General features: G+C 55.7%; 43 protein-coding genes, 1 pseudogene and 1 riboswitch (1 of these 45 cut by a window edge). Of the genes and pseudogenes, 22 read left to right on the top strand and 22 right to left on the bottom strand.

The window, feature by feature from the left end; all coding sequences use genetic code 11:
* Nucleotides 1–85 precede the first annotated feature (85 nt).
* Together murI and btuB are read right to left on the bottom strand one after the other, a co-directional pair.
* A complete protein-coding gene (gene murI / locus ETG88_RS14355) occupies nucleotides 86–937 on the bottom strand; it encodes a glutamate racemase (RefSeq protein ID WP_102105806.1) in 852 nt (283 codons plus the stop codon).
* Nucleotides 882–2,726, bottom strand: a complete 1,845-nt coding sequence (gene btuB, locus ETG88_RS14350) for a TonB-dependent vitamin B12 receptor BtuB (protein WP_129035631.1) — start codon at nucleotides 2,724–2,726, stop codon at nucleotides 882–884. The genes murI and btuB overlap by 56 nt, the downstream gene beginning before the upstream one ends.
* A 66-nt stretch (nucleotides 2,727–2,792) precedes the next feature.
* A riboswitch (cobalamin riboswitch) is annotated at nucleotides 2,793–2,969 on the bottom strand.
* 104 nt (nucleotides 2,970–3,073) lie between these two features.
* On the opposite strand from btuB, the gene trmA reads away from it, so the two are divergent.
* The gene (gene trmA / locus ETG88_RS14345) at nucleotides 3,074–4,174 is read left to right on the top strand and encodes a tRNA (uridine(54)-C5)-methyltransferase TrmA (protein WP_129035630.1); all 1,101 of its coding nucleotides are present in this window, start codon (nucleotides 3,074–3,076) and stop codon (nucleotides 4,172–4,174) included.
* Between the two features lie 83 nt (nucleotides 4,175–4,257).
* Here trmA and ETG88_RS14340 read toward each other — a convergent pair whose 3' ends face one another.
* Together ETG88_RS14340 and fabR are read right to left on the bottom strand one after the other, a co-directional pair.
* On the bottom strand, nucleotides 4,258–4,617 hold the full coding sequence (locus ETG88_RS14340) for a YijD family membrane protein (protein WP_100778403.1): 360 nt from the start codon (nucleotides 4,615–4,617) through the stop codon (nucleotides 4,258–4,260).
* A complete protein-coding gene (gene fabR, locus ETG88_RS14335) occupies nucleotides 4,617–5,261 on the bottom strand; it encodes an HTH-type transcriptional repressor FabR (protein ID WP_129035629.1) in 645 nt (214 codons plus the stop codon). The genes ETG88_RS14340 and fabR overlap by 1 nt, the downstream gene beginning before the upstream one ends.
* 196 nt (nucleotides 5,262–5,457) lie before the next feature.
* On the opposite strand from fabR, the gene sthA reads away from it, so the two are divergent.
* Nucleotides 5,458–6,858: a Si-specific NAD(P)(+) transhydrogenase gene (gene sthA, locus ETG88_RS14330; protein ID WP_100778401.1), complete on the top strand. Its 1,401-nt coding sequence runs from the start codon at nucleotides 5,458–5,460 to the stop codon at nucleotides 6,856–6,858.
* Here the strand turns inward: sthA and oxyR are convergent.
* The 4 genes from oxyR to argC form a co-directional block, all read right to left on the bottom strand.
* Nucleotides 6,841–7,758: a DNA-binding transcriptional regulator OxyR gene (gene oxyR, locus ETG88_RS14325; protein WP_095283927.1), complete on the bottom strand. Its 918-nt coding sequence runs from the start codon at nucleotides 7,756–7,758 to the stop codon at nucleotides 6,841–6,843. The genes sthA and oxyR overlap by 18 nt on opposite strands.
* A gap of 293 nt (nucleotides 7,759–8,051) precedes the next feature.
* Nucleotides 8,052–9,425, bottom strand: a complete 1,374-nt coding sequence (gene argH / locus ETG88_RS14315) for an argininosuccinate lyase (RefSeq protein WP_100778400.1) — start codon at nucleotides 9,423–9,425, stop codon at nucleotides 8,052–8,054.
* A 113-nt stretch (nucleotides 9,426–9,538) separates the two neighbouring features.
* Nucleotides 9,539–10,315: an acetylglutamate kinase gene (gene argB, locus ETG88_RS14305; protein ID WP_129035628.1), complete on the bottom strand. Its 777-nt coding sequence runs from the start codon at nucleotides 10,313–10,315 to the stop codon at nucleotides 9,539–9,541.
* A 6-nt stretch (nucleotides 10,316–10,321) separates the two neighbouring features.
* On the bottom strand, nucleotides 10,322–11,326 hold the full coding sequence (argC, locus tag ETG88_RS14300; RefSeq protein ID WP_129035627.1) for an N-acetyl-gamma-glutamyl-phosphate reductase: 1,005 nt from the start codon (nucleotides 11,324–11,326) through the stop codon (nucleotides 10,322–10,324).
* 88 nt (nucleotides 11,327–11,414) lie between these two features.
* Between argC and argE the strand changes: the two genes are divergently transcribed.
* The 3 genes from argE (at nucleotide 11,415) to ETG88_RS14285 (ending at nucleotide 16,419) form a co-directional block, all read left to right on the top strand.
* Nucleotides 11,415–12,566, top strand: coding sequence for an acetylornithine deacetylase (argE, locus tag ETG88_RS14295; RefSeq protein ID WP_100778398.1), 1,152 nt, complete (start codon nucleotides 11,415–11,417; stop codon nucleotides 12,564–12,566).
* A 258-nt stretch (nucleotides 12,567–12,824) separates the two neighbouring features.
* Nucleotides 12,825–15,476, top strand: a complete 2,652-nt coding sequence (gene ppc / locus ETG88_RS14290; protein WP_100778397.1) for a phosphoenolpyruvate carboxylase — start codon at nucleotides 12,825–12,827, stop codon at nucleotides 15,474–15,476.
* Between the two features lie 94 nt (nucleotides 15,477–15,570).
* Complete coding sequence (locus ETG88_RS14285; protein ID WP_100778396.1) at nucleotides 15,571–16,419, top strand: helix-turn-helix transcriptional regulator; 849 nt, start codon at nucleotides 15,571–15,573, stop codon at nucleotides 16,417–16,419.
* On the opposite strand, the gene ETG88_RS14280 is transcribed toward ETG88_RS14285, so the two are convergent.
* Genes ETG88_RS14280 through ETG88_RS14260 form a run of 5 tightly spaced genes read right to left on the bottom strand, consistent with a single transcriptional unit; the run spans nucleotide 16,406 to nucleotide 21,365 of the window.
* Complete coding sequence (locus ETG88_RS14280) at nucleotides 16,406–16,762, bottom strand: PTS fructose-like transporter subunit IIB (protein ID WP_129035626.1); 357 nt, start codon at nucleotides 16,760–16,762, stop codon at nucleotides 16,406–16,408. The genes ETG88_RS14285 and ETG88_RS14280 overlap by 14 nt on opposite strands.
* A 1-nt stretch (nucleotide 16,763) precedes the next feature.
* Complete coding sequence (locus ETG88_RS14275; protein ID WP_129035625.1) at nucleotides 16,764–17,639, bottom strand: [formate-C-acetyltransferase]-activating enzyme; 876 nt, start codon at nucleotides 17,637–17,639, stop codon at nucleotides 16,764–16,766.
* On the bottom strand, nucleotides 17,605–19,899 hold the full coding sequence (locus ETG88_RS14270; RefSeq protein ID WP_129035624.1) for a formate C-acetyltransferase: 2,295 nt from the start codon (nucleotides 19,897–19,899) through the stop codon (nucleotides 17,605–17,607). Before ETG88_RS14270 ends, ETG88_RS14275 begins: the two co-directional genes overlap by 35 nt.
* Nucleotides 19,900–19,950: 51 nt before the next feature.
* The gene (locus tag ETG88_RS14265) at nucleotides 19,951–20,271 is read right to left on the bottom strand and encodes a PTS fructose-like transporter subunit IIB (protein ID WP_100778392.1); all 321 of its coding nucleotides are present in this window, start codon (nucleotides 20,269–20,271) and stop codon (nucleotides 19,951–19,953) included.
* A gap of 14 nt (nucleotides 20,272–20,285) precedes the next feature.
* Entirely contained in the window at nucleotides 20,286–21,365 is a 1,080-nt protein-coding gene (locus ETG88_RS14260) for a PTS fructose transporter subunit EIIC (protein ID WP_100778391.1), read from the bottom strand.
* 314 nt (nucleotides 21,366–21,679) lie between these two features.
* Here ETG88_RS14260 and ptsP point away from each other — a divergent pair, with 314 nt between their 5' ends.
* Genes ptsP through gldA form a run of 3 tightly spaced genes read left to right on the top strand, consistent with a single transcriptional unit; the run spans nucleotide 21,680 to nucleotide 25,974 of the window.
* Entirely contained in the window at nucleotides 21,680–24,181 is a 2,502-nt protein-coding gene (ptsP, locus tag ETG88_RS14255; RefSeq protein ID WP_129035623.1) for a phosphoenolpyruvate--protein phosphotransferase, read from the top strand.
* 14 nt (nucleotides 24,182–24,195) lie between these two features.
* The gene (fsa, locus tag ETG88_RS14250; protein WP_107702623.1) at nucleotides 24,196–24,858 is read left to right on the top strand and encodes a fructose-6-phosphate aldolase; all 663 of its coding nucleotides are present in this window, start codon (nucleotides 24,196–24,198) and stop codon (nucleotides 24,856–24,858) included.
* A gap of 12 nt (nucleotides 24,859–24,870) precedes the next feature.
* Nucleotides 24,871–25,974, top strand: a complete 1,104-nt coding sequence (gldA, locus tag ETG88_RS14245; protein WP_107702622.1) for a bifunctional L-1,2-propanediol dehydrogenase/glycerol dehydrogenase — start codon at nucleotides 24,871–24,873, stop codon at nucleotides 25,972–25,974.
* A gap of 119 nt (nucleotides 25,975–26,093) precedes the next feature.
* Here gldA and katG read toward each other — a convergent pair whose 3' ends face one another.
* The 4 genes from katG to metB all read right to left on the bottom strand — a co-directional run bounded on the left by katG (nucleotide 26,094) and on the right by metB (nucleotide 33,204).
* Nucleotides 26,094–28,271: a catalase/peroxidase HPI gene (gene katG, locus ETG88_RS14240; RefSeq protein ID WP_129035622.1), complete on the bottom strand. Its 2,178-nt coding sequence runs from the start codon at nucleotides 28,269–28,271 to the stop codon at nucleotides 26,094–26,096.
* 208 nt (nucleotides 28,272–28,479) lie between these two features.
* Nucleotides 28,480–29,370, bottom strand: coding sequence for a methylenetetrahydrofolate reductase (gene metF, locus ETG88_RS14235; protein WP_102105674.1), 891 nt, complete (start codon nucleotides 29,368–29,370; stop codon nucleotides 28,480–28,482).
* A gap of 238 nt (nucleotides 29,371–29,608) precedes the next feature.
* Nucleotides 29,609–32,041 carry a bifunctional aspartate kinase/homoserine dehydrogenase II gene (locus ETG88_RS14230; RefSeq protein WP_129035621.1) on the bottom strand — a complete coding sequence of 811 codons (2,433 nt, stop codon included), beginning with the start codon at nucleotides 32,039–32,041 and terminating at the stop codon, nucleotides 29,609–29,611.
* 2 nt (nucleotides 32,042–32,043) lie between these two features.
* Nucleotides 32,044–33,204 (bottom strand): cystathionine gamma-synthase, encoded by a 1,161-nt coding sequence (gene metB, locus ETG88_RS14225; RefSeq protein WP_123429949.1) that lies wholly within the window; start codon nucleotides 33,202–33,204, stop codon nucleotides 32,044–32,046.
* 274 nt (nucleotides 33,205–33,478) lie between these two features.
* Here metB and metJ point away from each other — a divergent pair, with 274 nt between their 5' ends.
* A complete protein-coding gene (metJ, locus tag ETG88_RS14215; RefSeq protein WP_015960995.1) occupies nucleotides 33,479–33,796 on the top strand; it encodes a met regulon transcriptional regulator MetJ in 318 nt (105 codons plus the stop codon).
* Between the two features lie 42 nt (nucleotides 33,797–33,838).
* Here metJ and ETG88_RS14210 read toward each other — a convergent pair whose 3' ends face one another.
* Nucleotides 33,839–34,519, bottom strand: coding sequence for an oligogalacturonate-specific porin KdgM family protein (locus ETG88_RS14210; RefSeq protein ID WP_129035619.1), 681 nt, complete (start codon nucleotides 34,517–34,519; stop codon nucleotides 33,839–33,841).
* Nucleotides 34,520–34,838: 319 nt separating this feature from the next.
* Nucleotides 34,839–35,051, bottom strand: a complete 213-nt coding sequence (gene rpmE / locus ETG88_RS14205) for a 50S ribosomal protein L31 (protein ID WP_015960996.1) — start codon at nucleotides 35,049–35,051, stop codon at nucleotides 34,839–34,841.
* Between the two features lie 273 nt (nucleotides 35,052–35,324).
* Here rpmE and priA point away from each other — a divergent pair, with 273 nt between their 5' ends.
* The 7 genes and pseudogenes from priA to rraA all read left to right on the top strand — a co-directional run bounded on the left by priA (nucleotide 35,325) and on the right by rraA (nucleotide 43,318).
* Nucleotides 35,325–37,520 carry a primosomal protein N' gene (gene priA, locus ETG88_RS14200; RefSeq protein WP_100778381.1) on the top strand — a complete coding sequence of 732 codons (2,196 nt, stop codon included), beginning with the start codon at nucleotides 35,325–35,327 and terminating at the stop codon, nucleotides 37,518–37,520.
* A 130-nt stretch (nucleotides 37,521–37,650) separates the two neighbouring features.
* Nucleotides 37,651–38,676 carry a DNA-binding transcriptional regulator CytR gene (gene cytR / locus ETG88_RS14195; RefSeq protein ID WP_100778380.1) on the top strand — a complete coding sequence of 342 codons (1,026 nt, stop codon included), beginning with the start codon at nucleotides 37,651–37,653 and terminating at the stop codon, nucleotides 38,674–38,676.
* Between the two features lie 93 nt (nucleotides 38,677–38,769).
* The gene (gene ftsN / locus ETG88_RS14190) at nucleotides 38,770–39,789 is read left to right on the top strand and encodes a cell division protein FtsN (RefSeq protein ID WP_100778379.1); all 1,020 of its coding nucleotides are present in this window, start codon (nucleotides 38,770–38,772) and stop codon (nucleotides 39,787–39,789) included.
* Nucleotides 39,790–39,881: 92 nt separating this feature from the next.
* Entirely contained in the window at nucleotides 39,882–40,412 is a 531-nt protein-coding gene (gene hslV, locus ETG88_RS14185) for an ATP-dependent protease subunit HslV (protein ID WP_100778378.1), read from the top strand.
* Between the two features lie 9 nt (nucleotides 40,413–40,421).
* A complete protein-coding gene (gene hslU, locus ETG88_RS14180; RefSeq protein WP_100778377.1) occupies nucleotides 40,422–41,753 on the top strand; it encodes an ATP-dependent protease ATPase subunit HslU in 1,332 nt (443 codons plus the stop codon).
* Nucleotides 41,754–41,820: 67 nt separating this feature from the next.
* Nucleotides 41,821–42,741, top strand: coding sequence for a 1,4-dihydroxy-2-naphthoate polyprenyltransferase (gene menA, locus ETG88_RS14175; protein WP_100778376.1), 921 nt, complete (start codon nucleotides 41,821–41,823; stop codon nucleotides 42,739–42,741).
* A 92-nt stretch (nucleotides 42,742–42,833) separates the two neighbouring features.
* Nucleotides 42,834–43,318: pseudogene (gene rraA, locus ETG88_RS14170) on the top strand (ribonuclease E activity regulator RraA).
* Nucleotides 43,319–43,429: 111 nt separating this feature from the next.
* On the opposite strand, the gene zapB reads toward rraA, so the two are convergent.
* Complete coding sequence (zapB, locus tag ETG88_RS14165) at nucleotides 43,430–43,675, bottom strand: septal ring assembly protein ZapB (RefSeq protein WP_100778374.1); 246 nt, start codon at nucleotides 43,673–43,675, stop codon at nucleotides 43,430–43,432.
* Nucleotides 43,676–44,068: 393 nt separating this feature from the next.
* On the opposite strand from zapB, the gene ETG88_RS14160 reads away from it, so the two are divergent.
* The 4 genes from ETG88_RS14160 to fpr all read left to right on the top strand — a co-directional run bounded on the left by ETG88_RS14160 (nucleotide 44,069) and on the right by fpr (nucleotide 48,397).
* Nucleotides 44,069–44,914 (top strand): MIP/aquaporin family protein, encoded by an 846-nt coding sequence (locus ETG88_RS14160; RefSeq protein ID WP_100778373.1) that lies wholly within the window; start codon nucleotides 44,069–44,071, stop codon nucleotides 44,912–44,914.
* 21 nt (nucleotides 44,915–44,935) lie between these two features.
* Nucleotides 44,936–46,444: a glycerol kinase GlpK gene (gene glpK, locus ETG88_RS14155; RefSeq protein WP_100778372.1), complete on the top strand. Its 1,509-nt coding sequence runs from the start codon at nucleotides 44,936–44,938 to the stop codon at nucleotides 46,442–46,444.
* Nucleotides 46,445–46,543: 99 nt separating this feature from the next.
* Nucleotides 46,544–47,554, top strand: a complete 1,011-nt coding sequence (gene glpX, locus ETG88_RS14150; RefSeq protein WP_123429946.1) for a class II fructose-bisphosphatase — start codon at nucleotides 46,544–46,546, stop codon at nucleotides 47,552–47,554.
* 96 nt (nucleotides 47,555–47,650) lie between these two features.
* On the top strand, nucleotides 47,651–48,397 hold the full coding sequence (gene fpr, locus ETG88_RS14145; protein ID WP_129035618.1) for a ferredoxin--NADP(+) reductase: 747 nt from the start codon (nucleotides 47,651–47,653) through the stop codon (nucleotides 48,395–48,397).
* Here fpr and ETG88_RS14140 read toward each other — a convergent pair whose 3' ends face one another.
* The gene (locus ETG88_RS14140; RefSeq protein WP_129035617.1) at nucleotides 48,398–48,817 is read right to left on the bottom strand and encodes a DUF805 domain-containing protein; all 420 of its coding nucleotides are present in this window, start codon (nucleotides 48,815–48,817) and stop codon (nucleotides 48,398–48,400) included.
* Nucleotides 48,818–48,929: 112 nt separating this feature from the next.
* Between ETG88_RS14140 and ETG88_RS14135 the strand changes: the two genes are divergently transcribed.
* Both ETG88_RS14135 and tpiA read left to right on the top strand, forming a co-directional pair.
* Nucleotides 48,930–49,520 carry a DUF1454 family protein gene (locus ETG88_RS14135; RefSeq protein WP_100778368.1) on the top strand — a complete coding sequence of 197 codons (591 nt, stop codon included), beginning with the start codon at nucleotides 48,930–48,932 and terminating at the stop codon, nucleotides 49,518–49,520.
* A 111-nt stretch (nucleotides 49,521–49,631) separates the two neighbouring features.
* Complete coding sequence (gene tpiA / locus ETG88_RS14130) at nucleotides 49,632–50,399, top strand: triose-phosphate isomerase (protein WP_100778367.1); 768 nt, start codon at nucleotides 49,632–49,634, stop codon at nucleotides 50,397–50,399.
* 81 nt (nucleotides 50,400–50,480) lie between these two features.
* Here the strand turns inward: tpiA and ETG88_RS14125 are convergent, their stop codons facing one another.
* Nucleotides 50,481–50,949: the end of an SLC13 family permease gene (locus ETG88_RS14125; RefSeq protein WP_129035616.1), read on the bottom strand. The gene runs 836 nt beyond the window's last position; the window shows 469 of its 1,305 coding nt (coding positions 837–1,305); the start codon falls outside the window, past its right edge; the stop codon is at nucleotides 50,481–50,483.

The raw sequence follows: 50,949 nt of genomic DNA, 5'->3' as shown, positions 1-50,949 counted from the left end.
AGGCGCATTATAGGGAGTTCTCAGACATTGACAACCCCTCTTTTAAAAAAAACTTTCAACCGCCTTTTTTTTGTTCAAAACCGTGCTACAGCGCCAGTTTTTCGAGCGTTTCAAAGCCATATCGGCGTAAGACGGGTAAAAGTTGCTCAGTCTCAGGGGTGAGCGCCATACAGAAAGCAATATTCTTGTCACTGGATTTGGCATCTGGCGCTTCATGTTCAAGAAGCCAGGCGGTGCGTCGGGCAATCGCTGCACCGGAGTCCACCAGACGCGTGCCTTCAGGCAAGACCTCAAGCAGCTCGTCCTGTAAAAGCGGGAAATGCGTGCAGCCCAGCACAACCGTATCCGGTGGTTCAGCCATTCGTAGCCATGGACGCAAAATGCGACGCAGCTCCTCCAGCGGCACCGGATGACCATGCAGCTTCGCTTCGGCCATCTCCACCAGTTCGGCTGAGCCGAGCATGGCAATCGAGCATTCGTTAGCGAAGCGGTCAATCAGCTCACGCGTATAAGGACGCTTCACCGTCCCGCGCGTCGCCAGCAGGCCGACGATACCGTTCGCCGTCAGACGAGCCGCAGGCTTAATCGCCGGCACCACGCCCACAACAGGGAACGGGAATTTTTCGCGTAATGCAGGAAGGGAAACGGTGCTTGCGGTATTACAGGCAATCACGGCCAGCGCTAAGGGATAACGCTGTTGGACGGCAGTGACGATTTCCAGGACACGCTCAACGATAAAGTCTTCGCTCTTTTCCCCATAAGGAAAAGCGACGTTATCGAAAGCATAGATGTAATGAAGATCCGGCAGAAGATGCCGAATCTCATCGTAGACCGAAAGCCCACCGACGCCGGAGTCAAACACCAGCACGGTGGGACGTGGATCAGAAGGTGTAGCTGCCAGACAAGGTGTATTCCCGTCCTGCAGTTTGGTAGCCATAAACTGTCTCGTAATCTTTATCGAACAGGTTAGCTATTTTACCACGAACTGTCAGATGTGAGGTGACAGGATATGAAACTGCGACATCCCACAGACTTACGCCACCCATTTTCACTTCACGAGACGGAAAACTGCTGAAATCGTCGTCGTAACGAGTTCCCAAATAACGGTAGGCAAGATTCCAGTCGAAATCCCATACCTGAGTATCCAGCTGGTATTTCACCTGCTGTTTGGAGCGACGCTTCAGCACTTCGTTGGTTTTCGCATTACGCGGATCTACATAATCATAAGAAATCTGATGACCAACTGGACCGGTATCAAACTGTGCCGTCGCTTCAATACCCTCAATACGAGCTTTGTTGACGTTATAAGGACGGTTGTTCGCATCGTAGCCCACCAGATTATCGACATCATTACGATACGCGCTCACGCGCCAGCTCAACGGTCCCGTCAGACCTTCAAAGCCCCCTTCCCACTGTTTGCTCTCTTCAGGTTTCAGATCCGGGTTGCCATACTTCTCGCTATGAATCTGGCTCATGGTTGGCGCTTTATACGCAGTGCCGTAAGAACCAATAATGCGATACCCTTCGACAAACTCCCACGCGGCGCTGGTTTGCCATGTGCTGTGGTTGCCAAAATTAGAGTTATCGTCGTTACGAGCAGCTGCTTCCAGCGTTACGCTATTAAACTGCTGCATCGCGGAGAGAAACACGCCAGTGTTACGCTGTTCATAACCACTTTTCAGGCTAGCTGTTCCTGCTTCGGTTTTCTGCTTCTGCCAGTCCAGACCCGCTCCAATGTTGCCGTGGCCAACAGTGAAGGTGTTCATCCATTGCGTGGTGTATTGTTTCACATCATCCATACTGGACGATGCCGCATAGCGCCCTTTACTCGGATCGTAGTTCAGATCTTTGCTGCGACCATAACCGGCCACCAACTGTGAATGATAAATCCCTTGGTTGTAGCGCAGCCCGGTATCCCAATTCTGGCTATACAGCTGCCGCATGTCTGGCGTGCCGGTCATGTTGTAGTTATCGTCATAGCTATCATAACCGTCATACGCAGTACGGTTGTCATAGCCAAAGCCACGGAAGAAGCCGCTCACGCTGTCGGTGATTTGCTGCTCCACGGAGCCGTACAGAGACTTACTCATAAAACCGTCGCGATCCGGCTGACGCGGTGCATCCTGCGCATCAATATCAAAACCGCGGGTATAGGTATAGTTGCCCGCAAGGGTGACTTTGGTTTTATCGAAGCGCTGCTGGAATGAACCGTCGTAAGACTGATAGCCCTTCGACCCCACGCCCGCAGAGACCTCACCGCCAGGCTGATCGCGTCCGGTGATAATGTTGATTACGCCGCCAATCGCATCGGAACCATACAGCGCAGACCGTGGACCGCGAATGTACTCAAGACGCTGAATGAGAGAAGTAGGGATTTGGCTAAGATCGGCGACATTACTGATCCCGGCGTTGTTCAGCGGGATGCCGTCAATCAGCACCAGAACGTGACGTGATTCCGTACCGCGTATAAAAGTAGAAGCGTTTGCCCCCATGCCGCCGCTTTGGGCGATATCCACACCCGGCAGGCGTTGCATGACTTCCACGACGCTCTTGGCCTGCCAGCGTTCGATATCTTCACGGGTCACCACCGACGTCGGCGCCAGAACGGTATTTGCCGGTTGCTCAAAACGGTTTGCTGTCACCACCAACGAGTCAGCGCTTTCCTGCGCCCAGCCCGAAAAAGCCGTGACGGAAAGCGCCGTCATCAGCGATACTTTTTTAATCATTGTTAAAGCATCCACAATATAAGAAGGATGCCGCAGGCGTCATCTATAGCACGCGATGATGAAACCAAATGCGACGTAACACCGGCAGGTCTTCGGGCTTGGTGGCGTGTGTGGATGAAGACTTCCCACTCGAAAGCAGTGTCTACAACATTCATCCCGCCAGTCTTTACCGCTGCGCGTCAGCTCCAGATTTACACTGGATTCCCTTTTCACTTACAGGAGACCGGAAACAGAATGCTACAATTAGAAACGTATGGATGTCCAGACAGCTATGCATGATTAAATCTGGACATCCCCTGTACAGTGCTTACAATCCCCGCGAAATTGTTTACCACTCAGGATGCATCATGACCCCCGAACACCTCCCGACAGAACAGTACGACGCGCAGCTGGCAGAAAAAGTGGTCCGCCTGCAAAGTATGATGACGCCTTTTGCGGCGCCCGTTCCCGAGGTGTTCCGCTCACCGGTCAGTCACTATCGCATGCGCGCTGAATTCCGTATCTGGCATGACGGCGATGATCTGTACCACATCATTTTCGATCAGCAGACCAAATCCCGCATCCGCGTAAACAGTTTCCCGGCTGCGAGTGAATTAATTAACCAATTAATGACGCTGATGATTGAAGGCGTACGTGAAAACCCAATTCTGCGCCACAAATTGTTCCAGATTGATTACCTGACCACGCAAAGCAACCAGGCGATCGTCTCCCTGCTCTATCACAAAACCCTGAATGATGAATGGCGTCAGGAAGCGGAAGCGCTGCGCGATGCGCTGCGTGCCCAGAATATCAATGTGCATCTGATTGGCCGCGCCACCAAAACCAAAATCATGCTCGATCAGGACTATGTGGATGAACGTCTGCCGGTGGCCGGGAAAGAGATGATCTATCGCCAGGTCGAAAACAGCTTCACGCAGCCGAATGCGGCGATGAACGTGCAGATGCTGGAGTGGGCGCTGAACGCTACCGAAGGGGCAACGGGTGATTTGCTCGAGCTATACTGCGGGAACGGCAACTTTTCCCTGGCGCTGGCGCGCAACTTCGAGCGCGTTCTGGCCACCGAAATTGCCAAGCCCTCCGTCGCGGCAGCGCAGTACAATATCGCGGCGAACCACATTGATAACGTGCAAATTATCCGTATGGCGGCCGAAGAGTTTACGCAGGCGATGAACGGCGTGCGTGAATTCAACCGCTTGCAGGGAATCGATCTGAAGAGCTACCAGTGCGAGACGATTTTCGTCGATCCACCGCGCAGCGGGCTGGACAGCGAAACCGAGAAGATGGTGCAGGCCTATCCGCGTATTCTTTACATCTCCTGCAATCCGGAGACGCTGTGTACGAATCTGGAAACGTTAAGCCAGACGCACAAGGTTGAACGTCTGGCGTTGTTCGATCAGTTCCCGTACACGCACCACATGGAGTGCGGCGTACTGTTAACGGCGAAGTAAAATCTCGTAGGCCGGATAAGCGAAACGCCATCCGGCTTTTTTTCGGCAGTTGATGCTACGCCTGTCTGCCCTACAACATCCCGTTATTCATGGATTTGATGCTTACGGTTACGCATCTTAATACCAATCCAGAACACCAGCGCCACAGACAGCACCGCAGGCAGGAAGTTAGAGCCGATATCCGGATATTCTGCGCGCACCACGGTGCTATACAACAGAACGCCCAGAATAAAAAACGCGGCAGCCAGGCCCGGTAAACCTACCGGCATGGTACGGTTCTGATAGCGCTGATGCAGGCAGTAAACCGTCAGCACCAGAGCGATAAGCGGGAAGATCGAAAACGGCACAATCGAGCTGAACACGGCTGCAAATGTTCCGTTAATAGATAAGCCAGCGATCAATGCCAGCAACAACGTACCTTTATCCTGACCTGACTGTTTCATTACTCACCTTCGTCGATTTGATGCGCCGACTTTTCTTGTTCCCGGCGGTACCAGTAATACGCCCCTTTGGAAATCATCCTCAGCTGTAATACCAGTCGCTCTTCGAGTTGCTTGCGTTGTTCAACGCCAACATCCAGTGCTTCGGCACCCGCACTGAAAACAATGGTCACCATCGCCTCGGCCTGCGCTTCCGTGAAGGCGCGTGGCATATGGTTTTCGATTTCGAGATAGTCGGCAAGTTCCGCAATAAAATGCTGAATTTCGCGCGCAACGGCGGCACGAAACGCGGCAGATGTCCCCGAACGTTCGCGCAATAACAGTCGAAACGCGTTGGGATTGTTGCCGATAAATTCCATAAACGTTGAAACGGACGTGCGGATCACGCTGCCGCCTTTGGCGATACGCTGACGCGCCTGGCGCATAAGCTGGCGCAGCATCAGGCCGCTCTCATCCACCATGGTCAGACCCAGCTCATCCACATCACGAAAATGACGATAAAAGGACGTTGGCGCAATCCCGGCCTCGCGTGCGACTTCGCGCAGGCTCAAACTGGCAAAACTTCGCTCAGCACTCAGTTGACTAAATGCCGCTTCCACCAGCGAACGCCGGGTTTTCTCTTTTTGTTGTGCTCTTACGCCCATCACAATAGTTGAATCCTTCCAAAGGCCTTCAGGCACTATACCAGAGAATAAAATTAATCTGTTTGCATCACTTTGTGAATGATTGTTTACGCGAGGTTTGTGCTCCACAGCTCGAAAAGAGCACAACGATAATTGGGTTATCCTGCTAATGATGTTACTATTCTGTTGCTTTTATGTATAAGAACAGGTAAGCCTTGCCATGCCACACACCTACGATTACGACGCAATAGTTATTGGTTCCGGCCCCGGCGGCGAAGGTGCTGCTATGGGACTGGTGAAACAGGGAGCAAGAGTAGCGGTCATCGAGCGCTACCATAATGTTGGCGGCGGTTGCACCCACTGGGGCACCATCCCTTCTAAAGCCCTCCGCCACGCCGTTAGCCGCATTATTGAATTTAACCAGAACCCTCTTTACAGCGACCATTCCCGACTTCTTCGTTCTTCCTTTGCCGACATCCTCAACCATGCTGATAACGTCATTAATCAGCAAACGCGGATGCGCCAGGGGTTTTACGAGCGCAATCACTGCGAAATTTTGCAGGGCGACGCGCACTTTGTTGACGAACACACGCTGGCGCTGAAGTGTCATGACGGTTCCGTTGAGACGATTACCGCCGAGAAATTTGTCATCGCCTGCGGCTCACGCCCGTACCATCCGACCGACGTCGATTTCTCTCATCCGCGCGTCTACGACAGCGACTCGATTCTGAGCCTGCACCACGAACCGCGCCACGTGCTGATCTACGGCGCAGGGGTGATTGGCTGCGAATATGCGTCGATCTTCCGTGGAATGGACGTGAAAGTGGACCTGATTAACACCCGCGACCGTCTGCTGGCGTTTCTCGATCAGGAGATGTCCGACTCCCTCTCCTACCACTTCTGGAACAGCGGCGTGGTTATTCGCCACAACGAAGAGTACGAGAAAATCGAAGGCTGCGATGACGGTGTGATCATGCACCTGAAATCCGGGAAAAAGCTCAAAGCCGACTGCCTGCTGTATGCCAACGGGCGTACGGGTAACACCGATTCGCTGGCGCTGGAAAACATCGGTCTTGAAACGGACAGCCGTGGTCAGCTGAAGGTCAACAGCATGTACCAGACTGCCTTACCGCATATCTACGCGGTGGGGGATGTGATTGGCTATCCGAGCCTGGCTTCCGCCGCTTACGACCAGGGCCGCATCGCTGCCCAGGCGCTGGTGAAAGGCGAAGCGACTGCGCATCTGATCGAAGATATTCCAACCGGGATTTACACTATTCCGGAGATCAGCTCGGTGGGCAAAACCGAACAGCAGCTGACGTCAATGAAGGTGCCTTACGAGGTGGGTCGTGCGCAGTTCAAGCATCTGGCGCGGGCGCAAATCGTGGGAATGAGCGTGGGAACGCTGAAGATTTTGTTCCATCGCGAGACGAAAGAGATCCTCGGGATTCACTGCTTCGGTGAACGCGCGGCGGAAATCATTCATATCGGTCAGGCCATCATGGAGCAAAAAGGTGGCGGTAACACGATTGAGTACTTCGTTAACACCACCTTTAACTACCCGACGATGGCAGAAGCCTATCGGGTAGCAGCGCTGAACGGCTTAAACCGCCTGTTTTAACGCACCGTCAAAGTGGCCATCCATCGAACTGCGGATGGCCTCTGCCAGCTGCTCATAGCGGCTGCGCAGCGGTGATCCTGGACGATAGACCAGACCAATGGTACGACGCGGCTCAGGTTTAATACACGGCAGATAAACCACACCATCGCGTTTGCGCTCGCGCGGTACGGCCAGCGCAGGCAGCAGTGTAATACCACTTCCCGCCGCCACCATATTGCGCAGCGTTTCCAGGCTGGTTGCACGGAAATGGGTATCTTCATCCGCACCCGCTTCAAAGCAAAAGCCCATCGCCTGATCGCGCAAACAGTGACCATCTTCGAGCATCAGCAGCTTTTCACCCGCCAAATCGGACATCGGCACGCGATCGCGGTTCGCCCACGGGTGATCCTCATAGATCGCCAGCATCATCGGCTCATCAAACAGCGGCACTTCGATAAAGGCTTCGCTCTCTTTGACCAGCGCCAGAATGGCACAGTCGAGCTTACCGCTATCCAGCTGCGCCAGCAGTTGATGGGTCTGGGCTTCGTGCAGATACATTTCGAGTTTAGGGAAGGTCTGGTGCAGCATCGGGATAATTTGCGGCAACAAATAGGGGCCAACGGTAGGGATCAGGCCAATGTGCAGCGGGCCGGACATGGCTTCCCCCTGCTGGCTTGCCATTTCCTTGAGCACTTTGACCTCGCGCAGCACAGTGCGCGCCTGATCCACCAGCAGCAAACCGGCCTGGGTGAACAGCACTTTACGACTGGTACGTTCCAGCAGCATCACGCCCAGCTCATCTTCCAGCTTGCGGATCTGACCGCTCAGGGTCGGCTGGCTGACGTGGCAGGAATCTGCCGCGCGGCGAAAATGACGATGCTCAGCTAACGCTACCAGGTATTCAAGATCACGAATATTCATTATTCATCCTCCGTCGCCACGATAGTTCATGGCGATAGATAGCATAGCAACGAACGATTATCCCTATCAAGCATTCTGTTGAATAATACACCACATAGACGAGGCGGTGACTGTTTGACCCTTGAAGCACCGCCGCGTTATACGAGTTTCTCTCAAAACTCGAACAACTAAAGCCAACGTGAACTTTTGCGGACCCTGTGTCCGCTTTTTTTTTTTGCATAAAAAAGCCCGGCAAACGCCAGGCCTGATTTTATTGGCCGGGTAAGCGCTGCGCCACCCGGCAATGTACCGACTTAAATCAGCCGATCTTTCGCATCCGCAATCGCCTGCGCCACCTGCTTCGGCGACACACCGCCTTTCGCTGCACGCTTATCCAGGCAGGATTGCAGCGCCAGAATCGGATAGACGTCATCGCCAATCACCGCACTGAATTTCTGCAGATCGGCAAGCGTAAGATCTTCCAGCGGCTTGCCCTGACGAATCGCCTCAACCACCGCTTCGCCTACAATATGGTGCGCCTCACGGAACGGCACGCCTTTCGCGACCAGATAGTCCGCCAGCTCCGTAGAGTTCGCATAGCCCTGCTGCGCCGCTTCCTGGCAACGTGGACGTTTCACCTGAATACCGTCCAGCACCAGCGCGCCCATATGCAGGCAGTCGAGCCAGGTGTCGAGAGCATCGAACAGCCCCTCTTTATCTTCCTGCATGTCTTTGTTGTAGGCCAGTGGCAGCCCTTTCAGCGTCATCATCATGCCGGTCAGCGCACCCTGCACGCGGCCACATTTACCCCGGATCAACTCCAGCGCATCCGGGTTTTTCTTCTGCGGCATCAGGGAAGAACCGGACGTCACGCGGTCAGACAGCTCAACAAACCCGGCTTCACCGGAGTTGAAGAAAATCAGATCTTCGGCAAAGCGTGACAGATGCACCATGCCAATGGACGCATTCGACAGCAGCTCCAGCACGTGGTCGCGATCGGAGACGCTGTCGAGGCTGTTACGGGTGGCAGAAGCAAAGCCCAGCCAGCCGGCCAGCTGTTCACGGTCGATTTCATACGCCGTGCCGGCCAGCGCGCCGCTGCCCAGCGGGCTAACGTCCAGACGCTTCAGGGTATCCTGCAAACGGCTCTCATCGCGCGCCAGCATTTCAACATAGGCCAGACACCAGTGAGCAAACGTCACCGGCTGCGCGCGCTGCAGGTGGGTATAACCCGGCATCACCGCATCCTGATTGTGATGCGCGGTTTCCACCAGCGCACTCTGCAGCTGGCGATTCGCCGACAGCAGCTCCACAACAGTGTCTTTACACCACAGCTTCAGGTCAGTTGCGACCTGATCGTTACGGCTACGCCCGGTGTGCAGCTTTTTACCCAACTGGCCAACTTTGTCGATCAGTTTGCCTTCCACCCAGCTATGAATATCTTCAGCATCGCTCTCGAGGATCTGCTGCGGATTCAGACGCACCTCTTCCAGCAGATTGTTCAACGCCTCTTCGAGTTGCACTTGTTCGTCTGCCGTCAGCACGCCAACGGTAACCAGCGCTTTAGACCAGGCCACAGAGCCGACGATATCCTGTTCGGCCAGGCGGTAGTCGAAGCGCAAAGAGTCATTGAACTGTTTGAAACGCTGATCCGCTGCCTGTGTAAAACGCCCACCCCAAAGTGCCATAACATGCTTCCTTAAATTCGGTTAGTTCTGTCGGGTCGCGCTGCGCTTACCCGACCTGCAATCATCAATACTCTTTTTTTGCCCGGTAACGCTACGCTTACCGGCACAAAATTTTAGGCCAGAATACGTGTACCAATCGGCGTGCCGTTAAACAGCGCGGGCAATTGTTCCGCGTGACGCCACGAAGCGATATCGACCGGGCGACCCAAAGTGCGAGCGGCATCCAGCGCGGCATTCACCTTCACAATCATGCCGTCGGTAATAATGCCCTGGTCGATCAACTGCTCAGCCTTCGCCGCCGTCATCTCGGCAATGCGCTGGCCTTTTCCGTCCAGAATCCCACTCACATCGGAGAGCAGAATCAGATCCGCGCCCAGCGTCGCCGCCAGCGCCGTGGCCGCCTGGTCGGCATTCACGTTCATCAGTTGTCCCTCTTCGGTCACCCCGATAGAGCTCACAACCGGCAGGAAACCGCCCTCCAGCAGGGTGTTTATCAGCTTAGGTGAACCCGGCTGCGCCAGTCCAACATGGCCCAGTTCTTCGTCGAGCTGGGTCACGTTTACGCTATCACCGTCGCCCAGATACAGACCCACGGAGGCAATATGGTGTTTCTTCGCCCACGCCAGCAGCGTTTTGTTTGCGGTTCCCGCCAGCGCGCCGGTAATAATGTCGATCTGATCGGCAGGCGTCACACGCAGGCCGTTTTTCTTTTTCACCGGCAGATTCAGCCCTTTCATCAGCTCATCCACCACGCAGCCGCCGCCGTGTACAATCACCAGCGGACGTTGGTGTGATTCACGATAGTTCACCAGTGCAGTAAACAGACGCTCCAGCGCTTCTTCGCTGTCCAGCAGTACACCACCGAGTTTGACAATTAATGGATTCATCATCACACCTTAAATAAGAGACTGCGTTTCGGCGAAGCCAAAACGAATGTTTGCGCACTGCACCGCCTGGGCGGCAGCGCCTTTGAGAAGGTTATCTTCTGCTGCCACCACGATCAGATGCTCGCCCTGAACGGCAAAACCGATATCGCAGAACGGCAGGCCGACCACGTTTTTCAGCGCCGGGACGCCTTTGTCATACAGACGCACCAACGGTTTATCGGCATAAGCCTGGTTAAAGGCTTCGGCTACCTGATCTTTGGTCACGCCCGGTTTCAGACGGCAGGTGATGGTTTCCAGAATCCCGCGCGGGAAGTTGCCCAGATGCGGGGTGAAAATCACTTCCGCGCCCAGGTGTGTAGTGATTTCCGGGTGATGACGGTGGTTGAACACGCCATACGGCTGCAGGCTCACTTCGCAGAAGCTGTTAGAAATGGCCGCCTTACGCCCGGCACCGCTGACGCCACTGGTGGCGTTGATCACAGGCCACTGGTTAAGATCCAGCAGTCCCGCGTCGATCAAAGGCTTAAGAGAAAGCTGCGCCGCCGTTGGATAGCATCCCGGAACGGCAATCAAATTGGCTTCTTTCAGCTTATCCGAGCTCCACTCCGCCAGACCATAAACCGCTTTTTTAAGCAAATCCGGATGCTGGTGAGTAAAGCCGTAATATTTTTCATAAAACGCACTGTCGTTAACGCGGAACGCGCCGGAGAGATCGAAAACCACACAGCCGGCCGCCAGGAACTGCGGTGCCAGGTCGTGGCTAACTTCGTGGGCGGTGGCCAAAAACACCACATCCACACCGTCGGTAAACTCGCTGATGTCGGACATCGGCTGCAACGGCAAATCCACGATTCCCTTAAGCTGCGGATGCAAATCAGAAATTAATTTTCCCGCATCATTGCTTTGCGCTGATACGGTCAAAGCGGTTATGGTCATATGAGGATGGCGATTCACGTAGCTTACAAGCTCTGCGCCCGCATAACCGCTAGCGCCCACAATCAGCGTATTCAACATCGGGTTCCTTTACGATCAACGTTAGTGTATTTTTATTCACATTTAGTGCATGAATATTGATACTATCACGACCTAAGGTATGTCAACAATGAAAATGAATTTACCACCCTTTATCGAGATTTACCGCGCCCTGATTGCCACGCCGTCCATCAGTGCGACCGAAGAAGCGCTCGACCAGAGCAATGAGTCTTTAATCAATTTACTGGCTGGCTGGTTTAGCGAACTCGGGTTTAAGGTGGAAGTTCAACCCGTTCCAGGAACCCGCAATAAATTCAACCTGCTCGCCAGTACCGGCGAGGGTGCAGGCGGCCTTTTGCTGGCCGGACATACGGATACCGTTCCCTTTGATGATGGCCGCTGGACGCGCGATCCCTTCACCCTGACCGAGCACGACAACAAGCTCTACGGTCTGGGCACGGCGGATATGAAAGGCTTCTTCGCCTTTATTCTTGATGCCCTGCGTGACGTGGATGTGAAAACCCTGAAAAAGCCGCTCTATATTCTGGCCACCGCCGATGAAGAGACCAGCATGGCGGGTGCGCGCTATTTTTCGGAGAATACCGCCCTGCGCCCGGATTGCGCCATTATCGGTGAACCGACCTCACTGCAACCGATTCGCGCCCACAAAGGCCATATCTCTACTGCCGTGCGCGTGATGGGCCAGTCCGGCCACTCCAGCGATCCCGCTCGTGGCGTTAACGCCATCGAACTGATGCATGATGCGATTGGCCGTATCATGCAGCTGCGCGACTCCCTGAAAGAGCGCTATCACCACGACTCGTTTACCGTGCCGTACCCAACGCTGAACCTGGGCAGTCTGCACGGTGGTGACGCCTCCAACCGCATCTGCGCTTGCTGCGAACTGCATATGGATATCCGCCCGCTGCCGGGCATGACCTTAAGCGATCTGGATGGCCTGCTGACGGAAGCCCTGGCCCCTGTGAGCGAGCGCTGGCCGGGCCGTCTGACCATTTCCGAGCTGCACCCGCCGATCCCTGGCTACGAATGCCCGCCGGACCACCAGCTGGTGCAGGTGGTCGAAAAACTGCTCGGCGCGCAAACCGATGTGGTGAACTACTGCACCGAAGCGCCATTTATCCAGACGCTGTGCCCGACACTGGTGCTTGGCCCGGGTTCCATTAATCAGGCTCACCAGCCGGATGAATACCTGGAAACCCGCTTTATTAAGCCGACACGCGAATTAATTACCCAGGTTGTGCATCATTTCTGCTGGCACTGACATTTCTTTTTGAGTGCCCTCTTCCGCCGGGAGAGGGCACCAAAACGCATGATCCCCGTCACATTCTCATAAGCATCTCTTATCTGACGCGAAGCGAATTAAATTTCGTAAATTGCCCACATTTATTCGTTTGCTGAACCGTTTTCGCAGCAATTGACGGCAGGGGGTTTACGTGGCTTTATAAAGGGAGATGACAAATAAATGTCCAAAAGATTTCTGAATGGGCATAAACAAAAATGATGGGGTGACTGGGTTTTTATGAACGAACAATATTCCGCGTTGCGTAGTAATGTCAGTATGCTCGGCAAAGTGCTGGGAGATACCATCAAGGACGCGCTGGGAGAGAACATTCTCGACCGCGTTGAAACCATCCGTAAGCTGTCCAAATCCTCCCGTGCAGGAAATGAAGCGAACCGCCAGGAGCTGCTCACCACCTTGCAGAACCTGTCCAACGACGAGCTGCTGCCCGTCGCGCGCGCGTTCAGCCAGTTCCTGAACCTGGCTAACACCGCCGAGCAATACCACAGTATTTCGCCGAAGGGCGAAGCTGCCAGCAACCCGGAAGTGATTGCCCGCACGCTCAGAAAACTCAAAGACCAGCCCGATCTCAACGAAGAGACCATCAAAAAAGCGGTGGAATCCCTCTCCCTGGAACTGGTGCTCACTGCGCACCCGACCGAGATCACCCGTCGTACGCTTATCCACAAAATGGTGGAAGTGAACAACTGCCTGAAGCAGTTGGATAACAAAGACATTGTCGATTACGAACGCAACCAGCTGATGCGCCGTCTTCGCCAGCTGATTGCCCAGTCCTGGCACACGGATGAAATCCGTAAGTACCGTCCAAGCCCGGTTGATGAAGCCAAATGGGGCTTCGCAGTCGTGGAAAACAGCCTGTGGGAAGGTGTGCCAAACTACCTTCGCGAGCTAAACGAACAACTCGAAGAGAATCTGGGCTACCGCCTGCCGGTGGATTTTGTGCCGGTGCGCTTCACCTCCTGGATGGGTGGCGACCGCGACGGCAACCCAAACGTCACCGCTGAAATCACCCGCCACGTCCTGCTGCTGAGCCGCTGGAAAGCCACCGACCTGTTCCTGAAAGATATTCAAATCCTGATTTCTGAGCTGTCGATGGTTGAAGCGACGCCAGAGCTGCTGGAACTGGTGGGCGAAGCGGGCGCCAGCGAGCCGTATCGTTACCTGATGAAAAACTTGCGCAGTCAACTGATGGCGACCCAAGCCTGGCTGGAAGCGCGCCTGAAAGGCCAGCGTCTGCCGAAACCGGCGGGACTGCTCAGCCAAAACGAACAACTGTGGGACCCGCTCTACGCCTGCTATAAATCACTACAGGCATGCGGAATGGGCATCATCGCCAACGGCGAGCTGCTCGATACCCTGCGCCGCGTGAAGTGTTTCGGCGTGCCGCTGGTACGTATCGACGTGCGTCAGGAAAGCACCCGCCACACTGAAGCGCTGGGCGAGCTGACCCGCTATCTCGGCATTGGCGACTACGAAAGCTGGTCTGAAGCTGACAAACAGGCCTTCCTGATCCGCGAGCTGAACTCAAAACGCCCTCTTCTCCCGCGCAGCTGGGAGCCGAGCGAAGAGACCAGCGAAGTGCTCAACACCTGTAAAGCGATCGTTGATGCGCCAAAAGGATCTGTCGCCGCCTATGTGATCTCCATGGCGAAGACCCCGTCCGACGTGCTGGCCGTGCACCTGCTGTTAAAAGAAGCCGGTATTAGCTTTGCGCTGCCGGTGGCTCCGTTGTTTGAAACTCTCGACGACCTGAACAACGCCAACGACGTGATGACCCAGTTGCTGAACATCGACTGGTATCGCGGCTTTATTCAGGGCAAACAGATGGTAATGATTGGCTATTCCGACTCTGCGAAAGACGCAGGCGTAATGGCGGCCTCCTGGGCGCAGTACCAGGCACAGGACGCGCTGATCAAAACCTGCGAAAAAGCGGGTATCGAATTAACGCTGTTCCACGGACGCGGCGGCTCTATCGGTCGCGGCGGCGCACCAGCGCACGCGGCACTGCTTTCGCAGCCGCCGGGCAGCCTGAAAGGCGGCCTGCGTGTCACCGAGCAGGGCGAGATGATCCGCTTTAAATATGGCTTGCCGGAAGTAACCATCAGCAGCCTGTCGCTCTACACCAGCGCGATTCTCGAAGCGAACCTGCTGCCACCGCCGGAGCCAAAAGACGCATGGCGTCATATCATGGACGAGCTGTCAGATATCTCCTGCGATCTGTACCGTGGCTATGTGCGTGAAAACAAAGATTTCGTCCCGTACTTCCGCTCGGCAACGCCGGAACAGGAGCTGGGCAAACTGCCGCTCGGTTCACGTCCTGCGAAACGCCGCCCAACCGGTGGCGTAGAGTCTCTGCGCGCCATTCCATGGATCTTCGCCTGGACGCAAAACCGTCTGATGCTGCCTGCCTGGCTGGGCGCCGGTGCGGCGCTGCAAAAAGTGGTCGAGGACGGCAAGCAAAGCGAGCTGGAAACCATGTGCCGCGACTGGCCGTTCTTCTCCACCCGTCTGGGCATGCTGGAGATGGTGTTCTCCAAAGCCGACCTGTGGCTGGCGGAATACTACGATCAGCGCCTGGTCAAACCGGAGCTGTGGGGCCTGGGTAAAGAGCTACGCGAGCTGCTGGAAGGCGACATTAAAGTCGTGCTGGATATCGCCAACGACTCGCACCTGATGGAAGATTTACCGTGGATTGCCGAGTCCATCCAGCTGCGCAACATCTACACTGACCCACTGAACGTACTGCAGGCAGAACTGCTGCACCGTTCCCGTCAGGCGGAAGAAGCCGGCAAAGAGCCAGACCCACGCGTGGAACAAGCGCTGATGGTCACCATCGCGGGCGTCGCTGCGGGCATGCGTAACACGGGCTAATCTCTGTTTTACGCTCATCAGGCCACACCATGTGTGGCCTTTTTTTATGCTTGCAGGTAAGGTTTTCTCTTTGGTCAACACGGAAGGAAATGCCATGCAGCAAGATATCAGCCTGATCCTGGCCGAATTGATTGAAGGCCCGGCATCCCTGCGGAAAGTGCATTTTGCTAACCCCGCGACTCCCGCACCAGAGCTGGCGCTGCAGGTTGATTTCCCACGTCTGGAGATCGTGCTGGAAGGCTCCGTGAAAGACGTATCGACCGGAGTTTTGCAGGCTCAGGATGTCTTATATGTCCCGGCGGGCGGCTGGAACTCGCCGCAATGGCAACAACCCGCAACCGCGTTAAGCATTCTGTTTGGCAAACAACAGCTTGGTTTTAGTCTGGTGCAGTGGGATGGCATAGCCCTGCGCAATCTGGCGAAACAGCACGTTGCACGCCGAGGCCCGCGTATTGGCTCATTCCTGCTGCAAACATTGCATGAAATGCAGATGCAGCCACAGGAGCAGCAAACCGCCAGGCTGATTACCTTAAGCCTGCTCAGCCATTGCACTGACCTGCTCGGCAGCCAGATCCAGACCGCTTCACGCAGCCAGGCCCTGTTTGGCGCCATTCGTGACTATATTGATGAGCACTACGCGTCGCCGCTGACCCGTGAATCCGTCGCGAAAGCGTTCTACATCTCACCCAACTATCTTTCGCATCTTTTCCAGAAGACAGGCGCGGTGGGATTTAACGAATATCTGACGCATACCCGGCTCGAACATGCTCGCCGGTTGCTAAAGGGATATGATTTGAAGGTCAAAGAGATCGCACACAGCTGCGGATTTATTGACAGTAACTATTTTTGCCGACTGTTCCGCAAAAATACGGAACGCTCGCCGTCTGAGTATCGCCGCCAGTACCACAGCCAGCTCACCGGAAAGTCGGTTAATCCAGAATAAGTTGGGTATGTTGCGGGGCAGACAGCAGTTTACGGACGGCAACCATCACCTTTTGCGGGTCGCGTAAGAACGCATTGATGCCGCATTTCACATAGCGACACTGCTCGAACCGCTCCACGCCAGCCAGTTCAATATCCGTAATGAGCAGAACCACTTCCGCCTGACGAATGTCCTCTTCTGTCAGTTCGCATTCAATGCCCAGAGCACCCTGGGTTTCGATTCGAACGTTCCACTTTTCCTGGTGGCAGAGCTTTTCCAGCCGTTCAGCTGCCATGTAAGTATGGGCGACACCGCTTACACAGGCGGTCACTGCGACAATTCGGTGTTCCGCGATAGCGGCCATATTAACCTCCAACGGTTACCAAAAATCCTGCACGCTCGGCCATCTGTCGCACCCGGGCGATGTCCTCTTCCGTCGGCACAGCCACCTGGCTCATGGTCCACGCGTGTCCGAGCAGCCGATATTTCGGCTCGCCGTACTGATGGAAGGGCAGCAAGTGCAATTGCCGTATATTTGAGGGTATCAGAAATGCCAGTACGCGATTCATATTCGTCTCATTCAGCGTATAGCCGGGGATGAGCGGCACGCGAGGGATCACGTTGATGCCCTCTTCCACCAGACGCAGCAGATTTTCCAGCACCCTCGGGAGGTTCATATTTATCACGGTTTTCGCCTGGTCTGAATCCATGATTTTCAGATCGAACAGCACTTCATCGCACTGCTTCGCCAGGGGTAAAAGGCGGGAAAGCGGCGCATCGCCTGCGGTTTCAATGGCGGTATGAACTCCCCACCGACGCAGCCGTTGCAATAGCTGAGTGGCAAAGGGGGCTTGCATTAACACCTCACCGCCGGAGAGCGTTACCCCTCCGCCGGAGGAGCGAAAGAAGACCTCATCTTTCATCACCTCGCGTTCAAGTTCTTCAAGCGTAACATCGCGACCAATGTGCTCAAACGCACCGGAAGGACATTCGGCAACATCTCGCAAACAGGGCGCGCAGTGCAGACATTTGCTCTCCCTGCGCACGGTTTCGATCTTTGGCGAGATGGATTCCGGATTCGCGCACCACGGGCAGGAGTGGGGGCAGCCTTTGAAAAAGACCACCGTGCGGATGCCCTGCCCGTCATTCAGGGAGTAGCGCTGGATGTTAAAAATACGCGCCTGGTCAGCGCGTGTTTCTATCACTTCACAGCTGATGCGCGGTGCGGCGGATAATGTCATCCTGAATCTCCTTCGACAGCTCAACAAAGAAGGCACTGTACCCGGCGACGCGGACCACCAGCCCGGCGAAATCCTGCGGACGCTGCTGCGCTTCGCGAAGCGTATCCGCATTCACCACGTTGAACTGAACATGCTGTAATTTCAGCTGGGTGAATGCACGCAGGAAATCGGCCAGTTTTTGTAACCCCGCGTCACCTTCGAGCGTGGCTGGCGTGAATTTCACATTCAGCAGCGTGCCATTAGAGAGCAGATAGTTATCCAGCTTGCTCACGGATTTCAGCACCGCCGTCGGGCCCTGCATGTCCTGCCCGAGCATCGGCGAAAGTCCGCCGTCCGCCAGCTGCTCACCGGCAAAACGCCCATCCGGCGTGGCTCCGACAACAGCACCGAGCGGCACGTGGGCTGAAACGGTATAGGATCCCGGCGTGAATTGCCCCCCACGCGGATTACGATACTTTTCAACCTCTTTGCAGTAGTGGCGCAGAAGTTCAGCGCTGATATTGTCGACCTCGTCGATATCATTGCCGTATTTTTCGAAGCGATGGATAAGCCGCGCACGGATCTTTTCCCCCTCGGGCGTCGCAAAGTTCGCTTTGAGTACCGCCAGCAGTTCATCAAAACTTAAGCGCTGCTGCTCAAACACCAGCCCTTTTAAGGCATGAAGCGAATCACTCAGATTGGCGATCCCAATACCCTGCACGCCGGAGAAGTTATACCGTGCCCCGCCTTCGGTAATGTCCCGGCCATTATCAAGACAGTCGCTGATAAAGGAAGAGAGCAGCGGAACCGGTGCCCAGTCGCGATGGCCAATGTCGCAGATATTGCTGCCTTCGACCATTAACGCAATGTAGTGGTTAATTTTGGTGCGGATATGTTCCAGCAATTCGTCATAACTCAGCGTCGTATTGCCTTCGTTCTCCTGCATCGCAATTTCCATTACCTTCAGCAGGTTAAACATGGCGATATCGTGCAGACCGTAGGTTTTACCCGGAATCGATAACTCAACGCAGCCGACAACCGCGTAATCGCGCGCATCCTCCAGCGACACCCCGCGATTCAGGAAAGCGGACACCACCACCTCGTCATTGAAAATCTGCGGAATACCGGTGCCCAGACGAATAGTTTCCGCCGTCTTGAGCAGGAACGGCCTGTCGATAAACTCATTGACGCGAACGCCCAGATTCGGCTGCGGTAACTGGATACTCTGATAGGCATCGAGGCAGAGGAATGAGAGCACGTTTACCGCGCTGCGGCCATTTTCCGTCAGGCCACCCAGCAACGCGGTGTAGCCCGTCGGGAATCCGGCAAAATAGCGGGCGCTACTGGTCGAGCGCAACAGCACCACGTCGTTGCATTTCACCCACAGAGATTCTAATAACTCTTTAAGGAACGCCGCATCTTCGCCCTGGCTCAGCGAGGCCTGATAAAACGGCAGCATGTACTGATCGAAGCGGCCAATAGAGAGCGAACTGGCGTTAGATTCATACTGCAAAATGACGTTCATGTACCAGAACAGCTGACACGCCTGCCAGAAGCTTTTTGGCTTGTATTGGGCGTTGTGGCGCGAGTTTGCAGCGATGGCCAACAGCTCCTGCCGACGCGGTTCGTCATAGCGTTCAGCCATCTCTTCCGCCAGCGCCGCGTAGCGCAGGATGTGGCGCTGCGAGGCTTCAAGAAGCAGTAGCGCGGCCTGATAAAATGCATTCTGCGGCTCGCGCTGACAGCGCTCGTCCATCTCAGCCACCAGTGCACCCAGCCCGTTGTTCAACAGACGCGGGTAATCAATGATGATGTGCCCCTGGCCTTTATCCGTCTGGTTAACGCTGAAAATCTGCGTGCTTACCGCCGCTTTGACCTCTTCCGTCATCTGGCTATTGATGAAGTCCTTCATCGACCGCTTTTCCCAGTACGGATAAAGCACGTCGCGGTAGAGTCGTTTGTCTTCTTCGCTGATATTAAAGCGATCCTGCGGGCGGGTGGAGAACTGCTCCAACTCTTTCAGCAGCCAGTACGGGTCCATTTCGGGGGACATAATCCCGGCGCGCGGTTTCACCGTGCGGTTACCGGCAATCAGTTCATCATCACGAATCGCGATCTCAACGTGGTCGAGAATATACGCCGTCGCTTTCGCTCGACGCAGAATGACCGGTTCGCCTTCCGTCTGCTGATGGCTTTCGGTGTAGAGCAGCGCACGTTCAAGCGAGATTTCACGCGGGCTGGCGAACAATGCGTCTTTCAGGCGCTGAATACGATTCGTCATGATTAAACTCCAGTAACTGAAAACAAGCCCGCCCCGAAGGGCGGGAAGAGGTCAGGCGGTTTGCGCCAGGTGGGCATCAATTTTGTTCATGATGGCTTCTGCGCGTTTGACCGCATCACTGATGTTGACGCGCACAATGGTTTTTCCGGCGAAGCGCTCTTCAAACTTAATGCCGATATCTTTGGTCAGGATGACCATATCCGCTGCGGCAACGTCTTCAGCCGTCAGTTCGTTTTCGAGGCCGATAGACCCCTGGGTTTCGACTTTGACTTCCCAGCCTTTGGCTTTAGCGGCGCTTTCCAGCGCTTCGGCGGCCATGTAGGTGTGGGCAACGCCAGACGGACACGCGGTGACTGCAATAATTCGGGCCATGTTTTCTTCCTCACTCAGTTAATTTCGAAATCCAGATCCAGGTCGTCTTCCTTCTCTTCGACCTGTTTCGCGTTCTTACGCGCAATGCTTTTCAGTACGTTGACGCTGACCGCCGTGACCACGGCCCCCACGGCAACGGCCGCGATATACCCGAGCTTGCCTTCCACTACGGGCAGCACAATCAGGCCGCCCCATCCGGCATAACATTGCGCACCAAATACGGCTGCTGTGACTGCACCGCAGGCTGAGCCAAGCATGATGGAAGGAATGACGCGCAGCGGATCGGCAGCGGCAAAAGGTATTGCCCCTTCCGTCACACCCACGCAGCCCATGACCAGCGCGGCTTTACCCGCTTCGCGCTCTTCTGCGTTGAAATTCTTGCGGTTGATCAGCGTCGCCAGCCCCAGTCCTAATGGCGGTACGCAGATCCCAACCGCCGCGATAGCCACCACGGTATAAACCCCCTGCGCCACGCAAATCAGCATGAACGCGTAGGCCACCTTGTTGATAGGGCCGCCCATGTCGAAGGCCAGCATGAGTCCCATGATGACGGCGAGTACCACGATGCTGCCCTGCTGCATGCCTTGCAGCCACTGCGTTAATCCTGTGGTGAGTGCGCCGACAGGTTCACCGAGACCCCACATCATGATGCCGGCGGTGATAAAGGTGCCGATGATAGGGATGATGAAAATTGGCATGACCGAGCGAAGCACTTTCGGCACTGGCAGTTTCTTCAGGTAGAAGACGACGATGCCGCCGAGGATCCCGGCGATGATGGCGCCGAAGAACCCTGCGCCGAAGCTGTTACCGACCCATGCTGCGATAGCGCAGGGTGCGAGCGCCGCGCGTTCGGCAATGGAATAACCGATATAGGCGGCCAGGAAAGGCACCATCAGCGTTAAGCCCGCCACGCCAAGATCGAACAGTTTTTTCAGATTGGGATCGGTGGCAGCGTCCGGAACGGCGCCTTTGCCATAGAGCATGACCGAAACGGCCAGCAAAATACCGCCTGCGACGACGAAGGGGATCATGTGCGACACCCCTGTCATCAGATGCTGCCGCGTGTTCTTGAGAATATGCATCAACTCTTTCATGTGTCGCTCCCGGGCTTTCGCTCGCCTATATCCATAAAGATGTTGTGGCAACAATAGGCAATCGGAAAGCGGGCTGACAGTGGACAAAAAGGGCATTTGCTGGATTTTTGTAATACAGAAAGAAAAATGCGATCCGCCTCGAAATTTCCACTCTCCTTCAAAAAGCGCAAAAACAGTGAACCTGTGAGTCAAATCTCACTTTTCGCCGGACATTACATTTGTCCAGCGTTTGGCAGTTTTGTCACATGGCGCGTCTCACCGTCGCGCTCGTATGCTTTCCACTAATAGTGATTTTGGTTTTCAGGAGTGTGCGTATGACCCAGGTTGTGGATTTTGTCTGTGATTTGCCCAATGGCGTACATGCACGCCCGGCAAGTCATGTTGAAACGCTGTGCAATACTTTTACCTCGCAGATTGAGTGGCACAATCTGCGCAGCGATCGGAAAGGCGATGCCAAAAGCGCGCTCGCCCTGATCAGCACCGATACTCTGCCGGGTGATGCCTGTCGCCTGGTGATTACCGGTGCAGATGAACAGCATGCCTATCAACGCCTGGCACAGTGGCTAAAAGAGGAGTTTCCCCACTGTGACGCTCCCCTCGCCGCCACGATTAGCACCGACCTCGACCCGCTACCGGAATCCCTGACTCGCCTCAACCCGACGCTCTTTCGCGCCCTGCCCGTATGCAGCGGCAGCGATCGCGGCGTGCTTACACTGCTGACTTCGCTGGATCTCAACGCGTTAACGTCACTCCCTGACGACCGAGGCGCGGAGGAAGAACAATCTTCACTGGATAAAGGTCTGACGCTGCTGGTGAAAAGCATTGAGCTGCGCGCGCTGGATAGCGACAGCACCGCAAGCGCCATTCTGGAAGCCCATCGCTCGCTGGCGACGGACACCTCACTGCGTCAGCATCTTCTGGCAGGCGTCAATCAGGGGCTAAGTTGCGCGCAGGCGGTTATCGCCACGGCAAATCATTTCTGCACTGAGTTTTCGCGCTCCAGCAGCAGTTATTTACAGGAGCGCGTACTGGACGTACGCGATGTCTGCTATCAACTCTTACAGCAGATTTACGGTGAGGGGCGCTTTCCGGCACCGGGTCAGCTGACGCAACCGTCCGTCTGTCTGGCAGACGACCTCACGCCGGGCCAGTTCCTGGAGCTGGATAAAACCCTACTGAAAGGCCTGCTGCTGAAAAGCGGCGGCACCACTTCCCACACTGTGATTCTGGCGCGTTCGTTTAACATCCCAACGCTGGTGGGCGTCGACAGCGATAGCCTGCTGTCATGGCGCGATCAATCGGTGTTTATTGACGGCAATGCCGGTGCCATCGTGGTGAATGCCAGCGAGGCGGTTGCCCGTTATTACCAGCAGGAAAAGGCCGTGCAGGAGCAGCTTCGCGAACAACAGAGCGTCTGGCTCGATCGCGAAGCGAGAACCGCGGATGGTTTGCGCATTGAAATTGCCGCCAACATTGCCCATTCGGCAGAAGCGCAGGCCGCCTTTGGCAACGGCGCTGAGGGCGTAGGCCTGTTCCGCACCGAAATGCTGTACATGGATCGCGCCTGCGCGCCCTGTGAAAACGAGCTGTACAACATTTTTTGTCAGGCTCTGGAAAGTGCAAACGGGCGGAGCATCATTGTGCGCACCATGGATATCGGCGGTGATAAACCCGTTGAGTATCTGAATATCCCGGCGGAGAACAACCCGTTCCTCGGCTATCGTGCCGTCCGTATTTACGAAGAATATTCCGCGCTGTTTACCACTCAGCTCAGGGCGATCCTTCGCGCGTCTGCGCATGGCAGCCTGAAGATCATGATCCCGATGATCTCCTCGATGGAAGAGATCCTGTGGGTGAAGGAAAAACTTGCTGAAGCCAAACAGCAGCTACGGGCCGAACATATTCCGTTTGAGGAGAAAATCCCCCTCGGCATCATGCTGGAAGTGCCGTCGGTGATGTTCATCATCGACCAGTGCTGCGAAGAGATTGATTTCTTTAGCATTGGCAGTAATGACCTGACGCAGTACCTGCTGGCAGTCGACAGGGATAATGCCAAAGTGACCCGCCATTACAACAGCCTGAATCCGGCATTTCTGCGGGCGCTCGATTTCGCCGTGCAGGCCGTGCATCGTCAGGGGAAATGGATTGGTCTTTGCGGTGAACTGGGGGCAAAAGGTTCTGTGCTGCCGCTGCTGGTCGGGCTGGGGCTGGATGAACTTAGCATGGGCTCGCCGTCGATTCCGGCGACCAAAGCGCGTCTGGCACAGCTGGACAGCCGCGCGTGTCGTCAGTTACTCAATCAGGCGATGGCATGCCGCACGTCCCTTGAAGTGGAGCATCTGTTAGCCCAGTTCCGCATGAATCAGCAGGACACCCCGCTGGTCACGCCGCGCTGTATTTCTCTCGATAACGACTGGATCAGCAAAGAAGAGGTCATGAAGGGCATGACCGACAAGCTACTGCTGGCCGGGCGTTGCCGCTATCCGCGCAAGCTGGAAGCCGATTTATGGGCGCGGGAAGCCGTTTTCTCGACCGGTCTTGGTTTCAGCTTTGCCATTCCGCACAGCAAATCTGAGCACATTGAGCAATCCACCATCAGCGTCGCGCGCCTGAAAGCCCCGGTCCAGTGGGGCGATGAAGAGGCGCAGTTCATCATTATGCTGACCCTCAACAAACACGCCGCGGGCGATCAGCATATGCGTATTTTCTCGCGTCTGGCGCGCCGCATCATGCACGAAGATTTCCGCAACGCGCTGGTTAATGCCAGCTCCGAAGAGGCCATCGCGGTCCTCCTGCAACGTGAATTAGAACTGTAAACAGAGGAAGAGTCATGGAACTGTATCTTGATACCGCCAACGTGGCGGAAGTTGAACGTCTGGCCCGTATTTTTCCGATTGCTGGCGTGACCACCAATCCCAGCATTGTCGCCGCCAGCCGCGAGTCTCTCTGGGATGTGCTGCCGCGCCTGCAAAAAGCCATCGGGCAGGAGGGCACCCTGTTTGCACAAACGATGGGCCGTGATGCCGAAACCATGGTGGCCGAAGCCAAACGTCTGAGCAACGTACTGCCGGATATCGTGGTCAAAATCCCTGTCACCGCGGAAGGGCTGGTCGCAATCAAAGCCTTGAAAAAAGAAGGCATTACGACGCTCGGCACCGCCGTTTACAGCGCGGCGCAGGGTTTATTGGCCGCGCTGGCGGGAGCGAAATATGTCGCGCCATACGTTAACCGCGTCGATGCCCAGGGCGGCGACGGGATTCGCATGGTGCAGGAGCTGCAGTCCCTGCTGGAACTGCATGTCCCCGACAGCAAAGTGCTGGCCGCCAGCTTCAAAACGCCGCGTCAGGCTCTCGACTGCCTGCTCGCCGGATGTGAGGCGATCACACTTCCTTTAGATGTAGCGCAACAAATGCTCGGCACGCCAGCGGTAGAGTCAGCAATAGAGAAGTTCGAGCACGACTGGAAAAACGCGTTTGGTAACCTCAATCTCTAAAGGAGAAACGTTATGGACCGTATCATTCAATCACCGGGAAAATACATTCAGGGCGCGGATGTTCTCAGCCGCCTTGGTGACTACCTGAAACCGCTGGCCGCGCGCTGGCTGGTCGTAGGTGATAAATTCGTTCTCGGCTTTGCCGAAGAGACGCTGCGTGAAAGCTTCAAAAATGCTGAACTGCATGTCGAAATCGCCCCGTTTGGCGGCGAATGCTCCCAGACGGAAATCGATCGACTGCGTAAGCTGGCAAAAAGCGCCGATTGCCAGGCCGTTTTAGGTATTGGCGGCGGGAAAACGCTAGATACGGCCAAGGCGCTCGCCCACTTTATGGATGTGCCAGTCGCTATCGCGCCGACCATTGCCTCAACGGATGCGCCGTGCAGCGCCCTTTCAGTCATCTACACCGACAGCGGCGAGTTCGATCGTTACCTGATGCTGCCGCACAACCCGAACATGGTTATCGTCGACACCAAAGTCGTGGCCGGTGCGCCTGCCCGCCTGTTAGCGGCAGGGATCGGCGATGCGCTGGCAACCTGGTTCGAAGCACGCGCCTGCTCCCGCAGCGGCGCCACCACTATGGCGGGCGGGAAATGTACCCAGGCCGCACTGGCTCTGGCCGAGCTGTGCTACAACACGCTTATTCAGGAAGGCGAAAAAGCGATGCTCGCCGCCGAACAGCATGTCGTGACCCCCGCCCTTGAGCGCGTGATCGAAGCCAACACCTATCTGAGCGGCGTGGGCTTTGAGAGCGGCGGATTAGCCGCTGCACATGCGATCCACAACGGTCTGACGGCCATCCCTGATGCGCACCACTATTACCACGGTGAAAAAGTCGCGTTTGGCACCCTCACCCAGCTGGTGCTGGAAAATGCCCCGGTTGAGGAGATCGAAACGGTGGCCGCGCTGTGCCATAGCGTCGGATTGCCGATCACGCTGGCGCAGCTGGATATCAAAGAGGATATTCCGGGCAAAATGCGTCTGGTGGCAGAAGCGTCATGCGCAGAAGGCGAGACGATTCACAATATGCCTGGCGGTGTAACGCCGGATCAGGTGTACGCAGCACTGCTGGTTGCCGATCAGTACGGGCAGCGTTTTCTGCATGAGTGGGAATAATTCCAGTCGCCGGATGGCACTGCGCTAACCCGGCCTACTAACTGCTTAGGGGCACACAAGCGCAGCCACCGCAGAATAAAAAAATCCCCGCCAGAGCGGGGATTTTCATCTTTATAGAATTACAGCAGGTCGAAACGGTCCAGATTCATCACTTTCACCCAGGCGGCGACAAAGTCCTTCACGAACTTCTCACCAGCATCCTGGCTGGCATACACTTCTGCCAGTGCACGCAGAACCGCGTTGGAACCGAACACCAGATCGGCACGCGTTGCGGTGTATTTCACCTCTCCGCTTTGACGATCGCTGCCAGCGAACAGCTCATTTGAGTCATCGGTGGCTTTCCATTGGGTGTTCATATCCAGCAGATTGACGAAGAAATCGTTGCTGAGCACACCCACACGATCGGTGAAGACACCGTTCTGACTGCCGTCAAAGTTGGCCCCCAGAACACGCATCCCACCCACCAGCGCAGTCATTTCTGGCGCAGTGAGCGTCAGCTGTTGGGCTTTGTCGATCAGCAGAGATTCTGTCGTCGCACTGTCCTGCTGAGCGCGATAGTTACGGAAACCATCGGCAACCGGCTTGAGCAGCTCAAACATTTCGATATCCGTCTGATCCTGACGCGCATCCACGCGGCCCGGCGTGAACGGTACGGTGATGTAAACACCTGCCGCTTTCGCAGCCTGTTCAACACCCACCACACCGGCCAGCACGATGATGTCGGCCAGCGACGCTTTATGAGCAGACTTATAGATGCCCTCCAGGGTTGGCAACGCGCGTGCTGCAGCGGCGTTAACATCCCAGTCGCGTTGCGGTGCCAGCGCCAGACGCGCCCCGTTGGCACCCCCGCGTTTATCTCCACCACGGAAGGTGGAGGCCGACGCCCAGGCAACCGACACCAGTTCGCTAACGGACAGCCCGGAAGCAGCAATTTCTGCTTTCAGGCTTTCAATGTCCGCAGCCGTTGGCTGGAAGAATGCCTGCGGCAGCGGGTCCTGCCAGATCAGATCTTCTTTCGGGACTTCCGGACCGATGTACCGCGCTTTTGGCCCCATATCACGGTGCGTCAGTTTGAACCACGCGCGGGCAAAGGCTTCGTTGAACGCCTGCGGATCGTTGAGGAAACGACGAGAAATCTTCTCGAATTCCGGGTCCATACGCAGGGTCAGGTCGGTGACCAGCATGGTTGGCTTACGTTTTTTCGACGGGTCGAACGGATCAGGAATCATCTCTGGCGCGTCGACAGCTTCGAATTGAATTGCGCCTGCTGGACTGCGCGTCTGCACCCATTCGAATTTGAACAGGTTCTCGAAGAAGTAATTGCTCCACTGAGTTGGGGTTTGCGTCCAGACCACTTCCAGACCGGAAGTAATAGCGTCTGCGCCCACGCCGCTGCCGTGGGTGCTCACCCAGCCTAAACCTTGGGATTCAATCGGTGCGGCTTCTGGATCAACGCCAACATGCGTCGCTTCTGCGGCGCCGTGGGTTTTACCCAGCGTGTGACCGCCCGCGATCAGGGCCACGGTCTCTTCGTCGTTCATACCCATATTGCCGAAGGTGGCGCGAATAACCGCCGCCGCAGACAGCGGTTCACCGCTGGCATTTGGCCCTTCCGGGTTGACGTAAATCAGCCCCATTTCAGTAGCGGCTAACGGACGTTTCGCCAGCGCTTCCGGATCACGATGAGCCAGCCAGGTTTTTTCATCACCCCAGTTCACATCCAGATCCGGTTCCCAGACATCTTCACGCCCCGCGCCAAAACCAAAGGTACGGAAGCCGGAGTTTTCCAGCGCCACGTTACCGGCCAGGATAAACAGGTCGGCCCAGGAGATTTTCTGTCCGTATTTTTGCTTAATCGGCCATAACAGACGGCGCGCTTTATCAAGGCTGACGTTGTCCGGCCAGGAGTTTAAAGGTGCAAAACGCTGTTGACCGCGCCCTGCACCGCCGCGACCGTCAACGGAACGGTAGGTGCCTGCGCCATGCCATGCCATACGAATAAACAGGCCCGCGTAGCTGCCCCAGTCGGCAGGCCACCACGGTTGAGAATCGGTCAGAAGGGCTTTGAGATCGCCTTTGAGGGCGGAGTAATCAAGTTTGCTGAATTCTTTGCGGTAGTCGAAGTCTTCACCCAGCGGGTTAGAACGGTTGGAATGTTGATTCAAAAGATCGACGCGAAGTTGCTTGGGCCACCAGTCGCGGCTGTTCGTGCCAGCGCCCGCGCTTTGGTCAGGCCCGCCTTTATGAAAAGGGCACTGTCCGGTTGATAACGTGTTATGGGTATCGTCTGTGCTCATCTCTCATGCTCCCTCTACAGTATTTAGCTTAAAGATATACACCTCTGCTTAGAAGGTATAGTTGAGATAACGCACGGATTCGATAGTTATTTCCGTTTAATTGACCCTGGAAATTATCTGACTATTGTGTGCAGAGGCGGTGGCGTTGATATGGCAGGGAAAGCGGAGGGAGAAGAAAACAAAAAACCCTCCGAAGAGGGTTTGTCGATTACAGGCCAGGGCGAACGCCGAGGGTGTGACAGATGGCGTAACTCATTTCGGCGCGATTCAGGGTGTAGAAATGGAAGTCTTTGACCCCTTCGCGGCTTAAAATCTTCACCATGTCCATCGCGATATTGGCACCGACCAGCTTGCGCGTTTCGGCATCATCGTCCAGCCCTTCGTACATTTTTGACATCCACAGCGGGATGCGCACGTTGGTCATGTCGGCGAATTTCTTCGCCTGCTTGAAGTTGGACACCGGCAGAATGCCTGGAATGATCTCAACATCAATGCCCGCCGTGATGCAGCGGTCGCGGAAACGCAGATAACTTTCCACGTCGAAGAAGAACTGCGTGATCGCACGGTTTGCACCGGCATCCACTTTGCGTTTCAGGTTGAGCAGATCGGCCTGCGCGCTTTTCGCTTCCGGATGCACTTCCGGATACGCCGCCACAGAGATATCAAAATCGCCGACCTCTTTCAGTAACGCCACCAGGTCGGTTGCGTACATATCCGGTTTACCGCTGCCCGGTGGCAGGTCGCCGCGCAGGGCGACGATATGGCGAATGCCGTTGTCCCAGTAGTCCTGGGCGATAGTGCGCAGTTCGTCGCGGGTCGCGTCGATACAGGTCAGATGCGGTGCCGCTTCCAGACCGGTGCGATCCTTAATGCCTTTAATAATGCTGTGCGTACGGTCGCGCTCACCGGAGTTGGCACCGTAAGTCACAGAGACGAACTTCGGTTTCAGGCTGCTCAGGCGATCGATAGAGCTCCACAGGGTTTGCTCCATTTCACTGGTGCGCGGCGGAAAGAATTCAAAAGAGACGTTAATCTGGCCCTGCACTTCAGCCAGGCTCTGATTCAGGGCTTCCCGCTGGTTGGCGTGAAAAAAGCTCATACCTTACCTCATCAATCGCGTGATAATTATTGCTGTTTATAAACATCTATCCATTTAGACGTCTGGATGTAAAAATGACGGAAAAGCGGGATGACGTCAACAGAAATCATCGGCATTAACGGTGAGGAATGTTCAGGAAAGATGAAGAACGTTCATGATGGCGGGGAGAAGTGCAGGGTGAGCGCGGTCTGGCGCCCTCACCCTTGCCCTCCCCCGTCGGGAGAGGGAATCAAAAAGACTACAGCAGCTGCGCCAGGCGATTAATATCTGACTGAATCGCCCCAGCGGTGACGTCGCGCCCCGCGCCTGGCCCACGAATCACCAGCGGGTTATCACGGTACCAGCGGCTTTCAATGGCGAAGACGTTATCGCACGGCAGCAACGCCGCCAGAGGATGCTCAGGGCGAACGGCCTCAACACCGACGCGGGCTTTGCCGTTGGCGTCAAAACGGGCCACATAGCGCAGAACCAGCCCCATTTCGCGTGCCGCTTCCAGGCGTGACACCATCTGTTCGTTCAGCTCCTCACCGTTCTCGAAGAAGTGATCGACCGACCCCTCTTCGCAACCGGCCGGAACCAGCGACTCCACACGCACCTGGCCTGGCTCAATGTCGTAACCCGCTTCACGCGCCAGAATGACCAGCTTGCGCATCACGTCTTTTCCGGCGAGATCCACGCGCGGATCCGGCTCCGTCAGCCCCTGCTGCCACGCCTGGTCCACCAGGTCCGTAAACGGAACGGTGCCGTCAAACTGCAGGAACAACCAGGAGAGGGTACCGGAGAAGATACCGCTGATTGCCAGAATGCTGTCGCCGCTGTCGATCAGGTCGCGCACGGTGTGGTTCACCGGCAGACCGGCACCCACAGTGGCGTTATACAGCCAGTGACGACCGGTTTTCTCAAACGCGTCGTGGATTTGGCGGTATTTATCGGTGCTGCTTGCGCCGGCCAGTTTGTTCGCGCTGATGACGTGGAAACCGTGGCTGGCAAAATCGAGGTACTGATCGGCCAGCTGCTCGCTGGCAGTGACGTCCAGCACGACCAGATCGTCGTACGGGTGCGCGCGCATCCACAGGAAGAGGGATTCTTCGTCCTGTTCGACCGCTTCATCGTTGAAAAATGCGAGCGCGCGGCTGGCGTCCAGCCCGTCGTAGTTCAGCAGGCTGCGGCGGCTGTCCACCACGCCCGCCAATACAAATTCAAAACCGGTGCGTGCAGAGAGCGTCGTTTGCTCGCGGGCAAACAGCTCCAGCCAGCGGGAACCGATATTCCCCTTACCGAACAACACCAGGCCGATACGTTTTTCCGCGCGGAACAGGGTGGTGTGCAGCCCCTGAATCAGGCTCTCGGTGGGGCCTTTACGCAGCACGGCGACCAGGCTGATGCCCTCTTCCGACTGCCAGGTGAACTCCACCGGCTGGCCTTTCAGCTGTTGCCAGAAACGGTGGCAATGGAGCGGGTTACGGGTGACACCCGCGCCGACCATCGCGACCAGCGCCAGCCCCTGACGCAGGCGAAGTTCGCCCGGCAATCCGGCTTCATCAAGGATTTTCAGCGCGCTGTCAGCCACTTCGGCGGTGTAGCAGAACTGCAGCAGCTGGCGGTCATTGTGAACGCCAACGGCCAGAGGGCGCACCTGGGCACGCTTGAGGATCAGGTCGATATCTTTGTGCGCCAGTTTGAAATCTTGTCCGGCAGGCACCTGGAATTCGATCAGGCAAATATCATCGTGACTGGTCACGATGCGCGCGCCTGTGCCCGAGGCCAGTACGCGTTCGATACGGGTCGAGCCTTTATCTGGGGTGTAGCTACAGCGCAGCTGCAGGTCGATATCGCTGCCCGAAACAGGCTGTAAGGTACGGGCGTGGAGCACCGGTGCTGCCAGACGCGCCAGCTCACTGGCTTCGTCCAGACGCAGCAGCGGCAGCAGACAGGCATCTTTTACTTTGCGCGGGTCTGCGCTATACACCCCGGCCACATCGCTCCAGATAGTGACGCGAGACGCCCCCGCCAGCGCACCGATTTGCGTTGCCGAGTAATCCGAGCCGTTACGGCCCAGCAGCACGGTTTCGCCCGCGTTGCTGCGGCTGATAAAGCCCGTCACGACAATGCGTTTGCCAGGATGCTGCACCAGCAGCTGTTGCAGCAGAGGATAAGAGAGGCCCTCGTCGACCTGCGGTTGTGCCGCACGCTCAGCGCGCAGGAAATCGCGCGCGTCCAGCCACACGGCCTCCAGCCCTTGCTGCTCCAGGACTGCCGCCATCAGGCGCGCAGACCAGACTTCACCGTGGCCGACCACTTCAGCGTAAACCGCTTCGGTCACGCCGCTGTCCAGTAATCCGGCCAGACGCTCCAGATCGTGAACAAATGCGCTGATGAGGCTGTCTGCCGCGTCCGCAGGCAGCAGGCCGGCGATCAGATCGCTCTGATAGCGGCGTAACGTTTGTTGAACCTGATGCGCAGAAAGGCGATCGGTCTGGCTTAATTTCAGCCAGCTAATCAACTGGTTGGTAGTACTGCCTGCCGCCGAGACAACCATCATGTCGCCCGGCATCGAATACTCCGCCATGATCCCTGCGACACGCAGGTAACATTTCACATCAGCAAGACTACTACCACCAAACTTGTGCAGCTGGCGACCCTTCGCCCCTGCCTGCGCTATCACACTCATGATTACCCCTTGGCTGCGACCCGGAAGGCATTTTCCAGATCGGCAATTAAATCTTCACAGTCTTCAATACCGGTTGAGATGCGTAACAGCGTCTCGGAAATTCCGGCGGCGGCACGCGCCTCTGGCGCCATGCCTGCGTGCGTCATTGTCGCGGCGTGGGAGATCAAGCTTTCGACTCCCCCTAAGGATTCCGCCAGCGTAAACAGTGACAATCCGCTCAGGAAGCGACGCAGCGTTTGCTCATCGCCATCCAGTTCAAAACTTAACATCGCGCCAAAACCTTTCTGCTGGCGCGCGGCAATCTCGTGGCCCTGATTTTCCGGCAGCGACGGGTGATATAACTTTTTCACCAGCGGCTGGTTTTTCAGGAACTCGACAATCGCCTGGGCATTACGCTGTGCCACTTCCATGCGCGGCGACAGCGTACGCAGACCGCGCAACAGCAGATAGCTATCGAACGCGCTGCCGGTGACGCCAATGTTATTGGCCCACCATGCCAGTTCAGTGACAACCTCCGGATCTTTTGCAATCACCACCCCGGCGACCACGTCCGAGTGGCCGTTCAAATATTTGGTGCATGAATGCAATACCAGATCCGCACCCAGCGAAAGCGGGTTCTGAAGCGCCGGACTGAGGAACGTATTATCCACTACACTTATCGCTCCCGCATCCCTTGCGAGCTGACAAATTTTCGCAATATCGACAACGCGCAGTAATGGATTGCTTGGACTTTCCACCAGAACCAGCTTTGGCTTTTGGGCCAGCGCCTGTTGTAGCGCTTTTTCGTCATTCTGATCGACGAATAAAACACGGTAACAGCCGCGTTTTTCCAGGCTGTCGAACAGACGGTAGCTGCCGCCGTAACAGTCGTGCGGAGCCACCAGCAGATCGCCAGGTTTCAGGAACACGGTCGTCACCAGGTGAATGGCCGACATACCGGTATTAGTCAGTACCGCGCCTGCACCGCCTTCCAGCTCCGCCAGCGCGCGCTGGGTCACGTCACGCGTAGGGTTGCCACGACGCGAGTAGTCATGCGCACGGGGTTCATTAAATCCGGTGAAATTGTAAGTACTGGAAAGATGAATCGGCGGGACAACGCAGCCGTACTGCTCGTCATCATTTAATCCGCTACGCACTGCGATAGTGGCCTGTTTACGCGTCATGGTGAAGGCTTCCTGGCGAAAGAGGTGAAAAGTCAGGCACCAGAGTAAACACTGAAACTATAGACGTCAATACATCTGGACATCTAAACCTCTTTGCGTATAGATTGAGCAATGCGAGAATAGCCGTTAAAATTACATGCTTTAGGACACGCCGCCGACGCAATATCCGTGTCACGGTATCGTCCTTACGGTAAACTACGCGAGATTACGGTTAAAAGCCTTATCAAAGCTAGGGTTTTAGCCTTTATTAATGACAAAGAGGATTAAAGGTCTCATGGCTGAATGGAGCGGCGAATATATCAGCCCATACGCTGAGCACGGTAAGAAGAGTGAACAAGTAAAGAAAATTACGGTTTCCATTCCTCTGAAGGTGTTGAAGATCCTCACCGATGAACGCACGCGTCGTCAGGTGAACAACCTGCGTCACGCGACCAACAGCGAACTGCTGTGCGAAGCATTTCTGCATGCGTTTACTGGTCAGCCGTTGCCGAACGATGAAGACCTGCGCAAAGAGCGTAGCGACGAAATCCCGGAAGCGGCGAAAGTGATCATGCGTGAACTGGGTATCGACCCGGATACGTGGGAATACTAACTGCGGTGTGATCCCGCTGAGGTGACTCAGCGGGATGGTTTCCTAGAAGTTGTAGCCCAGGCCGACACGCAGACGCGTCTGGCGATCGTCGCTGGTAGCCGTGTTATAGCCGGAAGAGACGTTGCCCACTTCGATAAATGGGATCCATGAGTCGATGTTATAAGCCACGCGGAAGTTATATTCGTAATCTTCTTTTTTATTGTTATACAGATCTTCGTTATCGGCGAACTTATAAATTCCGTTCAGTTCGAACATCCAGCTATCAATATTATAACCCAGCCACATTTCCGGGCGATAAACCATACGGTCATCTTTACCATCCGCGTTACGGCGAGTGTATTCTGTACGATAGCGGAAAGCCGTCCACCAGCTGTCATTAATATTATATTGCACGCGCAGATAAGGCTTATAAATGGTCATGTCGTCACCCATTTCTACAGCGACGCCCGGTTGCCAGATAAAATATTGCCAGGTGAACTGATAGCTGGCGGTATATTCGTTGCTGTTACTTTCCATATTATTAAGCGCGTCGTTAGACTGCTTCTCATCGGAGCGAGATACCGCCTCCACAGCCACGCCAAACCCAGTGCCAAAGCGATGTGACATGTACACACGGTCGTAGTTACGCCCGTCGTCATAATACTCGTGTCGGTAATCAACGTATCCCGCTTGCGCCGCACAAGATAATAATGGCAGCACAAATAACAGTTGCTTCATTTTCATAACAGTTCCCTCGAAGTAAACGCGCCCTGAAAGCCATTGCAGATGAAATGGCAAATAAGAATTCATGTCGAGCGAAGTGTAATTTTACGTAATGAGGGAAACCTTTTATTTTTTGACACACAAAGAAAAACAATGGCAAAGAATTAAAGAATACGAAGATGCAGTTCACTAACCGTTAAAGAATACACCAGACAAATATATTAAATACGACAGTACCTGGTTATTTATTTTTAAGATAAATATTAAATGCGGATTTATTCAGGAAGGATATTACAGGCACAAAAAAAGCGCCTTTCGGCGCTTTTTTTTTTCGGGTAGCTTATTTTGCGCCCGGGATGCTGAAACGCTTGTTGAAGCGGTCAACACGGCCACCGGTTGCAACATCACGCTGCTTACCAGTGTAGAACGGGTGGCATTGACCACAAACGTCCAGGTTCAGATCGTGACCCACTGTAGAGCGGATTTTGATCGCGTTACCGCAAGAGCAGTTTGCAGTAATAAAATCGTATTTCGGGTGAATATCTTTTTTCATGGGGAGAACCTCAGTTAAGGCCGCGTCGCTCTTCCAGCCCTAACGCCAGACACCACGCGATGTTAATAATTGCCCGTAGCCTTCCTCGCCGCTTCTGCGTTAGCTGCATTCCAGCAGCGCGAATTCTTCGGGTAATAGCTATTTTGATGCGGATAAACCTACACCAAAGGCGGCGAATCATACAGAATTCAACCAGCGTATGCAAACTGATCCGCACGCCTACAGCAACTAATGTGTATACTAACGCGCCACTTTTCAAGTCAGGAAGATTCGATGCCCGTCGCTCACGTTGCCCTGCCCGTTCCGCTTCCCCGCACCTTTGACTATCTGCTGCCCGACAGCATGAGCGTCAAAGCGGGCTGTCGCGTGAGCGTGCCCTTTGGTAAGCAGCAGCGCGTCGGGATCGTAGTATCAGTAAGCGATAAAAGCGAGCTGCCCCTCAACGAACTGAAAGCCGTGGTCGAAGTTCTGGACGACGAGCCAGTTTACTCGTCAAGTGTCTGGCGACTGCTGCTGTGGGCCGCTGATTATTATCATCACCCGATTGGCGACGTGCTGTTCCACGCCCTGCCGATTCTGCTGCGTCAGGGCAAAAGCGCCAGCCATGCGCCGATGTGGTACTGGTTTGCCACCGAGCAGGGCCAGGCCGTGGATATCAACAGCCTCAAGCGCTCTCCTAAACAGCAGCAGGCGCTTGCCGCTCTGCGTCAGGGAAGGATTTGGCGTCATCAGGTGACTGACCTGGATTTTAACGACGCGGCGCTGCAAGGGTTACGCAAGAAAGGTCTGTGCGAGCTGGCCAGCGAATCCCCGGCGCTGGTGGACTGGCGCAACGGGTTTTCCGTGGCGGGCGACCGCCTGCGTCTTAACACCGAGCAGGCCACCGCCGTAGGGGCTATTCACAGCGCCTCCGACCGTTTCTCTGCCTGGTTACTCGCGGGCGTCACCGGGTCCGGTAAGACTGAAGTCTATCTGAGCATTCTCGAAAACGTGCTCGCTCAGGGCAAACAGGCGCTGGTGATGGTGCCGGAAATCGGCCTCACGCCACAAACTATCGCCCGTTTTCGCGAACGCTTTAACGCCCCGGTGGAAGTGCTGCACTCCGGTTTAAACGATACCGAGCGCCTCAGCGCCTGGCTGAAAGCCAAAAACGGTGAGGCCGCAATTGTGATTGGCACCCGTTCATCGCTTTTTACACCCTTTAAAAATCTTGGCGTCATCGTGATCGACGAAGAGCACGACAGCTCCTATAAGCAGCAGGAAGGCTGGCGTTATCACGCTCGCGACCTGGCGGTGTATCGGGCGCACAGCGAACAGATTCCGATTATTCTTGGCTCAGCAACGCCTGCGCTGGAAACGCTGCACAACGTGCGTCAGCGCAAATATCACATGCTGCGTCTGACGCGCCGCGCGGGAAACGCACGCCCGGCGACGCAGCACGTGCTGGATCTGAAAGGTCAGCCGGTGCAGGCGGGGCTGGCTCCCGCGCTCATCAGCCGTATGCGTCAGCACTTACAGGCCGACAATCAGGTGATTCTGTTCCTGAACCGCCGCGGGTTCGCGCCGACGCTGCTGTGCCACGACTGCGGCTGGATTGCCGAGTGCCCGCGCTGCGATCACTATTACACCCTGCACCAGGCGCAGCATCATCTGCGCTGCCACCATTGTGACAGCCAGCGCCCGGTGCCGCGCCAGTGCCCGTCGTGCGGCTCCACGCATATGGTGCCTGTGGGTCTGGGTACCGAGCAGCTTGAACAGGCGCTCGCGCCGTTCTTCCCCGGCGTACCGCTGTCGCGTATCGATCGCGATACCACCAGCCGTAAAGGGGCGCTTGAACAACAGCTAGCCGAAGTGCATCGCGGCGGTGCGCGTATTCTGATTGGTACGCAGATGCTGGCCAAAGGCCATCACTTCCCGGACGTGACGCTGGTGGCATTGCTGGACGTCGATGGCGCACTGTTCTCCGCCGATTTCCGCTCCGCCGAGCGCTTTGCCCAGCTCTATACCCAGGTTGCAGGCCGCGCCGGACGGGCCGGAAAACAGGGCGAAGTGGTGCTGCAAACCCATCATCCTGAACATCCGCTGCTGCAAACCTTGCTGCATAAAGGCTACGATGCGTTTGCCGAGCAGGCGCTGGCCGAGCGTCAGACCCTGCAGCTGCCGCCGTGGACCAGCCATGTGATTATCCGCGCCGAAGATCATAACAATCAGCAGGCCCCGCTTTTCCTGCAGCAGCTTCGCAATCTGCTGCAGGCCAGCCCGCTGGTGGATAATCAATTGTGGATATTAGGCCCGGTCCCGGCGCTGGCCCCTAAACGCGGCGGCCGCTATCGCTGGCAGATTCTGCTTCAGCACCCGTCGCGCGTACGTCTGCAACACGTCATCAGCGGTACGCTGGCGCTGATCAATACCCTGCCCGAGGCACGCAAAGTGAAATGGGTTCTCGACGTCGATCCGATTGAAGGTTAACGATTGCTGCGAGAGTGATCGAAAAATTTAACGCACCTCACACTTTTTATGAAAATTCTGTAACCGCTTCCACAAACTATCTGTAAAAATGGATGCGTCAGAAGTTCGGTGGTCCTGCGAGGAGAAGACGTTGAAGTCCAGGAAAGAGGTTGCTTCGGCGACCATGAAAGACGTTGCCCAGAGAGCCAAAGTATCCACGGCAACGGTGTCCCGCGCATTAATGAACCCGGATAAAGTCTCTCAGGCGACGCGTAATCGCGTCGAGCAGGCGGCGCTGGAAGTGGGCTATTTGCCGCAAGCCATGGGGCGTAATGTAAAGCGTAACGAATCGCGTACAATTCTGGTTATCGTGCCGGATATTTGCGATCCCTTCTTCAGCGAAATAATCCGTGGCATTGAAGTGACCGCTGCGGAACAAGGCTATCTGGTGCTGATCGGCGATTGTGCCCACCAGAATCAGCAAGAAAAAACCTTTATTGACCTGATTATCACCAAGCAGATCGACGGCATGCTGCTGCTCGGCTCGCGCCTGCCGTTTGATGCCAGTATCGAAGAGCAGCGCAATCTGCCGCCGATGGTTATGGCGAACGAGTTCGCGCCAGAACTGGAGCTGCCAACCGTCCACATCGATAACCTCACCGCCGCCTTTAACGCCGTGAATTATCTTCAGGAACTGGGACATAAGCGCATTGGCTGTATCGCCGGGCCGGAAGAGATGCCGCTGTGCCACTATCGCCTGCAGGGTTACGTTCAGGCGCTGCGTCGCGCGGGTGTGACGGTCGATCCACATTACATCGCCCGTGGCGATTTTACCCTCGAAGCCGGTGGCCTCGCACTGGAAAAATTACTCGCGCAACCAGAGCCGCCAACCGCCGTGTTCTGTCACAGCGATGTGATGGCGCTGGGGGCGTTGTCCTATGCCAAACGTCGCGGTCTGCGAGTGCCAAAAGACTTGTCGATCATTGGCTTCGATAACATTTCGCTCTCCGAGTTTTGCGATCCGCCGCTCTCGACGGTCGCACAGCCGCGCTACGACATTGGCCGCGAAGCGATGCTCTTGCTTCTCGATCAGCTGCACGGTCAAACGGTCAGCAGCGGCTCGCGTTTACTCGATTGCGAGCTGATCATTCGAGGCTCCACACAGGCGCTTACTTAAAGTAAATGTCTTTCAGACTCCCTTATCTGGTCAAAGGCCCGCCGCTTAAGTAACATGGCGGGCTGACGAACGAATAAATACAGCGAAACGATAGTGGCACAACGAGATTATGTACGTCGCGGCCAGCCGGCACCTTCGCGACGCAAAAAGAGCACCTCACGGAGCAAGCAGCGTAGCCTGCCCTCTGTCTCGCCAGCAATGGTCGCGATTGCTGCCGCCGTTCTGGTGGCCTTCATCGGTGGTCTGTACTTTATTACTCACCACAAGAAAGAAGATGCTGAAGCCCTTCAGGGCAACAAGGTCGTAGGCAATGGTTTGCCGCCAAAACCGGAAGAGCGCTGGCGCTATATCAAAGAGCTGGAGAGCCGTCAGCCGGGTGTGCGTGCGCCCACTGAGCCTTCCGCCGGTGGCGAAGTGAAAAACGCCGATCAGTTGACCAACGAACAGCGCCAGCTGCTGGCCCAGATGCAGGCCGACATGCGCCAGCAGCCGACTCAGCTGAACGAAGTGCCGTGGAATGAACAGACCCCACAGCAGCGCCAGCAAACCCTGCAACGTCAGCGCCAGGTTCAGCAGCAAGTGCAACAGCAACAACAGCAGCAGTGGACGCAAACGCAGCCAGTGCAACAGCCTCGTACGCAGCCGCGCGTGACGGAACAACCGTATCAGCAGCCGCAGCAACAGACGCGTACGGTGCAGACCCAGCCAGTTCAACAGCCGCCGAAAACGCAGACGCAAAAACCGGCGACGTCGACTCAGCCGTATCAGGATCTGCTGCAAACGCCTGCGCATACCGCCGCGCAGCAGCCTAAAGCGCAGCCACAGCAGAGCGCACCGGTGGCACAGGCAACCGAGGCGCCGAAGCAGACGGCGGAGAAAAAAGATGAGCGCCGCTGGATGGTTCAGTGCGGTTCGTTTAAAGGCGCAGAGCAGGCCGAAACCGTGCGCGCCCAGCTCGCGTTCGAAGGATTTGATTCACGCATTACCACCAATAACGGCTGGAATCGCGTGGTCATTGGACCGGTCAAAGGCAAAGATAATGCCGATGGGACCATTAGCCGTCTGAAGATCGCCGGCCACACAAACTGCATTCGACTCGCTTCCGGGGGTTGAAACCCCCAAAATCCCCCCCATCTATCATTCTATTCAGCCCCGAGCACAGGCTCGGGGTATCTGTTCCCAATTTGTAACCAGGGGGTCTGCTCGTGACAACAATTGTAAGTGTACGCCGTAACGGCCATGTGGTAATTGCCGGCGACGGCCAGGCCACGCTGGGTAATACCGTCATGAAGGGCAACGTGAAGAAAGTTCGCCGTCTGTATAACGACAAAGTGATCGCCGGTTTCGCTGGCGGCACCGCTGACGCCTTTACGCTGTTTGAACTGTTTGAACGTAAACTGGAAATGCATCAGGGCCATCTGGTCAAAGCCGCCGTTGAGCTGGCGAAAGACTGGCGTACCGACCGCATGCTGCGCAAACTTGAAGCGCTGCTGGCCGTTGCCGATGAAAACGCGTCGCTGATCATTACCGGTAATGGTGACGTCGTTCAGCCAGAAAACGATCTGATTGCTATCGGCTCCGGCGGTCCTTACGCCCAGGCCGCAGCGCGCGCTCTGCTGGAAAATACCGAACTGAGCGCCCGCGAAATTGCCGAGAAGGCGTTGGGTATTGCAGGTGATATCTGCATCTACACCAACCACTTCCATACCATCGAAGAATTGAACTCTAAAGCGTAAGGATCTCCCATGTCTGAAATGACCCCACGCGAAATTGTCAGCGAGCTGAACAAGCACATCATTGGCCAGGATAACGCGAAACGCTCCGTTGCCATTGCCCTGCGTAACCGCTGGCGCCGCATGCAGCTCGACGAAGAGCTGCGCCATGAAGTGACGCCAAAAAACATTCTGATGATCGGCCCGACCGGTGTCGGTAAAACCGAAATCGCCCGTCGTCTGGCGAAACTCGCCAACGCACCGTTCATCAAAGTCGAAGCCACTAAGTTCACCGAAGTGGGCTATGTGGGGAAAGAAGTGGATTCCATCATCCGCGATCTGACCGACTCTGCGATTAAAATGGTGCGCATTCAGTCGATCGAGAAAAACCGCTACCGCGCTGAAGAGATGGCGGAAGAGCGTATTCTCGACGTGCTGATCCCACCGGCGAAAAATAACTGGGGACAGTCCGAGCAACCCGCTGAGCCTTCTGCGGCGCGCCAGTCCTTCCGCAAAAAACTGCGTGAAGGGGAGCTGGACGACAAAGAGATTGAAATCGATCTCGCCGCAGCACCTATGGGTGTTGAAATCATGTCCCCTCCGGGCATGGAAGAGATGACCAGCCAGCTGCAGTCCATGTTCCAGAACCTGGGCGGCCAGAAGCAAAAACCGCGTAAGCTGAAAATCAAAGATGCGATGAAGCTGCTGATCGAAGAAGAAGCGGCAAAACTTGTGAATCCGGAAGAGCTGAAACAAGACGCTATCGACGCGGTTGAACAGCACGGTATCGTGTTCATCGATGAAATCGACAAAATCTGTAAGCGCGGCGAATCCAACGGCCCGGACGTGTCCCGCGAAGGCGTTCAGCGCGACCTGCTGCCGCTGGTTGAGGGCTGCACTGTGTCGACCAAACACGGCATGGTCAAAACCGACCATATCCTGTTTATCGCATCTGGTGCCTTCCAGGTGGCTAAGCCGTCCGATTTAATCCCGGAACTGCAGGGCCGTCTGCCAATTCGCGTTGAGCTGCAGGCGCTGACCACCGAAGATTTCGAGCGCATCCTGACCGAGCCAAATGCCTCCATTACCGTGCAGTACAAAGCGCTGATGGCGACCGAAGGCGTGAACATTGAGTTCACCGAAGACGGTATCAAACGCATCGCACAGGCCGCGTGGCAGGTGAACGAAACCACCGAGAACATCGGTGCGCGTCGTCTGCATACGGTGCTGGAGCGTCTGGTGGAAGATATCTCTTATGAAGCCAGCGATCTGAACGGTCAAAGTATTACCATTGATGCAGATTATGTGAGTAAACATCTGGATGCGTTAGTGGCAGATGAAGATCTGAGCCGTTTTATCCTATAATCGCGCTTAATGTAATTTCATCATCATTGATGGGGGCTACTGCCCCCATTTTTATTGGCTAAATACTATGACTGATATCAGCCGTACTCAGGCGTGGCTTGAAAGCTTACGTCCTAAGACCTTACCTTTGGCATTCGCTGCCATCGTCGTTGGCTCCGCACTGGCATGGTGGCAGGGGCATTTCGATCCGCTGGTCGCCGGGCTGGCGCTTATCACGGCCGGTTTGCTGCAAATCCTCTCAAATCTCGCCAATGACTATGGTGATGCGGTGAAAGGCAGCGATAAACCCGACCGTATCGGGCCGCTGCGCGGGATGCAAAAAGGGGTGATTACTCAGGCGCAGATGAAGCGCGCGCTGGTTATCACCGTGGTGCTGATCTGTCTGTCGGGTCTGTCGCTGGTGTCAGTGGCCTGTAAAACCACCGCGGATTTCATCGGCTTTATGGTGCTGGGCGGGCTGGCTATCGTGGCGGCAATCACTTACACCGTGGGTACGCGTCCCTACGGATACATTGGCCTGGGTGATATCTCCGTGCTGGTGTTCTTCGGCTGGCTAAGCGTCATGGGGAGCTGGTATCTGCAGGCACACACGCTGATTCCGGCCATTTTCCTGCCGGCCACCGCCTGCGGTTTACTGGCGACGGCAGTGTTGAACATCAATAATTTGCGCGATATTGACAGCGACCGTCTGAACGGCAAAAACACCCTCGCAGTGCGCTTAGGCCCGGTCAACGCGCGTCGCTATCACGCCGCTCTGCTGATGGGTGCGTTGGTCTGCCTGGCGTTGTTTAACCTGATTTCACTGCACAGCATCTGGGGCTGGCTGTTCGTCCTGGCCGCGCCGCTGCTGATTAAACAGGCCCGTTTCGTGATGCGCGAGATGAGTCCTGCCGCGATGCCGCCGATGCTCGAACGCACGGTAAAAGGCGCGCTGCTGACTAACCTGTTGTTTGTCATCGGAATTGTGTTAAGCCAGACGATCGGTTAACTGACAAATATCAATTAACAATTGATGATTTTGCCAACAATGCGTTTCGCGCGATATACTGAACACATTCGCAGCAACCAGACATTAAACCTATGAAATACGATACTTCCGAGCTTTGTGACATCTACCAGGAAGATGTCAACGTCGTGGAACCGCTGTTCTCCAACTTTGGAGGACGGTCATCGTTTGGCGGACAGATCATCACGGTAAAATGTTTCGAGGATAATGGGTTGCTGTATGAACTTCTCGAACAGAACGGCCGTGGTCGCATTCTGCTGGTCGATGGAGGGGGTTCTATGCGTCGTGCGTTAATCGATGCCGACCTTGCCCGTCTCGCCGTGCAAAACGAGTGGGAAGGACTGGTGGTGTATGGCGCGGTGCGTCAGGTGGACGATCTCGAAGAGCTGGATTTAGGCATCCAGGCCATCGCGGCGATTCCGGTCGGCGCGGCGGGTGACGGCATCGGCGAAAGCGACGTGCGCGTCAACTTCGGCGGCGTAACCTTCTTCTCGGGCGACCATCTCTACGCCGACAATACCGGGATTATCCTTCCGAAGATCCGCTGGATATCGAGTAATAAAAAAGCCGGGTGGCGTTTACGCTTACCCGGCCTACTTTTCTGCGTCACCCTTCCCCTGACGATTTCGCGCGATAGCAAAGCTGTTACGGCGCGAAAGAGGACGGGGAATTAAACTTCTTCCATACGCCCTAACAGCGCCTGCAGACGATCCTGCCAGCCGTTCTGCTGCTCACGCAGCTGGCTGTTTTCGCGCTCGAGCTCTTCGCGGCCATGTTGTGCAGCCTGCACTTCCTGCGACAGCGAATTGTTTTTCTCTTTCAGCTCTTCAATTTCCATCTGCAGCAGCGTGATGGTGTCAATCGCCTGCTGTACTTTCGATTCCAGTTTCTCAAACACTTCTAATGACATGGTCATACCTCTCCTGAATTGCAAGGCGACGCTTTAACGAAAACGCGCACGACATATAGTTGTCGATTGTATGGAGCGCCGCCGTCCCTGTCCAGCGGCACACCGCGCAGATTGCGGTTTGCAACACTTTTCGGCCTGGTCCTGGTGCGTTCGCTGCATATACCCCTAAATTGTTAATACTTTAGTTAATGAAATGATTCAGCTCTCATTTGCAAAATGATGCAAAAATGCGCTTTATGGCGCGATAACGCTCATTTTATTGACGCAGCACACACATTTTGATTTCGATATTTCTCGTTTTTGCTCGTTAACGATAAATTAACACCATGTCTACAGGACATCGTGGCCGCTCAGTCGCTGCGCTAACAATAACATTCATCTTTCTTCAGGATTCCGATTATGAGTCAGACATCAACCTTAAAAGGCCAGTGCATCGCCGAGTTCCTTGGTACCGGGTTGTTGATTTTCTTCGGGGTAGGCTGTGTCGCTGCACTGAAAGTGGCAGGTGCCACGTTTGGCCAGTGGGAAATCAGCATTATCTGGGGTCTGGGTGTGGCGATGGCCATCTACCTGACCGCAGGGGTTTCCGGCGCACATCTTAACCCGGCGGTGACCATCGCGCTGTGGCTGTTCGCGTGCTTCGACAAACGCAAAGTCGTCCCTTTCATCATTTCGCAATTTGCCGGCGCCTTTTGCGCAGCGGCGTTAGTTTACGGGCTTTATTACAATCTTTTCATCGACTTCGAACAGACGCATCATATGGTGCGCGGCAGCGTCGAAAGTCTTGATCTGGCGGGTATCTTCTCCACGTATCCGAACCCACATATCAATTTTGTGCAGGCGTTCGCGGTTGAAATGGTGATTACCGCTATTCTGATGGGCGTCATTATGGCGCTGGGCGATGACGGCAACGGCATTCCGCGTGGCCCGCTGGCACCGCTGCTGATCGGCCTGCTGATTGCGGTAATCGGCGCATCCATGGGGCCGCTGACCGGCTTTGCGATGAACCCGGCGCGTGACCTTGGACCGAAAACCTTCGCTTTCTTCGCCGGCTGGGGCGATGTTGCCTTCACCGGTGGGAAAGATATTCCTTACTTCCTGGTGCCGCTGTTTGGCCCGATTGTAGGGGCTGCGCTGGGTGCATTCGGCTATCGTAAATTAATTGGTCGCCACTTACCGTGCGACACCTGTGTGGAAGAAGAGAAGGAAACGACCTCTGCCACACAACAAAATGCTTCGCTGTAATCTGACTACGGGACACATACTATGACCGACAAAAAATATATCGTTGCGCTCGACCAGGGCACTACCAGCTCCCGCGCTGTCGTAATGGATCATGACGCGAATATCGTCAGCGTGTCGCAGCGCGAATTCGAACAAATTTATCCGAAGCCAGGCTGGGTTGAGCACGACCCGATGGAAATCTGGGCCACCCAAAGCTCCACCCTGGTCGAAGTGCTGGCGAAAGCCGACATCAGCTCCGACGAAATTGCCGCAATTGGTATCACCAACCAGCGTGAAACGGCGATTGTCTGGGAACGCGAAACCGGCAAACCGATCTACAACGCCATCGTCTGGCAGTGCCGCCGCACAGCGGAGATCTGCGAGAAGCTCAAGCGCGACGGCATGGAAGAGTACATCCGCAACGCCACCGGCCTGGTGGTGGACCCGTACTTCTCTGGCACCAAAGTGAAGTGGATTCTGGACCACGTGGAAGGCTCCCGCGAGCGCGCAAAACGCGGCGAACTGCTTTTTGGCACCGTGGACACCTGGCTTATCTGGAAAATGACCCAGGGACGCGTGCACGTCACCGACTACACCAACGCCTCACGTACCATGATGTTCAACATCAACACCCTTGAGTGGGATGACAAGATGCTGGACGCGCTGGATATCCCACGCGCCATGCTGCCGGACGTGCGCAAGTCCTCCGAAGTTTACGGTCAGACCAACATTGGCGGTAAAGGCGGCACGCGTATTCCCATCTCCGGAATCGCCGGTGACCAGCAGGCGGCCCTGTTTGGCCAGCTGTGCGTGAAGGAAGGGATGGCGAAAAACACCTACGGTACCGGCTGCTTTATGCTGATGAACACCGGTGAGAAAGCGGTGAAATCCGACAACGGCCTGCTGACCACCATCGCCTGCGGTCCGAAAGGTGAAGTGAACTATGCGCTGGAAGGCGCGGTATTCATGGCGGGCGCATCCATTCAGTGGCTACGCGACGAGATGAAGCTGATCAGCGACGCGTTCGATTCCGAATATTTCGCGACCAAAGTGAAAGACACCAACGGCGTGTACGTGGTGCCCGCGTTCACGGGTCTCGGCGCGCCATACTGGGACCCGTATGCTCGTGGTGCCATCTTCGGCCTGACGCGTGGTGTGAACTCGAACCACATCATTCGCGCCACGCTGGAATCCATCGCCTACCAGACGCGCGACGTCCTGGAAGCGATGCAGGCAGACTCCGGCATCCGTCTGCACGCCCTGCGCGTGGACGGCGGTGCTGTTGCGAATAACTTCCTGATGCAGTTCCAGTCCGACATTCTGGGCACCCGCGTTGAGCGCCCGGAAGTTCGTGAAGTGACGGCGTTGGGTGCGGCGTATCTGGCCGGTCTGGCGGTTGGCTTCTGGCAGAACCTGGACGAACTGCAAGAGAAAGCGGTGATCGAACGTGAATTCCGCCCAGGCATCGAAACCACCGAGCGTAACGTTCGCTACAGTGGCTGGAAAAAAGCGGTAAAACGCGCTCTGGCGTGGGAAGATCACGACGAATAAGCCTTATCTGCCCTCTCCTCCCGGAGAGGGCATCAAACCGCACCCTCCCCCACTCTGTGATAAACTTCGTGCAATTCCTTTTGACTGCATGAGTATCTGATGAGACGTGAACTTGCTATCGAATTTTCCCGCGTAACCGAAGCCGCCGCCCTGGCGGGCTACAAATGGTTAGGCCGTGGCGATAAAAATATCGCTGACGGTGCTGCCGTCCACGCGATGCGCATTATGCTCAACCAGGTCAACATTGACGGCACCATCGTCATCGGCGAAGGCGAGATCGACGAAGCGCCAATGCTCTTCATTGGCGAAAAAGTCGGTACCGGCAACGGCGACGCGGTGGATATCGCCGTCGACCCAATCGAAGGTACGCGCATGACCGCCATGGGCCAGGCTAACGCGCTGGCAGTCCTGGCCGTCGGCGACAAAGGCTGCTTCCTTAACGCGCCAGATATGTACATGGAAAAGCTGATTGTCGGTCCGGGCGCAAAAGGCGCTATCGATCTCAACCTGCCGCTGGAAGATAACCTGCGTAACGTCGCCGCTGCGCTGGGTAAACCGCTGAGCGAACTCACGGTCACTATTCTGGCGAAGCCGCGCCACGACGTCACCATCGCGCATATGCAGCAACTGGGCGTGCGCGTGTTTGCTATCCCGGATGGCGATGTGGCAGCGTCGATTCTGACCTGTATGCCAGACAGCGAAGTGGATGTCCTCTACGGCATCGGCGGCGCACCGGAAGGCGTAGTGTCAGCCGCCGTGATTCGCGCGCTGGATGGCGATATGCAGGGCCGTCTGCTGGCACGTCACGATGTCAAAGGCGACAACGCAGAGAACCGTCGTATCGGTGAAGACGAACTGGCGCGTTGTAAAGCGATGGGCATCGAAGCTAACAAAGTGCTGCGTCTTGATGAAATGGCGCGCAGCGATAACGTCATCTTCTCGGCCACCGGTATTACCAAAGGCGATCTGCTGGACGGAATTACCCGTAAGGGCAATATGGCGACCACCGAAACCCTGCTGATTCGCGGTAAATCACGCACCATCCGCCGCATTCAGTCGATTCACTATCTCGATCGCAAAGACCCGAACGTACAGACGCACATTCTGTAGGACAATTTGTTCTAATGAGCTTTCCAGCCGCAGCAGGCTGGAAATCTCTCTCGCAAGAATGGAAGATAGCGTAAGAAAACAGCTCAGGAGAACATCATGGCGGAGTGGGTAACTGGAAAAGTCACAAAGGTAGAATTTTGGACCGATGCACTATTTAGCCTCACCGTGCATGCCCCCATTCACCCATTTACGGCCGGGCAGTTTGCCAAGCTGGGGCTGGAGATTGACGGCGAGCGCGTGCAGCGCGCCTACTCTTACGTGAATGCGCCTGATAATCCGAATCTGGAGTTTTACCTGGTCACAGTGCCAGACGGCAAATTAAGCCCACGACTGGCGGCGCTGAAACCGGGCGATGAGATTCAGATTGTTAGCGAAGCGGCAGGTTTCTTTGTGCTGGACGAAATCCCGGACTGCGACACCCTGTGGATGCTGGCGACCGGCACCGCCATCGGCCCTTATCTGTCGATTTTGCAGTACGGGCGAGATCTGGAGCGTTTCAAAAACATCGTGCTGGTCCATGCCGCGCGGTATGCCGCCGACCTGAGCTATCTCCCGCTGATGCAGGCGCTGGAGACGCGTTACGAAGGGAAGCTAAAAATCCAGACCGTGGTGAGCCGCGAAACGGCAGAAGGTTCGCTGACCGGACGCGTTCCGGCGCTGATTGAGAGCGGGGAGCTTGAAGCGGCTGTCGGCCTGACGATGAACACCGAAAACAGCCACGTGATGCTGTGCGGTAACCCGCAGATGGTGCGCGACACCCAGCAGTTGCTGAAAGACTCCCGGCAGATGACCAAACACTTGCGTCGCCGACCGGGCCATATGACTGCCGAACACTACTGGTAATCAGCGAAACTTCACTTCCAGCGTGTCTTTACCGTATTTATTCTCGGTCTGGGTGCCGACAAACGCGCCCAGGTCGATAATCGTCATCACAAAGATGACGGTCGGGATCAGTTTTCCCACCACCCACGGAAGAATTGACGGCAACATCGACCAGTTCCCCGCCAGCAGCATCCACGCCAGAATCACCAGCAACGCCCACAGGCCGGACCGGCCACGATCGTGCAGACGTTTGACAATAACCGACGCCGTGGGCCAGAGCAGGCACACCAGCGCAAACGCCGCCGTTTGGGTGCCTAACCAGTTGTTATAGGCGAGGCCGAAAAGCACCAGCATCGCGACAATCCACGTGCCAATCCAGATCCAAAAATCACGGCGTCCGATACGCCCTTTGAATGAAAACAACCACTGCTGTATGGTCATGTAAGGTTCCTTATTATCGTATGCCGCGTAGTTTACCCTGGAGTGGTGACTTTTTGACAAGCAGACCAGATATCGTTTTAATCATGAACAGTTACGTTCAGGGACAATGTTGATGAAAAGTTGGGCTTATCCTTTTTGGCTGTGTTTCACCCTGCTGAGTGCCAGCTTTTCCCTGTTCGCCGCCGATGCCCCCGCAACGGCACCCTACCTTCTGCAGGGCGCGCCATCTTTTGATCAGTCGATCAGCCAGTTTCGCGAAGCCTTCAACAAAGAAAACCCGAAGCTCGCGCTGGGCGAGTTCCGCGCCATCGACAGCGCGCGGGATACGCCAACCCTGACGCGCGCCGCGAGCAAAATTAACGAAAATCTGTACGCCTCCACGGCGCTGGAGCGCGGCACGCTGAAAATCAAAAGCATGCAAATCACCTGGCTGCCGATTCAGGGGCCAGAGCAAAAAGCCGCGAAAGCCAAAGCGCTGGAGTACATGAGCGCCATTTTGCGCGCCTTCACCCCGAGCCTGACCAAAGCACAGAGCCAGCAAAAGCTGCAAAAACTGCTGACCAGCGGCAAAAACAAGCGCTACTACGCTGAAACGGAAGGCGCGATTCGCTATGTGGTCGCAGATAACGGCGAAAAGGGACTGACCTTCGCTGTTGAACCGATTAAGCTGGCGCTATCTGACGCACTCGGAGGGGCGAATTAATGACAAAAAGCAAAGCCTTTCGAGGGAAAATCTCTATACTGATTCACAGACCATGCTGCTCTCACGGGCGGCCATAATCCTTAATTCGCTTTTTTAGCGTGGAGAATTGAAATGCGACATCCTTTAGTGATGGGTAACTGGAAACTGAACGGCAGCCGCCACATGGTAAACGAGCTGATTGCTAATCTGCGTAAAGAGCTGGCTGGCGTGACCGGCTGTGCGGTAGCGATCGCTCCACCAGACATCTATCTGGATCTGGCTAAACACGCCGCTGACGGCAGCCACATCGTGCTGGGCGCGCAGAACGTTGACGTTAACCTGTCTGGCGCATTCACCGGTGAAACCTCTGCAGAAATGCTGAAAGACATCGGCGCACAGTACATCATCATCGGCCACTCTGAGCGTCGTACTTACCACAAAGAGTCCGACGAATTCATCGCCAAGAAATTCGCTGTGCTGAAAGAGCAGGGTCTGACCCCGGTTCTGTGCATCGGTGAAACTGAAGCCGAAAACGAAGCAGGCAAAACGGAAGAAGTTTGCGCACGTCAGATCGACGCCGTGCTGAAAACGCAGGGCGCAGCAGCGTTCGAAGGCGTGGTTATCGCTTACGAGCCAGTCTGGGCGATCGGTACCGGCAAATCTGCCACCCCAGCGCAGGCACAGGCTGTTCACAAATTTATCCGTGACCACATTGCTAAAGCCGACGCGAAAGTGGCTGAGCAAGTGATCATCCAGTACGGCGGTTCCGTCAACGCATCTAACGCGGCAGAGCTGTTCACCCAGCCTGACATCGACGGCGCACTGGTTGGCGGCGCATCCCTGAAAGCTGACGCTTTCGCAGTGATCGTTAAAGCAGCAGAAGCCGCTAAACAGGCGTAATTGCCGTTGTGACGGGTGGCGTTTCGCTATCCGCCCGACAAAATGCCAGGCCCGGTAAGCGCTCGTCGCCACCGGGCTTTTTTACAGCTGTCCCAGCACGCTGAACCACAAATAATCCAGCGGCAGTAGCACCAGCCAGGTTGCCACCGCCAGCGCCAGACACAGCAACATTCCTGCCTTCGCAGGCACTTTCCCAAGCCCCATCGCCACCACGATCGGTGACGCCTGATACGGCAGTAATGGCGTGGAATACCCGAGCACCTGAATCATGATCACCGACAGCAGCGGGAAACCCGTCGCATCCGAGAAACTCTGCGCAAGCGTGGTATAGAGCGCCGGAACGCCGTTGGCGGTCATGATGAAGTTGAGCGCCGTGGTGATGCCGGTCAGGGCGATAAAACTGGTAAACGGCTTATCCGCATCGAGCGGCATCAGGCGCAGCAACGCCTCCCCGACGGCGCTGCCGATGCCCGTTTGCGTCACGGTGATTGCCAGCCCCAGAATCCCTGCCACATAGATACAGGTGCGCATATTCACCCCGGCCGAAAAC

Source organism: Lelliottia nimipressuralis (genome assembly GCF_004115925.1).
Classification (GTDB): Bacteria; Pseudomonadota; Gammaproteobacteria; order Enterobacterales; family Enterobacteriaceae; genus Enterobacter; species Enterobacter nimipressuralis.
The sequence above is the reverse complement of the archived record's forward strand: the minus strand, read 5'-3'. Positions and strand labels throughout refer to the sequence as shown.

Bases quoted from the DNA above. Each gene is read 5' to 3' on its own strand.
- murI (WP_102105806.1), bottom strand. From the start codon at position 937: ATGGCTACCAAACTGCAGGACGGGAATACACCTTGTCTGGCAGCTACA.
- btuB (WP_129035631.1), bottom strand. From the start codon at position 2,726: ATGATTAAAAAAGTATCGCTGATGACGGCGCTTTCCGTCACGGCTTTT.
- trmA (WP_129035630.1), top strand. From the start codon at position 3,074: ATGACCCCCGAACACCTCCCGACAGAACAGTACGACGCGCAGCTGGCA.
- ETG88_RS14340 (WP_100778403.1), bottom strand. From the start codon at position 4,617: ATGAAACAGTCAGGTCAGGATAAAGGTACGTTGTTGCTGGCATTGATC.
- sthA (WP_100778401.1), top strand. From the start codon at position 5,458: ATGCCACACACCTACGATTACGACGCAATAGTTATTGGTTCCGGCCCC.
- oxyR (WP_095283927.1), bottom strand. From the start codon at position 7,758: ATGAATATTCGTGATCTTGAATACCTGGTAGCGTTAGCTGAGCATCGT.
- argH (WP_100778400.1), bottom strand. From the start codon at position 9,425: ATGGCACTTTGGGGTGGGCGTTTTACACAGGCAGCGGATCAGCGTTTC.
- argB (WP_129035628.1), bottom strand. From the start codon at position 10,315: ATGATGAATCCATTAATTGTCAAACTCGGTGGTGTACTGCTGGACAGC.
- argC (WP_129035627.1), bottom strand. From the start codon at position 11,326: ATGTTGAATACGCTGATTGTGGGCGCTAGCGGTTATGCGGGCGCAGAG.
- argE (WP_100778398.1), top strand. From the start codon at position 11,415: ATGAAAATGAATTTACCACCCTTTATCGAGATTTACCGCGCCCTGATT.
- ppc (WP_100778397.1), top strand. From the start codon at position 12,825: ATGAACGAACAATATTCCGCGTTGCGTAGTAATGTCAGTATGCTCGGC.
- ETG88_RS14285 (WP_100778396.1), top strand. From the start codon at position 15,571: ATGCAGCAAGATATCAGCCTGATCCTGGCCGAATTGATTGAAGGCCCG.
- ETG88_RS14280 (WP_129035626.1), bottom strand. From the start codon at position 16,762: ATGGCCGCTATCGCGGAACACCGAATTGTCGCAGTGACCGCCTGTGTA.
- ETG88_RS14275 (WP_129035625.1), bottom strand. From the start codon at position 17,639: ATGACATTATCCGCCGCACCGCGCATCAGCTGTGAAGTGATAGAAACA.
- ETG88_RS14270 (WP_129035624.1), bottom strand. From the start codon at position 19,899: ATGACGAATCGTATTCAGCGCCTGAAAGACGCATTGTTCGCCAGCCCG.
- ETG88_RS14265 (WP_100778392.1), bottom strand. From the start codon at position 20,271: ATGGCCCGAATTATTGCAGTCACCGCGTGTCCGTCTGGCGTTGCCCAC.
- ETG88_RS14260 (WP_100778391.1), bottom strand. From the start codon at position 21,365: ATGAAAGAGTTGATGCATATTCTCAAGAACACGCGGCAGCATCTGATG.
- ptsP (WP_129035623.1), top strand. From the start codon at position 21,680: ATGACCCAGGTTGTGGATTTTGTCTGTGATTTGCCCAATGGCGTACAT.
- fsa (WP_107702623.1), top strand. From the start codon at position 24,196: ATGGAACTGTATCTTGATACCGCCAACGTGGCGGAAGTTGAACGTCTG.
- gldA (WP_107702622.1), top strand. From the start codon at position 24,871: ATGGACCGTATCATTCAATCACCGGGAAAATACATTCAGGGCGCGGAT.
- katG (WP_129035622.1), bottom strand. From the start codon at position 28,271: ATGAGCACAGACGATACCCATAACACGTTATCAACCGGACAGTGCCCT.
- metF (WP_102105674.1), bottom strand. From the start codon at position 29,370: ATGAGCTTTTTTCACGCCAACCAGCGGGAAGCCCTGAATCAGAGCCTG.
- ETG88_RS14230 (WP_129035621.1), bottom strand. From the start codon at position 32,041: ATGAGTGTGATAGCGCAGGCAGGGGCGAAGGGTCGCCAGCTGCACAAG.
- metB (WP_123429949.1), bottom strand. From the start codon at position 33,204: ATGACGCGTAAACAGGCCACTATCGCAGTGCGTAGCGGATTAAATGAT.
- metJ (WP_015960995.1), top strand. From the start codon at position 33,479: ATGGCTGAATGGAGCGGCGAATATATCAGCCCATACGCTGAGCACGGT.
- ETG88_RS14210 (WP_129035619.1), bottom strand. From the start codon at position 34,519: ATGAAAATGAAGCAACTGTTATTTGTGCTGCCATTATTATCTTGTGCG.
- rpmE (WP_015960996.1), bottom strand. From the start codon at position 35,051: ATGAAAAAAGATATTCACCCGAAATACGATTTTATTACTGCAAACTGC.
- priA (WP_100778381.1), top strand. From the start codon at position 35,325: ATGCCCGTCGCTCACGTTGCCCTGCCCGTTCCGCTTCCCCGCACCTTT.
- hslU (WP_100778377.1), top strand. From the start codon at position 40,422: ATGTCTGAAATGACCCCACGCGAAATTGTCAGCGAGCTGAACAAGCAC.
- menA (WP_100778376.1), top strand. From the start codon at position 41,821: ATGACTGATATCAGCCGTACTCAGGCGTGGCTTGAAAGCTTACGTCCT.
- zapB (WP_100778374.1), bottom strand. From the start codon at position 43,675: ATGACCATGTCATTAGAAGTGTTTGAGAAACTGGAATCGAAAGTACAG.
- ETG88_RS14160 (WP_100778373.1), top strand. From the start codon at position 44,069: ATGAGTCAGACATCAACCTTAAAAGGCCAGTGCATCGCCGAGTTCCTT.
- glpK (WP_100778372.1), top strand. From the start codon at position 44,936: ATGACCGACAAAAAATATATCGTTGCGCTCGACCAGGGCACTACCAGC.
- glpX (WP_123429946.1), top strand. From the start codon at position 46,544: ATGAGACGTGAACTTGCTATCGAATTTTCCCGCGTAACCGAAGCCGCC.
- fpr (WP_129035618.1), top strand. From the start codon at position 47,651: ATGGCGGAGTGGGTAACTGGAAAAGTCACAAAGGTAGAATTTTGGACC.
- ETG88_RS14140 (WP_129035617.1), bottom strand. From the start codon at position 48,817: ATGACCATACAGCAGTGGTTGTTTTCATTCAAAGGGCGTATCGGACGC.
- ETG88_RS14135 (WP_100778368.1), top strand. From the start codon at position 48,930: ATGAAAAGTTGGGCTTATCCTTTTTGGCTGTGTTTCACCCTGCTGAGT.
- tpiA (WP_100778367.1), top strand. From the start codon at position 49,632: ATGCGACATCCTTTAGTGATGGGTAACTGGAAACTGAACGGCAGCCGC.